Genomic DNA, 57671 nt, shown 5'->3' on the forward strand with positions numbered 1-57671 from the left:
ACTGCCGCAGGCAGAACCTGTGCGGCAGCGGCCACCGTGCCCCAGACCCGCGCGCAGACCTCTCGCACCCGCGAGGGGTCTTTTCGTTTTCCGGCCCACCCGCAGCCGGAGGCGAAGGCGCGAGGGATGATGGGGGCAAGTGGAGCCATGCATTCCGGACCACCACTCATCCGTACAGGAGTCACAGCAGCCATGACCACGGACACCGACAGCGTCTCGGACGGCTTTCACGTCTTCGACACCACGCTGCGCGACGGCGCCCAGCGCGAAGGCATCAACCTCACCGTCGCCGACAAGCTGACCATCGCCCGCCACCTGGACGACTACGGCGTCGGCTTCATCGAGGGCGGGTGGCCCGGAGCCAACCCGCGTGACACCGAGTTCTTCGCGCGCGCGCCCAAGGAGATCGGCTTCCGGCACGCGCAGCTCGTCGCCTTCGGCTCCACGCGCAGGGCGGGCGTACCCGCGCAGATCGATCCCCAGGTCAAGGCGCTGCTCGACTCCGAGGCGCCGGTGATCACCCTCGTTGCCAAGTCCCATGACCGGCACGTCGAACTCGCCCTGCGCACCACCCTTGAAGAGAACCTCGCGATGATCTCCGACACCGTCGCCTACCTGCGGGAGCAGGGGCGCAGGGTCTTCGTCGACTGCGAGCACTTCTTCGACGGCTACCACGACAACCCCGCCTACGCGAAGCAGGTCGTACGCGCTGCGTACGAGGCGGGCGCCGATGTCGTCGTCCTGTGCGACACCAACGGCGGGATGATCCCGGCGCAGATCCAGGCCGTCGTACGCACCGTGGCCGCCGACACGGGGGCCCGGCTCGGTATCCACGCGCAGGACGACACCGGCTGCGCCGTCGCCAACACCCTGGCCGCCGTGGACGGCGGCGCCACCCACGTCCAGTGCACGGCCAACGGTTACGGCGAACGCGTCGGCAACGCCAACCTGTTCCCCGTCGTCGCGGCGCTGGAGCTGAAGTACGACAAGCGCGTGCTGCCCGAGGGCGCGCTCGCCGAGACGACCCGCGTCTCGCACGCCATCGCGGAGGTCGTCAACCTCACCCCCTCCACGCACCAGCCCTACGTCGGCACGTCGGCCTTCGCGCACAAGGGCGGGCTGCACGCTTCCGCGATCAAGGTCGACCCGAACCTCTACCAGCACATCGACCCCGAACTCGTCGGCAACACCATGCGGATGCTCGTCTCGGACATGGCGGGACGCGCCTCGGTCGAGCTGAAGGGCAAGGAGCTGGGCTACGACCTCAGCGGCGACCGTGAGCTGGTCGGCCGCGTGGTCGAGCGCGTCAAGGAACAGGAACTGCAGGGCTACACCTACGAGGCGGCGGACGCGTCCTTCGAACTGCTCCTCCGCGACGAGGTCAAGGGCGGCGCCGCCGGCACGGCGCCCCGCTTCTTCGAGCTGGAGTCCTGGCGTGCCATCGTCGAACAGCGCCCGGACGGTGTGCAGGTCAACGAGGCGACCGTCAAGCTGTGGGCCAAGGGCGAGCGGATCGTCGTCACCGGTGAGGGCAATGGCCCCGTCGACGCGCTCGACCGCGCGCTGCGTGCCGGTCTTGAGCGCCTCCATCCCGAGCTGGCCCGGCTCGCGCTGGTCGACTACAAGGTGCGCATCCTGGAGGGCGCGCACGGCGCTGCCTCCACCACGCGCGTGCTGGTCTCCATGAGCGACGGCGGCGCGGAGTGGACCACCGTCGGCGTCGGTGACAACGTCATCGCCGCCTCCTGGCAGGCCCTCGACGACGGTTACACGTACGGCCTGCTGCGCGCCGGGGCCGAGCCCCGCGCCTGACGCGCCGCGCCTTCGCCGGTGGTCGTCCCGTCAGCGGGGCGGCCACCGGGTGTCCGGCTGACGGGCAACTGTGAGGCACCCGTCAGCGGACGCGGTCACCGAGCGCGGTCACCGCACCGTCAGCGGGCGACCACCGGGTAGTGGTCCGACATGTTGGTGTACGTGTACTTCTTGCCCCAACTGCTCACGGTCCAGGGCTCGGAGCGCTCGTCCAGCACCTCGTTCCGCCAGCCGTCAGGGCGGGCGTGGCCCTCGCGGTGCAGGACGTAGTCCAGGTCCTCGCTGGGCAGCCCCGGGTAGCGGTCGGCCGCGACGGAGTTGTGCTCCGTGTCGAAGGACGGGCCGCGGCCCGTGCGGCTGTCGGAGTCGGACAGGCCCGCGTCGGCCAGCATCGAGGCGTGCTCGGGGGACGCGGCGTCGACATTGAGGTCGCCTGCGACCATCACCTGCTCATCGGCGGGGATCTTCTTGGCGTCCAGGAACGCGTCCATCTCCTTCAGCTGCGCGCTGCGGATCTTCGGCGCCTGCCCGTCCGTACAGCCGTCGTCGGTCGACTGGGTGTGCGTGCCCACGACGTGCACCCGGGTGCCGTTGACGTCGAGCACGGCGTAGACGAAACCCTTGTTGGAGAAGTAGTCGCCGCCGCACGCCTGCTTGTAGACGTACTGCTCCTTCTTCACGACCGGCCACTTGCTGAGCACCGTCACGCCGCCGTCCTCGGGCGTGGTGGCGGAGTACGCGCCGTGCGTGGCGTCCCAGCCGCTCTTGGAGCGGCCGAGTACGGGGGTCTGGTGCGGGTACTGCCCTGCCGCGTTGCTCTTGAGCGCGTCCGAGGAGGCGTTGTCGAACGCCTCCTGGAGGACGACGACATCGTTCCCGCGGAAGGGCGCCGCCTTCGGTATCTCCCGGGCGCGGTGGTCCTGGCCCCAGTTGGGATACAGGTTCTTGCTCATCAGGAACACGTTGTACGTGAGCACCCGCAGGCGCGGCGTCGTTCCGTCCGCGGCAGCACCCGCACCGTCCGCACCCGGACCGGGTGCAGCGGACGGGGTGGCCGCGGCGGGCGCGACTCCCGTGCCCGCGAGGGCCGTCGCGCTGAGCGCCACCGCGGCGGCGGAGGCGAGGAGGAGGCGGGGCGTGGGTCGTCGCCTGGACACGGAGAACTCCCGGTGAGTGGGGGTGACGGGGGCCCGCACATCTAAGCAGCTCCCATTACTTCGGGGTAACCCCTGGCCGTCCTCCGGATAGACAGCGCTTGCCCTTTCTCTGCCGTGACCATTGTTGCGGCCTTCTCCGCGTGCTAGACCAGCGCTCAACTCGTCAGCCTGTGAAGCCCGTTCGAGAGGGGCACATCGTGCCATCACGATCCGCATGGAGCCGAAGAGCCTTTCTGGCCACCACCGGAGCAAGCGTTGTCACCGCGACCCTGGCCGGAGCACCGGCCCACGGCGCCCAGTCGGGACCGGGATCCGGAACCGGGCCCGGACCCGGCGCCGCCGCCGACGACTTCGCCGCGCTGCGCAAGCGGTGGCTGGACCTCTACCTCGGCACCGGTTACGACCCGGAGGCCGAGCCCTATGCCGGGCGGCTCAAGCAGCTCGGTACCGACGCCGCCGCGCTGCGCGACGCGATGGCGCCGGCCGCCGGCTCCCTCTTCCCGGATGTCCCGTTCGACCCCTCGACCGGCGTTACCCAGTCCTACGACCGCCTCGCGACCATGGCCATGGCGCACGCCCAGCCCGGCACCGGCCTCACCGGCGACGCCGCGCTGCTGGAAGCCGTCACCACCGGCCTCCAGCACGTGCACGACCGCGTCTACAACCCCTCCACCACCCGCTACGGCAACTGGTGGGACTGGCAGATAGGCGCCACGCGCCCGCTCACCGACACGCTCGCCGTGCTCCACGGCCTGATACCAGCGGCCGACCGTGACAGGTACCTCGCCGCCGTCGACCACTTCCTGCCGGAGTCCGTCTTCGACACGTACACGGGGACCTCTACCGGCGCCAACCGTGTCGACTTCTGCCGCGTCCACGCCGTACGCGGCATCGTCGGTGAGGCCCCCGGCAAGATCGCGCTGGCCTCGAAGGCGCTCTCGCCCGTCTTCCCGTACGTCACCAAGGGCGACGGGCTCTACGCCGACGGCTCCTTCATCCAGCACACCTACGTCGCCTACTCAGGCACCTACGGCAATGTGCTGCTCGACGGGCTCGGGCGGCTCTTCTCGCTGCTGGACGGGACCAGTTGGGAGGTCACCGACCCCAACCGGCGGATCATTCTGGACAGCGTGGAGAACGCCTACGCACCACTGATGCACAACGGCCTGATGATGGACAGCGTCAGCGGGCGGGCCATATCCCGCGGCATCCTCAAGGAGGACACGGGCAAGATCCTCCAGAGCGACCACACCCGCGGCCACCAGCTCGCCGCCGCCGTCGCCGTCCTGGCGCGTACGGCGGGCGAGGCGGAGCGCACCCGGTGGGAGGCGGCGGTGCGCGGCTGGATCGAGCGGGACACGGCCCTGCCCATGCTCACCGACAAGCAGTTCGGCGTCGCCGACCTCGCGCGGCTGCACGCGCTGGCCGACGACGGCGGTGAGAGCGCGCCCGAGCCCGTGGGGCACAAGCTGTTCCCCGCCATGGCCCGTTCCGTCCACCGCCGCCCGGGATGGTGCGCCGGCCTCTCGCTCGCCTCCGAGCGCATCGCCTACTACGAGTCGGGCAACGGCGAGAATCCGCGCGGCTGGCACACCGGCGACGGAATGCTCTACTGGTGGGGCCCAGCGGAAACGCTCGACCAGTACGGCGACAACTTCTGGCCCACCGTGGACTGGCAGCGGCTGCCCGGCACGACCGTCTCCACCAAGAAGCTCGCCGACAACGCGGGCGGCGGCTGGGGCGAGGCACGGCCCGACACCGCGTGGGTGGGCGGCGCGACGGACGGTGAGTTCGCCGCCGTGGGCCAGCATCTCAAGGGCCTGGAGAGCACGTTGACGGCCCGTCAGTCCTGGTTCTGCCTCGCGGACACCGTCGTGTGCATGGGCGCGGGGATCACCAGTACGGACGGGGTTCCGGTCGAGACCGTCTTCGACAACAGGAATCTGGGTGAGCGCGGCGCCCACGCGCTCACCGTCGACGGCAGGCGCCTGCCGGGCGGCCCGGATCCCGAACGCACCTTCCGGCACGCCCGCTGGGCCCACCTTGAGGGCCACGGCGGCTGGGTGTGGCCCGGCGGTACCCGGCTGTCCACGCTGCGCGAGGACCGTACGGGCGCGTGGTCCGACATCAACACCCGTAGCGTCACGGACACGTTCACCCGCCGCTACGTCACCCTCTGGACCGACCACGGCAGCGATCCGTCGGGCGCCGACTACGTGTACCTGCTGATGCCGGGCGCCGGCGCACGCCAGCTCGCCGCACGCGCCGCCGACCCGCGCTGGCTGTCGGTCGACGCCAACACCGGGGCCCAGCAAGCGGTCACGGTGCGCTCCCTGGGGCTCAGCGCCGCCAACTTCTGGGCCCCGGGCACGGTCGGAAGCGGAACGGGGGCCCTCACTTCCACGGCTCCCGCCAGCGTGCTGGTGCGGACGAGAGGGCGGAAGGCCACCCTCCACCTGTCCGAACCCGTACGCTCGGGCACGCCCTTCGAGGTGACCTGGGCACGCAGGGGCACCACCGTGGTCTCGGCCGACGACGGCATCGAGGCACGCACCGGCAGCGAGGGGCTCCGGCTGCGCGTCACCCCGGGTAGGGAGGGCGCCACGCTCAGGTGCGAGGTCAGGCTCGGCTGAGCACAGGGCACCCGCAGACGGGCCTGGACGCCGAACATCGCAGGTAGGGGGCTGTGGGAACCCCACAGCCCCCGTGCCTTCGCATGAGAGACTCCGCCGCTTGGCGGTGTCGCGCGCTCCGGGTTCTGTCCAGCGCAGCCATGAAACGGGCGCGGAGACTGTACGAATCTGACGACGGCGATCGGGCCCCGGGTTTCGTAGGGTCTATACATGACCGATCTGCCCCAGCCGTCGCCCAGGACCGAGGCGATCGAGCCCTCTCCGGACTCCGTGCCTGCCGCCGACTCGCACACCGAGGCGCGGGACGCACGGGGACGCGTGGCCGAACTGCACGCCATCCGTGCCGAGGCGTACCGCGGCCCCAGTGAGCGGGCGACCGAGGCGCAGCACGCGAAGGGGAAGCTGACCGCGCGGGAGCGTATCGAGCTGCTGCTGGACGACGACAGCTTCCGCGAGGTCGAGCCGCTGCGCAGGCACCGTGCCACGGGCTTCGGCCTGGAGGCCAAGAAGCCGTACACCGACGGTGTGATCACCGGCTGGGGCACGGTCCACGGCCGGACGGTGTTCGTCTACGCGCACGACTTCCGGATCTTCGGCGGCGCCCTCGGCGAGGCGCACGCCACCAAGATCCACAAGATCATGGACAAGGCCATAGCGGCCGGTGCGCCCCTGGTCTCGCTCAACGACGGCGCCGGGGCCCGTATCCAGGAGGGCGTCTCGGCGCTCGCCGGGTACGGCGGCATCTTCCAGCGCAACACCAAGGCGTCCGGTGTGATCCCGCAGATCTCCGTGATGCTCGGCCCCTGCGCGGGCGGCGCCGCCTACAGCCCCGCGCTGACCGACTTCGTCTTCATGGTGCGCGAGACCTCGCAGATGTTCATCACGGGCCCCGACGTGGTCCAGGCGGTGACGGGTGCCGAGGTGACGCAGAACGGCCTGGGCGGTGCCGATGTGCACGCCGCCACGTCAGGCGTCGCGCACTTCGCCTACGACGACGAGGAGACCTGCCTGGAGGAGGTCCGCTACCTCCTGTCGCTGCTGCCGCAGAACAATCGCGAGAACCCGCCGGTCGAGCCCACCGACGACCCCGCCGACCGGCGCGGCGACGCGCTGCTCGACCTGGTGCCCGCAGACGGCAACCGCCCGTACGACATGCGCAAGGTGATCGAGGAACTCGTCGACGACGGCGACTTCCTGGAGATCCACGAGCGCTGGGCGACCAACATCATCTGCACCCTGGCGCGGATGGACGGCGACGTGGTGGGCATCGTCGCCAACCAGCCGCAGTCCCTGGCAGGTGTGCTCGACATCGAGGCCAGCGAGAAGGCCGCGCGCTTTGTGCAGATGTGCGACGCCTTCAACATCCCGATCCTCACGCTGCTGGACGTACCCGGCTTCCTGCCCGGCGTCGACCAGGAGCACGGCGGCATCATCCGGCACGGCGCCAAGCTGCTCTACGCGTACTGCAACGCGACCGTGCCGCGCATCTCCGTGGTGCTGCGCAAGGCGTACGGCGGCGCGTACATCGTCATGGACAGCCAGTCCATCGGCGCCGACCTGACCTACGCGTGGCCGACCAACGAGATCGCGGTGATGGGCGCCGAGGGCGCGGCCAACGTGATCTTCCGCAGGCAGATCGCGGCTGCCGACGACCCGGAGGCCATGCGGGTGCGCATGGTCAAGGAGTACAAGGCCGAGCTGATGCACCCCTACTACGCCGCCGAGCGCGGGCTGGTGGACGACGTCATCGACCCGGCCGAGACCCGCGAGGTGCTCATCGCCTCCCTCGCGATGCTCCGCAGCAAGCACGCCGACCTGCCGTCGCGCAAGCACGGCAACCCCCCGCAGTGATGAGTGGGCACCGCCCGGTCACACACAGCGACACACAGCGACACGCACTCAATGGGAGAGCGCAGATGAACAACACCCCTGAGGAGCCCGGCAGTACGGGCCCCCTGAACGCCGACGCCGACTCCGCGAGCCTGGTACGTGTGGAGAAGGGCGAGGCGAACGAGGAAGAACTGGCGGCCGTCACCGCGCTGCTGCTCGCCCGTGCCGCCGCCACCTCCCGGCACGCGCAGGTGCCCGTACGCTCCCGGCGTACGACGAAGGCGGGCTGGCGCCGACTGGAGCGCCAGCACGGCTTCCGTGCACCGCACAGCTGGCAGGGCTGAAGCCGGCAGTCGGCAGTAGCCGGTGACCGGCCGCCGGTACGCGGCAGCCGGTGACCGGCAGCGCGGCAGCGGGCAGACAAAAGCGCGTGGGGTCCCGGATCGCTCCGGGGCCCCACGCGCTTCTGCGTGGACGGGGGAGTGGTGCTCAGTCCGTCGGCGCTTCGTCCACCAGCACCGTACGGCGGGGGTTCGCGGTCCGTGCGGGGAGCTGGGCACTGTCCTCGTGCTCGGGCGTCTCCCGGCCGTCCTCGGCCTCCTGCGCCGCGACGGCCCGGGTCGTCATCTCGTCGGCGTCGTCGAGATGTGCCAGGGTGGTGCGGCGCGGGTTGGCTATGTTCCGCATCGTCAGGGTGGACTTCACTGGCCCGTACCTCGCTCGGCTCGCGTTCGGCTGCTTGTCAGTTCTCTGCAGGGTGTAAACGCCGAGAGTAGGCCCGCTATTCCCACTCATGACGTGATCTAGGCAACGCCCCGCCTGTGAGTTTCCTCACGAACCTTGGGTCAAAAGCGACATAAGGAATCGTTGAATCCAGATCCTTTATCGGACAGAGCGGTCCAATGGGGCAATACGCGTTCACTGCAGGCTAGTTGGGCACCCGGTGAGGGTGGGCGCATCGTACGGGAAAGTCCGGAATTCAAGTGGCTCTCTTCTACGGCGCGTGAGGGCATGTAACCGATCAGTCACCGGGCTTCAGTCGTTATCCACAGCCCTTGTTGGAGATCCGGCACTGTGCTGGAATTCCACGGACCGCCGCAGCAGGACAATCCCCCAGGCGTTGTTTGCCGTCAGGGGGCGCCCGTAACCGTCGCGTGCCAGGCGCAGTGCAGCGTCGCGCGAGGGCGAGGGGGGACGCGCCGGTCATGACGACCGCCCGGGGGGCCTTGGACCCCCACGACTCGATACCGTTCCGCCGCCGTGCGCGGGGGGACGCCTGGTCCAGAGGTTGCGACGCTAGTGCAGGGACGTTTCAAGAGGGATGGCAGCGCTGAGGGGGACCCGGAGGCGCGTGGCTCGGCCGACCGCGGTTCCCAGCCCCAGAGCGCCCAGGACGGCGGCTCCGCCGTGTTCGCGCAGGGGGCCTATGGCGCTCCCGGGGAAGGCGCGAGCGGAGGCGACGGGTCCGTGACTCCCTCTGGCAAGTCCGGGAAGTCCGGCAAGGGCGACAAGGGCAAGGGCGGCAAGTCCGCCAAGGCCGGGAAGCCGCAGTCCGGGAAGCAGGGAAAGCAGGGGAAGCCGGGTCAGACCCCGGACGTTCCCGATGTCCCCGACCCCGGCTCACGCATGGCCCTGCGCAACTGGCGCATCAGCACCCGCCTGGTCTCCCTGCTGGCGCTCCCGGTCATCGCCGCCACCACGCTCGGCGGCATGCGGATCTCCACCTCGCTGTCCAACGTCGACCAGCTCGACAACATGAAGCTCCTCACCGAGATGACGGAGCAGGCGACCGAGCTGGCAGCCGCGCTCCAGGAGGAGCGGGACCGCTCGGCCGGCCCCCTGGTCAGCACGGGGAACGAGAAGGACGACCTCGTCGTCGCACCCCGCGAGCGGACCGACGCCGCGTTCCAGGCGTTCAAGGAGGACACCGGGAACATCGACGGCAGCGACAAGGTGATGGCGGGCGTCCAGTCCACCGTTCTCGACATCACCCGTCAGCTCACCGCGATCAACACCATCCGCGAGCGCGCCTACGAGAACCCGTCGTACGTCTCGCAGACGGTCAACAGCTACAACAAGCTGATCGACTCCCTGCTCTCCCTCTCGCAGGACATGGCGCAGGCCACGAGCAACAGCGAGATGATCCAGAGCACCCGTGCGCTGGCCGCGTTCTCCAGCGCCAAGGAGTTCGCCTCCATCCAGCGCGCGATCATCTCGGCCGGACTCGCCCGCCAGCCCACGCCCAAGCTGTCCGAGAGCGACCGGCTGTACGCCAGGACCGCGACGGACAGTGAGCGCGCCGAGCTGAACAGCTTCCGCCAGATCTACGGCGAGGAGCGCACCGCTTCGCTGACCAAGCCGATCGACGGCGGCGACGTCAACGTCCGCATGGCGGACCAGTACCGCGACCGGATGCTGCACAGCCCGGACGCGATCAAGAAGCAGAACCGTACGTTCGTCGACTGGATGGACCAGGACGCCTCCAAGATCGACAACATGAGCAAGATCGAGAAGACGCTCCTGGAGAAAATGGAGCAGCAGGCACGCGAACTGCGCTCCGAGGCACAGCGCGAGGCGTTCCTCAGCGGTGCCGCCATCCTCCTGGTCCTCGGCATCTCGCTCGTCGGCGCCTTCGTCGTCGCCCGCTCCATGGTCCGTTCGCTGCGCCGCCTCCAGGACACCGCGCAGGAGGTCTCGCGCAAGCGCCTGCCCGAGCTGGTCAAGCAGATGTCCGAGGCCGAGCCGCAGGACGTGGACACCTCCGTCGAGTCCGTCGGCGTGCACAGCCGGGACGAGATCGGCAAGGTGGCCGCCGCCTTCGACGACGTGCACCGCGAGGCCGTCCGCCTCGCCGGTGAACAGGCGCTGCTGCGAGGGAACGTCAACGCGATGTTCACCAACCTCTCGCGCCGCAGCCAGGGCCTGATTCAGCGTCAGCTCTCGCTGATCTCCGAACTGGAGTCCCGCGAGGCCGACCCCGACCAGCTCTCCTCGCTCTTCAAGCTCGACCACCTCGCCACCCGCATGCGCAGGAACGGCGAGAACCTCCTGGTCCTCGCGGGCGAGGAGCCGGGACGCCGCTGGACGCGCCCCGTCCCGCTCGTCGACGTGCTGCGCGCCGCCGCTTCCGAGGTGGAGCAGTACGAGCGCATCGAGCTGAACTCCGTGCCCGCGAGCGAGGTCGCGGGCCGCATCGTCAACGACCTCGTACACCTGCTCGCCGAGCTGCTGGAGAACGCGACCTCGTTCTCCTCGCCCCAGACCAAGGTCAAGGTCACGGGCCACGCGCTGCCCGACGGGCGGGTGCTCATCGAGATCCACGACACCGGCATCGGCCTCTCGCCCGAGGACCTCTCCGCGATCAACGAGCGGCTGGCCAACCCGCCGACGGTCGATGTCTCCGTCTCCCGGCGCATGGGCCTGTTCGTGGTCGGCCGGCTGTCCCTGCGGCACGGCATCCGCATCCAGCTGCGCCCCTCCGACTCCGGCGGCACGACCGCGCTGGTCATGCTCCCCGTCGATGTCGCCCAGGGCGGCGGCCAGGTCCCCAAGGGCCGCGCCGGCGGCCCCGCGGGCGCTCCTCCCGTGCCCAACCGCGCCCAGAAGGGCGGCAACCTCGCGGCTGCGCTCCAGCGCGGCCCGCAGAACGGCGGCCCCGGTGTGCCCGGAGCCCCCGGCCTCGGCGCCGGTGCGGGTCAGGGCGCGGGGACGCGGCTCGACGCCGTGCCGCCGCGCGGCCAGGTCGCGGGCGGCGCCCAGCGGCCCGCGCTCCCCGGCAGCGGTGCGCCCGGCGCCCCCGGTGCCTCGGCAGAGCCGCCCACCGACTTCTTCGGCGGCGCGCCCTCACCCGGCCGCCCCGGCCAGGCGCCCGGCGGCTCCCCCTCCCTGCCCGCACGCGGCGGTCCCGCAGGCGAGTTGCCCGGCGGCCCGAGCGGCGGCCCGGGTGACACGGGCGAGTACCCGCAGCCCGGCGCACGCCCCGACGGACCCGGCCACACCGGCCAGCTTCCACAGGTACGGCCCGAAGGCCCCGGCGACACAGGGCAGTTCCCGCAGGTACGCGCCGAGGGCTCGCAGGGCCGCCACGCCCAGCAGGACGCACGCCCTGACGGACCCGGCCACACGGGCCAGTTCCCGCAGGTGCGCCCCGACGGACCTGGCCACAGCGGTCAGTACCCCCAGCCGGGCGGTCCCGACGGACCCGGCAACACGGGCCAGTTCCCGCAGCCCCAGTCCGGCGGTCCCGCCGCCACCGGCGAGTACGCCCAGCCCGGCGCCCGCCCCGACGGTCCTGGCAACACCGGGCAGTTCCCGCAGATACGTCCCGAAGGACCCGGTCACACGGGCCAGTTCCCGCAGGTGCGTCCTGACGGTCCCGGCCACAGTGGTCAGTACCCGCAGCCGGGCGGCCCCGACGGGCCTGGCAACACGGGCCAGTTCCCGCAGGCGCGCCCCGAAGGACCCGGTCACACGGGCCAGTTCCCGCAGGTGCGTCCCGACGGTCCCGGCCACAGCGGCCAGTACCCGCAGCCCCGCTCCGGCGGCCCCGGCGACACGGGTGAGTACGCCCAGCCCGGCGCGGGTCCCGAAGGGCACGGCAACACGGGGCAGTTCCCGCACCCGGGCGGTCCCTCCGACACGGGCGAGTACGCACAGCCCGACGGTCGCGAGGCCCCTGCCGGCCCCGCCGACACCGGTCAGTACGGGCGCCCGCAGGCGGGCGGCGGCCCGGACGACACCACCGAGTTCGCGCGCCAGACGTACTCCGATCTCGGCGTGCCCGGCAGCGCGGCGGGGCGCCCCCAGGGCGGTACCCCGGCGGGCGGCACTCCGGCGGGCCAGGCAGGCGCGCCCTCGGACGGCGAGCAGGGACGGCCCAGTTGGGCACGCCCCGAGCCTGGCCCAGGCGCCGAGGACGCACCGCGCGGCCACGACGAGCCCGAAGCCACGGGCGAGTACGCCCGGCCCGGATACACGGGCGCCGGCAGCGGCCAGAGCGAGGGCCAGGACGCGGCACGTACCCCGGCGGCAGCGCCGAACGGCTCGGCCGAAGGCATACCCTCCGGGCCCCCGGCCCCGGCCGACGCCCGGACTCCGATATTCGAGTCCATGGAATCCAACTGGTTCCGTGGCTCGGGACAGGCCCCTGCGCAGGCACCCCCACAGTCCCCACAGCCGGCGCAGGCTCAGGAAGCTGCGGCGGACATGCCTCCGCAGCCGCCCCAGGCGCAGTCCGCACCGCGCCCGGGGCAACCCGCCTCGGCGGTTCCTCCCATGCCTCAGCGCCAGCCGGCGCGGAACGCGGCGGAGAACGGCACGGGTGGGAGCACCGACACCGACACGGGTGCCAACTGGGGAGCTTCGCCCAACGACGAGCGCTGGCGCCGTGCCGAACAGGTACGCCAGCCCGCCGCCGGCGGAGTCACCACGTCGGGCCTGCCGCGTCGCGTGCCCCGCGCCAACCTGGTCGCGGGTACCGCACAGCAGCAGTCGTCCGCACAGTCAGGTCCGCAGGTCTCGCGTGCGCCTGATGACGTACGGGGGCGACTGACCAATCTCCGCCGCGGTATCCAGCAGGGCCGACAGGCCGGTACGGACGGCCGCGGCATTGGCCCCACTTACCAGCAGGAGCGTTAGTTGAGTCCGATGAGCCAGGCCGCGCAGAATCTGAACTGGTTGATCACCAACTTCGTGGAGAACACCCCAGGGGTGTCGCACACGGTGGTGGTCTCCGCCGACGGCCTGCTTCTGGCCATGTCCGAGGGCTTCCCGAGGGACCGTGCCGACCAATTGGCCGCGGTTGCCTCGGGGCTGACCTCGCTGACCGCGGGCGCGTCCCGCATTTTCGAGGGCGGTGCGGTCAACCAGACGGTGGTGGAGATGGAGAGAGGTTTCCTCTTCATCATGTCCGTCTCGGACGGCTCCTCGCTCGCCGTTCTCGCGCACCCCGAGGCCGACATCGGTCTCGTCGGGTACGAGATGGCCTTGTTGGTGGACCGTGCTGGAACGGTACTCACACCGGACGTCCGCGCGGAACTCCAGGGAAGCATTCTCAACTGATCCACACGCTCCCCCCACTTGAGCACCACAGTCCGTCCGCCGACCACATGCCTCGCTCGGAGGAGCCATGACCCCGCCGCCCGCCTCTCCTGACCCGTACGGTTCGTACGGCGGTGAAGGTGACCAGCCGCTGGTTCGCCCGTACGCCATGACGGGTGGCCGAACGCGTCCGCGTTACCAGCTCGCCATCGAGGCCCTCGTGAGCACGAGCGCGGACCCGATGCAGCTTCAGGGGCTGCTCCCCGAGCACCAGCGGATCTGCCACCTGTGCCGCGAGGTCAAATCGGTGGCGGAGGTCTCCGCACTGCTGGCCATCCCGCTGGGGGTGGCCCGCATTCTTGTCGCCGACCTGGCTGAAGCCGGCCTGGTCGCCATCCATCAGCCCGGCGGCGGTGCGGAGCCCGGTGGCACCCCCGATGTGACCTTGCTGGAAAGGGTGCTCAGTGGACTTCGCAAGCTCTAGCCCGCAGATGGACCCGACAGGCAGGCAGCCGGCCCCTCCCGTGGGCCCCATGGGCTCCATGGGACAGGCGAGCCAGCAGGGATACGGCATGCCGACCACGGCACGCGCCACGACCTCGGCGAAGATCGTGGTGGCCGGTGGCTTCGGCGTGGGCAAGACGACGTTCGTCGGCGCGGTCTCGGAGATCAACCCGCTGCGTACCGAGGCCGTGATGACCTCGGCCTCGGCGGGGATCGACGACCTCACGCACACGGCGGGCAAGACCACCACAACGGTGGCCATGGATTTCGGCCGTATCACCCTGGACGACGATCTGATCCTGTATCTGTTCGGTACGCCGGGTCAGGACCGATTCTGGTTCATGTGGGACGACTTGGTGCGCGGTGCGATCGGCGCCGTTGTGCTGGTGGACACCCGGAGACTGGCCGACTGCTTTCCCGCCGTCGACTATTTCGAGAATTCCGGACTGCCCTTCGTGATCGCACTCAACGGCTTCGACGGGTACCAGCCCTACTCGCCCGAGGAGGTCCGTGAGGCCCTCCAGATCGGCCCCGACACCCCGATCATCATCACCGACGCGCGTCACCGCGCCGAAGCGAAGAGCGGATTGATCACCCTCGTCGAGCACGCACTGCTCGCCCGCCTGAAGTAGGGACCAGATGTAGGGACCTGGAGCAGGAAGCAGCCGAGGGCGGCCCGCCCGCACCCCTGATCAAGTAGGCGGAGCGGGCCGCGGATTGCCCACACAGCGGACCGGGACATTCCCGGCGGCACGGCCCACGGCCGACCGTCGGAACCCGTCGGTCCGGCTGTGTTCTTCGCCATGTCCGGACTCGCCTTCATAACGTTTCGGCAGGCAATTGAGCCCGTGTGAACACGCGAGGCGAGCGGAACGTCTCACTCTGCGCACGATTCTTTGGGTATTTGGCGCAGCACGGCCCCAATGCCCGTTTTTCCTTGGACCACTTCCGTACCCGCGCGTATTCGTCGAGTGTTTGGAGGGAGCGGGTCTGACGTGCTGGAATTCCCTGAACTCAGCAGTAGTGAACGGCGCAAGCTGATCAGGGGGCGCCGAGCGCCGAGAGGTGAGAAGTCGAGTGAGGCGAACCAAGGCGGGCTCAGCACCGCAGGCCCGGGGAGAGTCGAGGGGCAACTTCACGCCGCCGCAGTCCCGCGCCGCAGCGCAGAGCGGTCCGTACGCGGGGCAGCCCCAGGGTGCGGGTGGCGGCGGAAGCCGGATGTCGGTGCGCAACTGGCGTGTGCCGACCCGGCTGAACGCGATCCTGCTCATACCCGTGCTCGTCGCGCTGGTCTTCGGCGGCTTCAAGGTCGAGTCGGACTTCGCCACCTGGCAGGAGGCGCGGGAGGCCCAGCGGACCGCTGAACTCGTCGAGGCGGCGGCCGACTACGGCAACGCGCTCATCGACGAGCGCGACCGCACGGCCGAGCCCCTCCTCAAGGGCAAGAAGGACGACCCCGAGGTGGAGAGCACGCGGCACGCGACGGACGAGGCGGCGCGGCACTTCAAGCAGGCCGTCTCCGACATGCCGGACAACCCCGGCCTCAAGCGCCGGCTGGCCGCCTTCCAGAAGGTCGAGCCACGGCTCGGTGTCCTGCGCGAGTCCGCGTACACCAAGGGCATGGACGGGGTGAAGACCGAAGAGGGCTACGTCACCATCCAGCACCCGCTGATGGAGTTCTCCAACGAACTGGGCCTCGGCACCGGCAACGTCACCTCCTACGGCCGCACCGTCTACGCCATCTCCCTGGCCAAGGCGGCCGAGTCCCTCCAGCGGGCGCTCGGCGCCCACCTCATGATCAAGCCCGGCCCCTCGGCCAAGTCCAAGGAGCAGCAGCTCACCGCGCTGGCCTCGTACCACTACCTGGAGCGCATCGCGCTCGGTGAGTACAGCTCGGGCGGCCGGCCGCAGGACGTGGACCTGCTCAAGAGCGAGCTGGGCAAGGCCAAGGCCGAGGGCCGCAAGAAGGTCGCCGCCGCCAAGGAGGAGGCCACGGCCGCCGGGCAGCCGTTCGTCGCGCCGCCCTCCATGGACAAGATGGTCGAGCTGATCGGCGGCGGCGCCGGGCCGCGCAAGCTGCGCTCCGAGGGCATCACGACCGAGAGCTGGGCCGCCACCTCGACCGGCACCTTCGACGCCTACCGCGCCATCGAGAAGAAGCTGACCCGGCACGCGGTCGAGGAGACCGAGCAGATCGCGGCCGACGCGCTCCGCGACGCCATCATCAACTCCGCGGTCGTGCTGGTCGCGCTGCTGTTCGCCTTCGTCATCGCAGGCCGGATGGCCCGTTCGATGAGCCGCAGCATGCGCACCCTGCGCACCGCCGCCTTCGACGTCGCCGAGCAGCGGCTGCCGATGCTGGTCGACCAGCTCTCGCGTACGGAGCCGGGCCGCGTCGACACCCGGGTGCAGCCCATCCCGATCACCAGCCGCGACGAGATCGGTGAGGTCGCACGCGCCTTCGACCAGGTGCACCGTGAGGCCGTACGGCTGGCGGCTGAACAGGCGCTGTTGCGGGGCAACGTCAACGCGATCTTCACCAACCTCTCCCGCCGTAACCAGGGCCTCATCGAGCGGCAGCTCACCCTGGTCACGGACATGGAGAACAACGAGGCCGACCCCGACCAGCTCGAAAGCCTCTTCCGGATGGACCACCTCGCCACGCGCATGCGGCGCAACGGCGAGAACCTGCTGGTCCTCGCCGGAGAGGAGCCGGGCCGCCGCTGGACCGAGCCGGTACCGCTGATCGACATCCTGCGTGCCGCCTCCTCCGAGGTGGAGCACTACGAACGCATCGAGGTCACCGGGGTCCCCGAGACGGAGATCCACGGCCAGGTCGTCAACGACCTCGTACACCTGCTGGCCGAGCTGCTGGAGAACGCCACGTCGTTCTCCTCGCCGCAGACCAAGGTGCGGGTGAACGCGACCAGGCTGCCCGACGGCCGGTTGATGATCGAGATCCACGACAAGGGCATCGGCCTGACCGCCGAGGACTTCGCCGACATCAACCACAAGCTGGCCAACCCGCCCACCGTCGACGCCGCGGTCTCGCAGCGCATGGGCCTGTTCGTGGTCGGCCGCCTCGCCGACCGGCACGGTATCCGCGTCCAGCTGCGCCCCTCGGGAGAGCAGGCGGGCACCACCTCACTGGTGATGCTGCCCGACGCGATCACCCACGGAGGCGGCGGCGAGGAGGGCGCCCCCGAGGACTACGAGGACTTCACCGTCTCGCGGATCGTCCCCGAACAGCCGCGCGTCCAGGCGGTGTACGACAACACGTCGCCCTCGGCCGCCGACCTCGGCTTCGACGACACCCGCTACGGCCCCCAGGACGAGCTGTCGGCCCTCGGCCCCGTCGGCCGCTCCCGCCTGCGCGAGGAACGCCGCGCGGCGCTGGAGTCCCAGCAGCAGGCCGAACAGCCCCAACTCCCCGGCGGCCAGGGCCAGCAGCAGCCGCAGCAGTACCAGCAGCCCTACGACACGTCCTACGACCCCTCGTACGGCGCGACGTACGACCCCTCCTACGGGCAGGGCCATGCGCCGCAGTCGCCCGAGCAGGGTTACGGTCAGCAGCCGGCGCCCGGGCAGGAGTACGGCCGGCCGTCCCACGACCCGGCGCACGCCCGTCCGTACGACGCGTACCCGCAGCAGTACGACCAGGGCGCACCGGAGTCCGCACCGGAGTTCGGTCAGCCCCAACAGGCCGCGTACGAAGGGCAGTACAGCTCCTCGCAGCTGGAAGCGGAATCTGCTCCCGGCGTTCACGAGGGGGAGGGTGACCGCGTAGGCTTCGACCGTCCGGGCCCCCTCCCGAGCAGTTTCCGCTCCACTACCGGCGCGGGCCTTCCGCGCCGTGAGCCGGTGCGATCACCGCTCGACGGGGGTCAGGGAGCGCAGCATCAGGCCCACCCCGAAGGCTTGGGCAACCCGCCCGAGTCTCTCCAGGAACAGTCGTCCCAGGAGGAAACCGGAACCTACCGGCGTACTTCTAACGACGAACTCTGGGACAAGGCGGGCCAGTTGCGTGACCCGCAGGCCGGCGGCGTCACCTCGTCCGGCCTGCCGCGGCGGGTGCCCAGGGCCAACCTGGTCGAGGGTGCCGCGGAAGAGAGCCCGCACAGCGGTGCCTCGGTCTCCCGCGCGCCGGAGGATGTGCGCGGCAGACTGAGCAACCTGCACCGTGGCGTCCGCCGAGGACGTACAGCGGGCGACGCCAACCAGAATGACCGACAGGGCTTCGGCCCCGGCAGCACCTACGATCAGGAGCGTTAGTGTGAGCCCGATGAGCCAGGCGGCGCAGAACCTGAACTGGTTGATCACCAACTTCGTGGACAACACCCCAGGGGTGTCCCACACAGTGGTGGTCTCCGCCGACGGACTTCTGCTCGCGATGTCCGAGGGCTTCCCGAGGGACCGTGCTGACCAGTTGGCGGCGGTCGCCTCAGGGCTGACCTCGCTGACCGCGGGCGCCTCTCGCATCTTCGAGGGCGGTGGGGTCAACCAGACGGTGGTGGAGATGGAGCGCGGCTTCCTCTTCATCATGTCCGTCTCGGACGGCTCCTCGCTCGCGGTCCTCGCCCACCCGGAGGCCGATATCGGTCTTGTCGGATACGAGATGGCTCTGCTCGTGGACCGCGCGGGGAGTGTCCTCACCCCGGACCTCCGCGCTGAACTGCAAGGCAGCCTTCTCAACTAGGGCACAACCATCAGACAGGCAGTGCGCATTGCGTCTCCGCGCCATAAAGTGCGGGGACGCGGTGCCGAGCAGGAGCGTTGAGCGAACAGGGACAGCCAAGAACGCAACGGCCCGTATGTCCGTGAGTCGGAGGAGGAAACGTGGCAACGCCCCCAGGAGGTCCGTCGTCGTACGGCCATGGCCGTGACCACCGGCAGCAGGACGAGCAGGCTCCGGCCGCCTCCGGTGGCGAGTCGCCCTACCTGAACCGCTTCAACTTCCCCTCCACGCCCAGCGAGTACGCACAGCAGCAGTCGCAGCAGCAGCCGCCGAACCAGCAGCAGCCGCCGCAACACCGGCAGCAGCCTCCGCACCAGCAGCCGCACTCACCGCAGCCGCCGCCGCAGCCTCGCCGCGCTCAGCACTCCCGCATTCAACCGGTGCAGCCCGCGCACCGGGAGGCCGCAGGCTCCGCCAGGCGCGGTGACCAGCAGTCGCAGCAGCCCCAGCAGTCGCTGGTGCGCCCGTACGCCATGACGGGTGGCCGGACCCGTCCCCGCTACCAGCTCGCCATCGAGGCACTGGTGCACACCACGGCAGCCTCCGCGCAGCTCCAGGGCCAGCTCCCTGAGCACCAGCGGATCTGCCGCCTGTGCTACGAGATCAAGTCGGTCGCCGAGATCTCCGCACTTCTGACCATTCCGCTCGGCGTCGCCCGGATCCTCGTCGCCGACCTGGCCGAGGCCGGACTGGTCGCCATTCACCAGCCCGGCGGCGACGAGACCAGCGCCGACGGCCAGCCAGACGTGACACTGCTCGAAAGGGTGCTCAGTGGACTTCGCAAGCTCTAGCGGCGGGCCCGTCGGGGATACAGCCCGCTCCACGACCTCCGCGAAAATCGTGGTGGCCGGTGGCTTCGGCGTGGGCAAGACGACCTTCGTCGGCGCGGTTTCGGAGATCAACCCGCTGCGCACCGAGGCCGTGATGACCTCCGCCTCCGCGGGGATCGACGACCTCACGCACACCGCGGACAAGACGACCACGACGGTCGCCATGGACTTCGGACGGATCACCCTTGACCAGGACCTGATCCTCTACCTGTTCGGTACGCCAGGACAGGACCGCTTCTGGTTCATGTGGGACGACCTCGTACGCGGCGCGATCGGCGCCGTCGTCCTCGTGGACACGCGCAGGCTCGCCGACTGCTTCCCCGCCGTCGACTACTTCGAGAACAGCGGCCTCCCCTTCGTCATCGCCCTCAACGGCTTCGACGGACACCAGCCGTACTCCCCGGAGGAAGTCCGCGAGGCCCTGCAGATCGGCCCCGACGCCCCCATCATCACCACCGACGCGCGCCACAGAGCCGACGCCAAGAGCGCGCTGATCACCCTGGTCGAGCACGCCCTCATGGCCCGCCTGCGCTGAGGGTCCGCTGCGCTGAGCGGGCACGCCTTCGCCGGGGGTCGCCTGCGTGGCGAGGCACGCCTTCGCGGGAGTCGCTCGTGGCCGGGAGGTCCGTGCGGGGGCGCGACACACGTCCGTGGTCCGGCGCCGGCGTTGTCGGCCTCGGCCCGCGCCGTGGCCGGTCGCGCAGTTTCCCGCGCCCCTGCGGGGCGCCCGGGGGACAGCGGCAGGCAGCCGGGCAAATGCCCGCGCCGCCCCCCACGGCCGGTGGAATACGCTGGGGTGTCATCCGCAAACCCCAGCGAAGGAACCCCGTGCGCATCGCCAGATTCTCCCTAGACGGAAACGTCGGCTTCGGGGTGGTCGAGGGGGACGCCAGCACAGAAGGCGGCCCCGTCCTGGACATCATCAAGGGCCACCCCTTCGCGGACTTCGAGCGCTCGGGCCAGAAGCTCCCGCTGAGCAAGGCCCGCCTCCTCCCGCCCGTCCTTCCCAACAAGGTCGTGGCCATCGGCAGGAACTACGCCGAGCACGCCAAGGAGCTGGGCAACGAGGTCCCCGACACCCCCGTCACCTTCTTCAAGCCCTCGACCTCGGTCATCGGCTCGGGCGACCCGGTCGTCCACCCGTCCTTCTCCTCCGAACTGCACTACGAGGCAGAGCTGGCGGTCGTCATCGGCCGCCTCTGCAAGGACGTGCCCCGCGAGCGCGTGAAGGACGTCATCCTCGGCTACACCTGCGCCAACGACCTCACGGCGCGCGACATCCAGCGCACCGAGAACCAGTGGGCCAGGGCCAAGGGCTTCGACGGAGCCTGCCCGCTCGGCCCCTGGACCGAGACCGAGCTGGACCCCTCCGACCTCGGCATCATGTGCACCGTCAACGGCGAGCAGCGCCAGCTCGGCCGCACCAGCGAGATGATCCGCTCCATCGAGGACCTGGTCGTGCACATCACCGAGGCGATGACGCTGCTCCCCGGCGACGTCATCCTCACCGGCACCCCGGCGGGTGTCGGCCCCCTGAACGTCGGCGACGAGGTCGCCGTCACCATCGAAGGCATCGGCACTCTCACCAACAAGGTGATCAAGCGTGACTAACGCGACCGCTGGCAGCGACGTCCGCGTACGTTTCTGTCCCTCCCCGACCGGCAACCCCCATGTGGGCATGGTCCGTACGGCCCTCTTCAACTGGGCGTACGCCCGCCACACCGGCGGCACCCTGGTCTTCCGCATCGAGGACACCGACGCTGCCCGCGACTCCGAGGAGTCCTACGAGCAGCTGCTCGAAGCGATGCGCTGGCTGGGCCTCGACTGGGACGAGGGCCCCACTGTTTCCGATGGCTCCTTCGTCGCGGGGGGCGGCCCGCACGAGCCCTACCGCCAGTCGCAGCGTTCGGACATCTACGCCGACGTCGCGCGCAGGCTCATGGAGGGCGGCTACGCCTACCCCTGCTACTGCACGACCGAGGAGCTGGAGCAGCGCCGCGAGCAGGCACGCAAGGAGGGCCGCCCGTCCGGCTACGACGGCCACTGCCGTGACCTCACGGGCGAGCAGATCGCCGCGTACGAGGCGGAGGGCCGCAGCCACGTCGTCCGCTTCCGGATGCCCGGCGAGCCGATCACGTTCACCGACATGGTGCGCGGTGAGATCACCTTCCAGCCCGAGAACGTCAGCGACTACAGCATCCTGCGCACCAACGGCGCTCCGCTGTACACCCTGGTCAATCCGGTCGACGACGCGCTGATGGAGATCACCCACGTCCTGCGCGGCGAGGACCTGCTCTCCTCGACCCCGCGCCAGATCGCGCTGTACCGCGCACTCGCCGAACTGGGCGTCGGCAAGGGCCTCGTCCCCGAGTTCGGGCACCTCCCGTACGTGATGGGGGAGGGCAACAAGAAACTCTCCAAGCGCGACCCCGAGTCCTCGCTCAACCTCTACCGGGAGCGCGGCTTCCTGCCCCAGGGCCTGCTCAACTACCTCTCCCTGCTTGGCTGGTCGCTCTCCGAGGACCGCGACATCTTCTCCATGGACGAGATGATCGCCGCCTTCGACGTGCACGACGTGAACGCCAACCCCGCGCGCTTCGACCTGAAGAAGTGCGAGGCCATCAACGCCACGCACCTGCGCGAGATGCCGGTCGCCGACTTCACGGCGGCCTGCGCCCCGTGGCTGAAGGCCCCGTACGCGCCGTGGCCCGAGGAGAACTTCTCCCAGGCGGCCTTCGAGGAGCTGGCCCCCCTGGCGCAGACCCGCCTCACGGTCCTCTCCGACATCACCGCCAACGTCGACTTCCTCTTCCTCGACGAGCCGGTCGAGGACGAGAAGTCCTGGCAGAAGGCGATGAAGGAGGGCTCGGACGCCCTCTTGCGCACGGCACGGGCCAAGCTGGAGCCGGCGGACTGGACGTCCCCCGAAGCCCTCAAGGAAGCGGTGCTCGCGGCAGGCGAGGAGCACGGCCTGAAGCTCGGCAAGGCCCAGGCCCCCGTACGTGTGGCGGTCACAGGCCGCACGGTGGGCCTCCCGCTCTTCGAGTCCCTCCAGGTGCTCGGCAAGGACCGCACCCTGGCGCGCATCGACAGGGCGCTGGAGAAGCTGACGGCCTGACCCGGTCCGGGACCGGGCCAAACGGCCTGGTCCCGCCGGAACCCGTTTTGGAGCACCGTCCCCCATCGGGTAATGTTCTTCCTGTCGCCGAACGGGGCGGGCCGAAATAGCCCGACCGAGAGGCGGTCACCTCAATCAAGGTCCATCAAGGAACTTGCATTTTGGTGGGCTATGGTGTAATTGGCAGCACGACTGATTCTGGTTCAGTTAGTCTAGGTTCGAGTCCTGGTAGCCCAGCACGATCAGTGCTCTTCTTCCAAGTCGCACAAGATCGAGGCCCCCGTTGTGTAGCGGCCTAGCACGCCGCCCTCTCAAGGCGGTAGCGCCGGTTCGAATCCGGTCGGGGGTACGGATTTCCGTTCCGCAAGGCATGGAATCCAGGTTGGCCCCCGTTGTGTAGCGGCCTAGCACGCCGCCCTCTCAAGGCGGTAGCGCCGGTTCGAATCCGGTCGGGGGTACTCGACCACGAAGGTCCCGCACCAGCAGGTGCGGGGCCTTCTTCGTGTGCGCGGCGCGTGCGCGAGCGGAACGGCCGGAAGCGCCAACTGGGCCCGGCCCGAGCAGCGTTCAACCCGTTGCGCTGGGGGAGCAGCCGCGGCCGGCGAGGTGCGCACAGGGTGCGCCCCTGCCCGGCGACGCACAGGGCCGTGCGGCAAGCGTCGCCGGACAGAACCTAGTTGGGCCGCCGGAGCGACTCACTCAGACGGGCCGCCGCGTCCACGATGGCCTGCGCGTGCATGCGGCCGGGGTGGCGGGTCAGGCGCTCGATGGGTCCTGAGACGGACACGGCGGCCACCACGCGGTTGGAGGGGCCGCGTACGGGCGCTGAGACGGAGGCCACGCCCGGCTCCCGCTCACCGATCGACTGGGCCCAGCCCCTGCGCCGTACGCCCGAGAGCGCCGTCGCGGTGAACCGGGCGCCCTGGAGGCCCCGGTGCAGCCGCTCGGGCTCCTCCCAGGCCATCAGGATCTGCGCTGCCGAGCCCGCCTTCATGGGGAGCGTCGAGCCGACGGGAACGGTGTCCCTGAGCCCCGAGAGACGCTCGGCGGCGGCGACACAGATACGCATCTCGCCCTGGCGGCGGTAGAGCTGTGCGCTCTCGCCCGTCACGTCCCGTAGGTGCGTGAGTACGGGGCCGGCCGATGCGAGCAGCCGGTCCTCGCCGGCCGCGGCTGCCAGCTCGCCGAGACGGGGGCCGAGTATGAAGCGCCCCTGCATGTCGCGGCCCACCATGCGGTGGTGCTCAAGCGCCACCGCGAGCCGGTGCGCCGTGGGGCGCGCGAGACCGGTCGCCCCGACCAGCCCGGCGAGGGTGGCCGGTCCTGACTCCAGAGCGCTCAGTACCAGAGCCGCCTTGTCGAGAACGCCGACGCCGCTAGAGTTGTCCATGCGTCGATACTTGCGTCTCAAAGTGTGAAACGCAAGTTCAATTTTCCTCTCGACCCGCCAACCTGTACAGACGGCCACCGCTCCTGGGGGTCCTCCGGCCACAGGCCGGGGGAGGTGGAAATGATCTCGACATGTGGTCGGCGACGTTGCCGGCCGGAGGGAAAGCGATGGGACGGACACTCGCGGAGAAAGTCTGGGACGACCATGTCGTCAGGCGCGCGGAAGGCGAGCCGGACCTTCTCTTCATCGATCTGCACCTGCTCCATGAGGTGACCAGCCCGCAGGCGTTCGACGGGCTCCGCAAGGCGGGACGTGCCGTGCGGCGTACGGACCTCACCATCGCCACCGAGGACCACAACACCCCGACCCTCGACATCGACAAGCCCATCGCGGACCCCGTCTCGCGCACGCAGCTGGAGACGCTGCGCAAGAACTGCGCCGACTTCGGCGTGCGCCTGCACCCGCTGGGCGATGTCGAGCAGGGTGTCGTGCACGTGGTGGGGCCGCAGCTCGGTCTGACGCAGCCGGGGATGACCGTGGTGTGTGGCGACAGCCACACCTCCACGCACGGTGCCTTCGGCGCCCTCGCGTTCGGCATCGGCACCTCACAGGTCGAGCACGTGCTCGCCACGCAGACGCTGACGATGGCCCCGTTCAAGACGATGGCGGTCACCGTCAACGGCGAACTGCCCGAGGACGTGACGGCCAAGGACCTGATTCTCGCCATCATCGCGAAGATCGGCACCGGCGGCGGCCAGGGCTATGTCATCGAGTACCGCGGCGAGGCCATCGAGAAGCTGTCGATGGAGGCGCGGATGACCATCTGCAATATGTCCATCGAGGCGGGCGCGCGCGCCGGGATGATCGCCCCGGACGAGACCACCTTCGCCTATGTGGAGGGGCGCGAGCACGCGCCCAGGGGCGAGGACTGGGACGCGGCCGTCGCGTACTGGAAGACGCTGCGCAGCGACGAGGACGCCGTCTTCGACCACGAGGTCGTCATCGAGGCGACGGAGCTGGCCCCGTTCGTCACCTGGGGCACCAATCCCGGCCAGGGTGTGCCGCTGTCGGCCGACGTTCCCGATCCGGAGTCCTTCTCCGACGAGAGCGCCAGGTTCGCGGCCGAGAAGGCGCTGGAGTACATGGGGCTGAGCGCGGGCCAGCGGCTGCGTGACGTTTCCGTGGACACCGTGTTCGTCGGCTCGTGCACCAACGGCCGTATCGAGGACCTCCGTTCGGCCGCCGCGGTCATCCGGGGCCGCAGCGTCGCCGACGACGTGCGGATGCTCGTCGTCCCCGGTTCGGTACGGGTCTCGCTCCAGGCCGTCGAGGAGGGCCTGGACAAGGTGTTCACCGAGGCGGGCGCTGAGTGGCGGCACGCCGGCTGCTCGATGTGCCTGGGCATGAACCCCGACCAGCTCCAGCCGGGTGAGCGCGCCGCTTCCACCTCGAACCGCAACTTCGAGGGGAGGCAGGGCAAGGGCGGTCGCACCCACCTGGTCTCGCCCCAGGTCGCCGCCGCCACAGCGGTGCTGGGGCATCTGGCCTCGCCCGCCGACCTGTCCGACCCCACCCAGTCAGCAGCACGCACGCCAGCGGGAGTCTGAGAGCGATGGAAGCCTTCACCACACACACGGGCCGGGCCGTACCGCTGCGCCGCAGCAACGTCGACACCGACCAGATCATTCCCGCGCACTGGCTGAAGAAGGTCACACGCGACGGTTTCGAGGACGGCCTCTTCGAGGCGTGGCGCAAGAACCCCGACTTCGTGCTCAACCAGGGCGTCTACACGGGCGCCACCGTCCTGGTGGCCGGCCCCGACTTCGGTACGGGTTCCTCCCGCGAACACGCGGTCTGGGCCCTGCAGAACTACGGTTTCAAGGCCGTCGTCTCCTCCCGCTTCGCCGACATCTTCCGGGGCAACTCGCTGAAGAACGGCCTGCTCACGGTCGTGCTCCCGCAGGAGACCGTGGAGGCTCTGTGGCAGCTCACGGAGGCCGACCCCACGGCTGAGGTGACCGTTGACCTCGTGAGCCGCAGGGTTCTCGCGGCAGGCATCGAGGCGGACTTCGAGCTGGACGAGAACGCACGCTGGCGTCTGCTGGAGGGGCTCGACGACATCAGCCTCACCCTGAAGAACGAGGACGCCATCGCGGATTTCGAGTCGTCGCGCTCGGCCTTCAAGCCCCGCACACTCACCGCCTGAGCCACCTTCAGCAGCACGACCGCGCCCCCGCCGACCGGCGGGGGCGCGGCGCTGTGTGGGGGGTCTGTGCGGGTGCGGTGCGGACGCGCGTGCGTGAATGAATGACGTGAATTAATCTTGAGCGCCGGTTCCTTTCGTACTAAGGAACGGTGTCGCATGCGATCCGTTGGGAAGGGATCCACTGCGACGCGCCAACTAAGGCTGTGACCAGCGGAGTTGGCGCCACCTCCCCCAATACTTCCCCCCGCTGGAAGCGACAACTCACCCCAGATGGCACAATCACCGCATGGAACGCGACGGTCAACTAGAGCTCTACGACCGACTCGCCGCCCGACTGAAGGAAGCGCATTCGCGAGTGCGCTCCCCGCAAGTCCCGGAGAGCGCACGGGTCGCACTGACCCGGAAGCTGCTCGTGGTCACCGCGGCTTCGAAGCACGATCTCGCCGATGCGGAACGGCGTCTGGAGCGTCTGATGGCAGACATCGACGAGGGAAGATTCCCTGCGGGGCAGGGGGACGTGCGTGTTGACGGAACTCCGTGAAGGTCGAGTTCGTTGCGGCACAAGGGTGATTCGCCCGTTTCGTGTTTGATTTGCGGTATATATCTGCCTAACGTGCGAAAAAGCTTGAACAGATTCGTTCCAGCAATGTCTCCGAAGGGGAAGACGTGAACAAGGCGCAGCTCGTCGAAGCAATCCAAGACCAGCTCGGTGGACGTCAGCAGGCCGCGGACGCGGTCGACGTCGTACTCGATGCAATCGTTCGCTCAGTGGTGATGGGGGAGCGTGTTTCGGTCACCGGCTTCGGCTCTTTCGAGAAGGTCGACCGGCCGGCCCGTTACGCCCGCAACCCGCAGACAGGAGAGCGGGTACGGGTCAAGAAGACCTCGGTTCCCCGCTTCCGCGCGGGCGCCGGCTTCAAGGACCTGGTGAGCGGGGCGAAGAAGCTCCCGAAGAACGACGTCGCGGTGAAGAAGGCCCCCAAGGGCAGCCTCTCCGGCGGCACCACCACCAAGAAGGCCGCGGCGAAGAAGGCGACGGCGAAGAAGACAGGGGCGGCGAAGAAGACCACGGCCAAGAAGGCCACCCCGGCGAAGAAGACCACCGCCAAGAAGACCACGGCCAAGAAGACGGCCCCCGCGAAGAAGACCACGGCAAAGAAGACCACAGCCAAGAAGTCCGCCCCGGCGAAGAAGACGGGAACGGCCAAGAAGACCACCGCCAAGAAGGCTCCCGCGCGCAAGAGCACCGCTCAGAAGGCTCCCGCGCGCAAGACGGCGGCGCGCAAGACCACCGCCAAGAAGACCGCCTCCCGCAGGCGATAAGCGAGACGCGGCACAGGCCGCGCGTGGCAGCGCCGGGCCGGGCTCCCTCGGGGGAGCCCGGCCCGCGGCCGTTGTGCGCGCCCTGTGCCCCGCGTCCGGGGCCGCGTTCAGGGCCGCACCGTTCGGCGCCTCACATCGTCTGGAGCGTCACGAACGTGACGCGCCTGGCCTCGCCCTCGCCCTCCGTCTCGATGCGCACCCGCTGTCCGGGGCGCAGCAGCCGCAGATCGCCCGCGTCGAAAGCGGCGGTGTCGAAGGGGAGCGGAGTGCCGTCGTCCAGCAGCACGCTGCCGGAGCGGGACGAGGGATCGTACGTGTACGCCGTGGCCTGCATGGCGCGCAGCCTACCGGCAGCGCAGCCGCCGCAGCGGGGGAGCGCAGGTGCGAACAACCGCGGCAGCCGGGGGAGTGGAGGAGAGCGCGAGGACGCGGCTCCTGAGCGCTTCAACCGCGTACGGGACCGGCCAGCAAGGCCGAGGTGAACGCGCCGAGCCCCAGCTCTCCCGCCGCACGCAGATCGTCCCCCGTATCCACGTCCTGCCGCACGCTCGGCACCCCGGAAATGCCGATCTCCGCGGCGCCCGAAGCGCGGTGGCGCGCGCGTGAAGGGCCGCCGAATGCGGGGAGGAGAGGGTTCTCCGGCAGTGCGGACAACAGCGTCGTACCGATTTCGGCGGCATCGGGGAGAAAAGCGCGGGGAAAGCGGACAGCCGTATTCAGAACGCGCTCCAATTCGGCGGGCCGCAGCGCGGGGAGATCCGCGTTCAGCGCAGCGACGGCCGCCAGCGGGTCCGCGGCACGCACGGTCGCCTCGCCGTGTACGAGCGCCGCGTTGAGGCCCCCGCCCGGCGCGTCGGGGACGGTGCGCGCGCCCAGCGCCGCCAGCTCCTGGGCCGCCAGCTCGTCGTCCGTGACAACCACCACACCGCTCACGGCCGGGCACGCGAGCGCCGCACGCACCGTGTCCTGCGCGAACGCCAGCGCGAGCCCGGGGCGTGTGGTGCCGGTCGCGGCGTCCGCGAGTCTGCTCTTGGCCCGTATCAGAGGCTTCAGCGGCACCACGAGGGTCCACGCCACGGGCGTCACATGTGGCTGCATCGGCCCCATTGTCGCCTGCTGCCGGGCCGCCCCCACGAGGGTGGGGTTACGGTGTGCACGACAGTGGGGGACGGACAGTGTGCTCGACAGAGAGGCACTCCGCAGCGACACTTGTGCGGTTGTCGATTCGCCCCCAGAGGAGATGGTGTCCGGGTGTCCCGCCGTACTGCGTCCACCCCGGTAGCAACCCACGGGCCTTCGGCCGGGAATGCGGACCAAAAGGGGGCGAGCAATGTCGCGGAGTGATGGCAAACCCAGGAAGATCGGCTTCTGGTACCGGCTTGCTGCGGCATTGGCGAAACCGCCGCTGATCCTGCTCTTCAAGCGGGACTGGCGTGGAATGGAGCATATTCCTGACGACGGCGGGTTTATCACGGTCGTCAATCACAACTCGTATCTCGACCCGCTGTCGTACGCGCACTACCAGTACAACACCGGCAGGGTGCCCCGTTTCCTCGCGAAGGTCGGCCTGTTCAAGGGCGGTTTCGTGGGCGCCGTGATGCGCGGTACGGGGCAGATTCCCGTCTACCGCGAGTCCACCGACGCGGTCGGCGCCTTCCGTGCCGCCGTCGAGGCCATCAACAGCGGTGAGTGCGTGGCCTTCTATCCCGAGGGCACGCTCACCCGTGACCCCGAGCAGTGGCCCATGGCGGGCAAGACGGGCGCGGCCCGCGTCGCGCTGCTCACCAGGGCGCCCGTCATCCCCGTCGCCCAGTGGGGCGCCAACCTGGCGATGCCGCCGTACGCCAAGAGCAAGCGGCTGCGGCTCTTCCCCCGTAAGACGCTGACGGTGCAGGCAGGGCCCGCTGTCGACCTGTCGCGCTTCTACGGCTGCGAGCCGACAGCCGACGTGCTGCGCGAGGTCACGGACGTCATGATGGACGCGGTGACCGAGCAGCTCTCGGGCATCAGGGGCGAGCCCGTGCCTGCCGAGCGTTACGACCACCGCAAGGCGGTCGCGCGCAGGCGTGAGCAGCGCAGGCTCAAACAGAAGCGGCCGGACCAGGCGCCGGCAGCGGGCGGGACGGTGGAGCCGGAGGCAGCGGCCATGGAGCCCGAGGCAGTAGAGGGAGAGAAGAACGCGTGAGGAAAGCCGCCGTATTCGGCACCGGCTCCTGGGGCACCGCCTATGCGATGGTGCTCGCCGACGCCGGATGTGAGGTGACCCTGTGGGGGCGCCGGGCCGAAGTCGTCGAGGCGATCAACACCACGCGCCGCAACCCCGACTACCACTCCGGCCTCGAACTGCCCGCGCACGTAAGCGCTACGACCGATCCGGCGGAGGCGGCGCGCGACGCCGAGTTCACCGTTCTCTCCGTCCCCTCGCAGACCCTGCGCGGCAACCTGGAGTCCTGGGCTCCGCTGCTGCACCCCGACACCCTGCTCGTCTCGCTGATGAAGGGCGTCGAACTCGGCACGGCCAAGCGCATGAGCGAGGTCGTCGAGGAGGTCGCCAAGGTCCCGGCCGAGCGGGTCGCCGTCCTGACGGGGCCCAACCTCGCCAAGGAGATCGCCGCACGCCAGCCGGCCGCCGCCGTCGCCGCGTGCTCCGACGAGGAGGCGGCCCGGCGGTTGCAGAGCGCCTCGCACACCCCGTACTTCCGCCCCTACACCAGCACCGACGTCGTCGGCTGCGAGCTGGGCGGCGCGGTCAAGAACGTCATCGCTCTCGCCGTCGGCATCGCGGCCGGCATGGGTCTGGGCGACAACTCCAAGGCGTCCCTGATCACCCGCGGACTCGCCGAAACCACCAGGCTCGGCCTCGCGATGGGCGCCGAGGCGCACACCTTCGCCGGCCTCGCCGGCATGGGCGACCTCGTCGCCACCTGCTCCTCGCCGCTGTCACGGAACAACACGTTCGGCACCAACCTGGGCCGGGGCATGACGCTTGAGGAGACCATCGCGGTCACCCAGCAGACCGCGGAGGGCGTCAAGTCCTGTGAATCCGTGCTCGACCTGGCCCACAGGCACGGCGTCGAGATGCCGATCACCGAGACCGTCGTCGGCATCGTCCACGACGGCAAGCCCCCGCACGTCGCGCTCAAGGAACTGATGGCGCGCAGCGCCAAACCCGAACGGGTCTGACGGTACGGAGACGTCCGTCGTGGCCGCGTCAGGACGACGAGGTAAAGTCCCAGCGATATGAGCAGCCAGAGCCCCCCTCAGAAGCCCCGCGTCGCCGTCGTCTTCGGCGGACGCAGCTCCGAACACGCGATCTCCGTCCTCACGGCCGGCGCCGTGCTGAGCGCCATCGACCGCGACAAGTACGAGGTGCTGCCCATCGGCATCACCACGGAAGGCCGCTGGGCGCTGGCCTCCGACGATCCGGCCCGTATGGCCATCGAGGACCGGAAGCTGCCCAGCGTCGCGGAGCTGTCCGAGTCCGACACGGGCGGGGTGCTGCTGCCGATCGACGCCGGCGCCCGCGAGGTCGTGCACACCGAGCCGGGGCAGGTGCCCAAGGCGCTGGGCGAGGTCGACGTCGTCTTCCCCGTGCTGCACGGCCCGTACGGCGAGGACGGCACGCTCCAGGGGCTGCTGGAGCTGTCCGGGGTGCCGTACGTCGGCGCGGGCGTGCTGGCCTCGGCTGTCGGCATGGACAAGGAGTACATGAAGCGGATCTTCGTCTCCTTCGGGCTGCCCGTCGGCCCGTATGTGACGGTGCGCCCGCGCGAGTGGGAGAACGACCCGGCTGCGGCGCGCAAGAAGATCGTGGACTTCGCGGCCGAGCACGGCTGGCCGGTCTTCGTGAAGCCGTCACGCGCCGGTTCCTCGATGGGGATCACCAAGGTCGGCGACCTGGCCGGGATCGACGAGGCCGTCGAGGAGGCACGGCGCCACGACCCCAAGATCATCGTGGAGTCGCTGCTGACCGGGCGCGAGATCGAGTGCGGGGTGCTGGAGTTCGAGGACGGGCCGCGCGCGAGCGTGCCCGCCGAGATCCCGCCCGTGAGCGCTCACGACTTCTACGACTTCGACGCCAAGTACATCGACTCGGCCTCCGGCATCGTCCCGGCGCCGCTGACGGAGGAGGAGACGGCGCGCGTGCGTGAGCTGGCCGTACGCGCCTTCGACGCGGTCTCCTGCGAGGGGATCGCACGGGCCGACTTCTTCCTCACGGACGACGGCGAGTTCGTCATCAACGAGATCAACACCATGCCGGGCTTCACCCCCATCTCGATGTACCCGCGCATGTGGCAGGAGACGGGCGTCAGCTACGCCGAGCTGGTCGACCGCCTCATCCAGGCGGCACTGCGCCGCCCGACCGGGCTGCGTTAGCCGGCGCAGACGGGGACGGCCGCGCACGGCGCACGGCGCCCGGTGACGGCGCGTCCCCCGTGCGGCGGGGTGGCCCGGATCAGCCGGAGCGCTTGGGCACCGACCGGCGTACGGCGGTCCCCAGATCGGTGAGCGCGTTCACCTCGGGCGCGTAGTCGTCCGGCACGGTCAACTCCACATACGCCGTACGGTCCGTGGTGGTGAAGCGGTAGCCGCCGTCCCGCTTCTCCAGCAGCCAGGAGACCCCGTTCACCTCCGCGGCCTCGGAGGTGGGGTTGTACTCTTCACTGCCGGGCGTGAGCTTCTGAGGGCGCCCGACCCCGCACCGCAGCTCGATGGCCGGGTCGCCCCACACGGCCGTGTACTTCGACTCCGTGGTGCCGCGCGCCTGTCCGTCCACGTGCTTCGGCAGCTCGGTGTGCAGCGTGCGGCACATGTCGGCGGCCTTCCCCGAAGGGCGGGGAACCGCGGGGCCCGCACCGTCGTCCGAGACCGAACAGCCGGCCGTGACCAGGCCGACAAGCCCGAACACGGCGGCGGGCGCGGTCATGAAGGTTCGAGAGGATGCCCGGCGACGAAAGCTCACCGGGCGAGCATACGGGGGCCTAGAGGTGCACTATGGGGCAGGTCAGGGTGCGGGTGATGCCATCCACCTGCTGCACTTTGGCGACCACCATGCGACCGAGGTCGTCCACCGTGTCCGCCTGGGCCCGAACGATCACGTCGTACGGACCTGTGACGTCCTCGGCCTGGATCACGCCGGGGATCTTGGAGACGATCTCTGCGACGGTCGAAGCCTTGCCGACCTCTGTCTGGATCAAGACGTACGCCTGTACCACGGAACCTCCAGGGGGGCTGTGAGGATCATGAGGGGCGAGAAGAGACGCCACCGTACCGCGTCCCCCCACCTGTCGGGAGCCCCGCAGAGCGGCGAGTACGGCGCGTGAGGCGAGCAATGTGAACGAGACGACAACGCATGACGAGCGAAGTGAGCGAAGGGGCACACCCATGCGGGATCTGAACGGCGGCACCGCGCCTGAGTATTCTCCCTCCGGCGCGGAGGCTTCCCACGGCCACGCACCGGGGCGAACCCCGGGCACCGTGGGGGAGTTGGGGGAGTTCGGGCTGATCCGGGAACTGACCTCCCGGCTGACCTCCACCCCCGCCGTACGTGTGGGGCCCGGTGACGACGCGGCCGTGGTCGCGGCCCCCGACCGCCGGGTCGTCGCCAGCACCGACATTCTCATCGAAGGGCGGCATTTCCGCCGCGACTGGTCAACAGCGTACGACGTCGGGCGCAAGGCCGCAGCGCAGAACCTCGCCGACATCGCCGCCATGGGCGCGGTGCCCACCGCCCTCCTCCTCGGCCTCATCGTGCCCGCCGAACTCCCCGCCAACTGGCCGACGGAGCTGATGGACGGCATCCGCGACGAGGCCCAGGTCGCGGCTGCCGCCGTCGTGGGCGGTGACGTGGTGCGCGGCGACAGCATCGCCGTCTCCATCACCGCGCTCGGGGATCTGCGCAACAAGGAGCCCGTGACCCGCGGGGGAGCACGCCCCGGCGACGTCGTCGCCGTCACCGGGTGGCTCGGCTGGTCGGCGGCCGGGCACGCCGTGCTCTCGCGCGGCTTCCGCTCGCCCCGCGCCTTCGTCGAGGCGCACCGCCGCCCCGAACCCCCGTACCACGCCGGCCCGGCCGCCGCGGGGCTCGGCGCCACCGCGATGACCGACGTCAGCGACGGACTCGTCGCCGACCTGGGCCATATCGCGGAGTCCAGCAAGGTCCGTATCGACCTGCGTTCCGCCGCACTCGACATCCCCGCGCAGATGTCCGACATCGGTCAGGCCGTCGGCATCGACCCGCTCCAGTGGGTGCTCACCGGGGGAGAGGACCACGCGATCGTCGCCACCTTCCCCTCCGACCAGAAACTTCCCGCGCGCTGGCGGAAGATCGGCACCGTACTGGCGCCGTCGGCGCTGCCCCAGGTCACGGTGGACGGGGCGCCCTGGGACAAGGCCGGCGGATGGGACCACTTCGGGGACATCGCGGACGAGTGAGTGCCACCGTGCGCGGGTGAGTACCGTCGTGGACATGAACACACCGCCCTCGCACCCGCTGCCCCGCGTACTGACCGTCGCCGGATCCGACTCCGGCGGCGGCGCCGGCATCCAGGCCGACCTCAAGACGATGCTCGCGCTGGGCACCCACGGCATGAGTGTGATCGCGGCGGTCACCGCGCAGAACTCCCTTGGCGTGCAGGGCTATTGGGAACTTCCCGTCGAAGCCGTACGCGCGCAGTACCGCAGCGTCGTCGACGACATCGGCGTGCACGCCGTCAAGACCGGCATGCTCGCCTCGGCCGAGCTCGTGGAGACCGTCGCCGGGCTGCTCGCCGAGACCCCGGCCCCTGTGGTCGTCGACCCGGTCGGCGTCTCCAAGCACGGCGACTCGCTGCTCGCCGCCGAGGCCGTGGAATCCGTACGCACCAAGCTGCTGCCCGTCGCCACCGTCGTCACTCCCAACCTGGACGAGACGGCGCAGCTCACGGGCGTCCAGGTGGAGGGCGAGGGCGACATGCGGGAGGCGGCTGCCGCCGTGCTCGCCCACGGGCCGCGCTGGGCGCTCATCAAGGGCGGCCACCTGCCGGGAGAGGCCGTCGACCTGCTCACGGACGGCACGGAGGAGCACTGGCTGCGCGCGCCCCGCCACGACAACCGGCACACCCACGGCACCGGCTGCACCCTCGCGAGCGCGTTGGCCTCCCACCTCGCCATGGGCATGTCCGTGCCGGACGCCACCCGGGCGGCCAAGGAGTACACCACGGGCGCCATAGCCGCCGGTTTCCCACTGGGCTCGGGACTCGGCCCGGTCGACCACGGCTGGCGCCTCCGCTAGGGCCCTGGCCACCGGAGGGCGCCCGCACGGCCGTACGGGCGCCCTTGGTACGGGCCCGGAGCGTATGGGCGCCCTCGGTACGGGCAGGGGTGTACAGGCGTCCTCGGTACGGGTGCGGAAAGGGTGCGGGCACAGAAAAACCGGCCCGCACGAGGCGGACCGGTTTCCGTTGTTCAGCTGCCAGCTAGGTGGCCGCGCTGCAATACGTCCAGGACGTCAGCGCGTGACCTTGCCGGCCTTGATGCACGAGGTGCAGGCGTTGAGGCGCTTCGGCGTCCCGCCGACCACGGCACGCACGCGCTGGATGTTCGGGTTCCAGCGACGGCGGGTGCGGCGGTGCGAGTGGGAGATGTTGTTGCCGAACTCCGGCCCCTTGCCGCAGACGTCGCAGTTCGCAGCCACGGGTCACTCCAAAGACTTCAGATACACGTACGGTGAATCCCGGCGACGCAAGATCATTGGATGACCGGCAGTGCCAGGGGGGAAATGCTGCCCCATCCAGAACTCGACGTTCGGATCAGGCAACCGGAGCAGCATACAACGGCCGGTCTCGAACAGGGAAACCTGGTCCCCCCACCCCGCCCCCGACCTGGGATTCCGCCCCGTGCGGGACTAGCCTTCCCCCGCACCGCAGCCATCCGGAGGAGGTCCTTCACGTGCCGCACCCGTTCGACGCCCTCGCGGTACGCAGATGGTGCGCCCTCGGGCGCGAGGCGTTGCGCGCGGAGTGCGCGCGGATGGACGCGATCAACGTCTTCCCCGTGGCCGACGGCGACACCGGCACCAACCTGTGCCTCACCTTCGAGGCAGCGGCGGGCGCGGCCCCGTACGCGGAGGCCGAGGGGGCTGCGGGGGCCGCAGGGGCCGAGGAGGCCGCGGTGGACAGGGAGGGCCGCGAGGGCACGCAGGACGGGGAGGGCACGCGAGACGGGGAGCACGCTGGCGCGGGGGCGTTGCGTGCCATGGCACGGGCCGCCCTGCTGGACGCGCGGGGCAACTCGGGCACGATCCTCGCCGAGTACCTGCGCGGCATGGCCCAGGGCCTCGCGGCGCCCGGGGACGCCCCCCTCGCGCGGGCACTGCGGGGCGGTGCCGATGCGGCGTACGCGGCGGTCGCGCACCCCGTGGAGGGCACGATGCTCACCGTCGCCGCAGCGGCTGCCGCAGCCGCCGAGGACGGCCGGGATCCCGTCGCCGCCGCCCGTACCGCGCTGGCCGCCACCCCTGACCAGCTCGCCGCGCTCTCCCGGGCGGGCGTCGTCGACGCGGGCGCCGTGGGCCTCACCGCGCTCCTGGACGCCCTGCGGGCAGCGCTGCGCGGAGACACGGCACACGCGGGCGCCTCCCTGCCCGCAGGGGAGGCACCCGGCGGGGAGGCACCCGAGGGGAAGGCCGTTACGGAGCCCGCGGCGGGGGAGTCCAGGACACGGGAGCCCGCCATAGGGGAGCCGGTTTCCGCGCCCCCGGCCGGGAGGAGCGCGGGGCAGGCGGAAGCGCCCGAAGGCCCCGGCGCCGCCGCCTTCCCTGAGTTCGAGGTGATGTATCTCATCGAGGCGGCGGGCCCGGAGGCCGTCCAGGCGCTCCGCGAGGCACTCGACCCCCTGGGCGACTCCCTCGTCATCGGCGGCGGTGACGGGCTGTGGAGCGTGCACGTCCATGTGGCCGACGCGGGCGCAGCCGTCGAGGCGGGCATCGCCGCGGGCCGCCCGTACCGCATCCGTATCGCGCACCTGCCAGGCAACGGCGCCGCCGAGCCCTGTGCCGGCACCGACGGCGCCGACCGCGCACCGGTACCGGCCCGTGCCGTCGTCGCCGTCGTCCCCGGAGACGGTCTCGCCGGGCTGTGCGGCCAGGCGGGCGCCACCGTGGTGCCGGCCTCCGACGCGGCGAGGGGCGACGTGCTGCTGGCCGCCATGAGCGCCACGGGAGCCGCCGAGGTCGTACTGCTCCCCAACGGCGCCGAGTTCCACCCGGCCGCAGCGCGCGCGGCCGAGGCGGCGCGCGCCAAGGGCGTACGGGCCACCGTCATCCCCACCCGCGCCGCCGTACAGGGCCTCGCGGCGCTCGCCGTGCACGAGCCCGAACGCCACTTCGACGAGGACGTGGTCACCATGACGTCGGCGGCAGGGGCCACGCGCTACGGCGAAGTGGCCGTCGCCGCACGTGAGTCGTGGACCATGGCCGGGATCTGCCAGGCAGGGGACGTACTCGGACTCGTCGAGGGCGATGTCGCCGTCATCGGCGCCGACATCCGGCAGGTCGCCATGGACGTACTCGTCCGCATGCTCGCCGCGGGCGGCGAGATGGTCACCCTGGTCCTCGGCGAAGGGGCGCCCCACGGCCTGACGGACGCACTGGAGGCGTACGTCCGCAGGACCCACCTCGCCGTCGACACCGTCGTCTACGAGGGCCGCCAGCGCTCGGCACCGCTCCTCATCGGCGTCGAGTGAACCTGACCTGGCCTGGCCTGACCTGATCCGACCCGTTCCGACCTGTTCTGATCCGACCCGGCACGGACTCCGGCGCCGAACGGCCGCATACAACGGACCCCGCGTACGAGGCACGAAGCAACGGACCCCGCGTACGAGGCAAAGGGCACGAAGCGAGCCGCGAAGCACAAAGCACGAGGCACAGGGCACAAGGCGCGGTGACCGCGTGCGACGTGTGAGGCCCCGGCTGTCACTCCCTTCCGGCAGGATGGTCCCGTGTCCTCGTCAGAATCCCCGCTTCCCGAACCCCTCCAGGAGCCGCTGAAGGCCCTGCTCGGCGGCAACACCGCGAAGGTGATGGCCGAGCATCTCGGCCTGCGCACGGTCGGCGACCTGCTGCACCACTACCCGCGCAGGTACGCCGAACGCGGCGAGCTGACGCGGCTGGCCGAACTGCCGATGGACGAGCACGTGACCGTCGTCGCGCGGGTCGCCGACGCGCGCGTGCACAAGTTCAACCACGGCAGAGGGCAGCGCCTGGAGGTCACGCTCACCGACGGCAGCGGACGGCTCCAACTGGTCTTCTTCGGCCGGTCCGTCCACTACCACCAGCGCGAACTGCTCCCCGGCAGGCGCGGGATGTTCGCGGGCAAGGTCGGTGTCTTCAACCGCAAGCTCCAGCTCTCCCACCCCGACTACAAGCTGCTGGACGAGGAGAGCGGCGAGGAGACCGTCGAGAAGTTCGCCAACGAGCTGCTGCCGCTCTACCCGGCCTGCAAACAGCTCTCCTCCTGGAGCATCGAGCAGTCCGTCGTCACCGTGCTCGGCGCCCTCCAGGCCACAGGCTGGCGCGGCCTGGCCGACCCGCTCCCCGCCGCGATCAGGCAGGAGCGCGGACTCATCGCGCTCCCCGAGGCGTTCGAGAAGATCCACAGGCCGCGTTCGAAGGCCGACATCGCCGAGGCCCGTGCCCGCCTCAAGTGGGACGAGGCATTCGTCCTCCAGGTCGCGCTGGCCCGCCGCCGCGCCAAGGAGACGGAACTGCCGGCCGTGCCCCGTAAGCCCGTTCCCGACGGGCTGCTGGACACGTTCGACGGGCGGCTCCCGTTCACGCTGACCGACGGGCAGCGCGACGTGAGCCGCGACATCTTCGCCGACCTGGCCACCGAACACCCCATGCACCGCCTCCTGCAGGGCGAGGTCGGCTCGGGCAAGACCCTCGTCGCGCTGCGGGCCATGCTCGCCACCGTCGACGCGGGCGGTCAGGCCGCGATGCTCGCGCCCACCGAGGTGCTGGCCCAGCAGCACCACCGTTCCATCACGGAGATGATGGGCGAGCTGGCCGAGGGCGGCATGCTGGGCGGTGCGGAGCAGGGCACCAAGGTCGTGCTGCTCACAGGTTCCATGAGCACCGCGCAGCGGCGGCAGGCGCTGCTTGACCTGGTGACGGGCGAGGCCGGGATCGTCGTGGGTACGCACGCGCTGATCGAGGACAAGGTCAAGTTCCACGACCTGGGCCTCGTCGTCGTCGACGAGCAGCACCGTTTCGGCGTCGAACAGCGCGACGCGCTCCGCTCCAAGGGCCACTCCCAGGGCGAGAAGCGGACGCCGCACCTGCTGGTGATGACCGCGACACCGATCCCCAGAACCGTCGCCATGACCGTCTTCGGCGACCTGGAGACCTCGGTGCTCGACCAACTCCCGGCCGGACGTTCCCCCATCTCGTCCCATGTGGTGCCCGCCAGGGACAAGCCGCACTTCCTGGCGCGCGCCTGGGAGCGCGTACGGGAGGAGGCAGAGGCGGGGCACCAGGCGTACGTCGTCTGCCCGCGTATCGGTGACGACGAGGAGGAGCAGCCGGGCAAGAAGAAGCCGGCACCGGCCCCCGAGGAGGCCGGTGAGGACAGCGGGGCCGAAGCGGACGAGAAGCGTCCGCCACTGGCCGTCCTGGACATCGCGGCGCAGCTCTCGTCGGGTCCGCTCGCCGGGCTGAAGGTGGAGCCCCTGCACGGGCGTATGCATCCGGACGCGAAGGACGAGGTGATGCGCCGGTTCGCGGCAGGCGAGGTGGACGTGCTCGTGGCGACCACGGTCATCGAGGTCGGCGTCAACGTTCCGAACGCCACCGGCATGGTGATCATGGACGCCGACCGCTTCGGTGTCTCCCAGCTCCACCAGCTGCGCGGCCGTGTCGGCCGTGGCGCTGCCCCCGGGCTGTGCCTGCTCGTGACGGAGATGCCCGAGGCGAACCCGGCGCGCGCCCGCCTGGACGCGGTGGCCGGGACGCAGGACGGGTTCGAGCTGTCCCGTATCGACCTGGAGCAGCGCCGCGAGGGCGACGTGCTCGGCCAGGCCCAGTCCGGGGTGCGCTCCTCGCTCCGGATGCTCACCGTCATCGAGGACGAGGACGTGATCGCCGAGGCAAGGGAGGAGGCGAGCGCACTGATCGCCACCGACCCCGAACTGATGGACCACCCGGAGCTGCGCACAGCCCTGTCCGCGCTGCTGGACGAGGAACGCGAGGAGTACCTGGACAAGGGCTGATCCGGCCGCGTGCGGCGGCTCGCTGTCAGGATCCGCAGCGCTGCGGGCGGGGGCGCAGGGGCGGGCAGGGGCGGTTCAGGACGGTGGGGACATGGCCTCCACCGTCATCGGGTGCGTGGCCAGCGGGGTCACGTCGATCTCCGCGTAGGGCCGCACCGGCAGGCTGTTGAGCGTCTCCTCCAGCGCGTCCGCATCGGGCACGCTCCAGATGCCGATGTTGGCGTGCTTGCCCGGTAGGCGCCAGAAGTGCCGTAGTACGCCCTCATTCATGAGCTGGTGGCCCCGGACGCGCTCCCGTTCGATGAGGTCCTTGCTGTCCTCGGCCGACAGCGTGTAGGCGCGTGAGGTGTCGATACGTACCAGAAAGTCCATTGCTTCTCTCCGTGCTCCGGCGATGCTCCGGGTTGTGGGGCTGCGCGCCGACCGTACATCGATATTCGTCGAACATCGAAGTTCGACTATCCTGGTCCCATGCCCCGCGAACTGCGCCACCCCGATCCCCGCGACGTTCCGCTCGACCGCGTCCTCTCCGCGCTCGGGGACCCGGTGCGGCTGCGCATCATGGCGGTGCTCGCCGACCGTGAGGAGCACCCGCGCGAGGACTTCGAGGTCGGAGTGGGCCCGTCCACCGTGAGCCACCACATGAGAACGCTCCGCGAGGCGGGGCTGACCCGGCACCGGCTGGAGGGCACACGCTGCTTCGTGTCGCTGCGGAAGGAAACACTCCGGCGATACCCCGATGTCCTGGAAGGCGTGCTGCGCACCTGCGCGCAGGAGGCCGTGGCCGCAGGTGGACCGGCGGCCGGGAGCGGTGGCGAGCGCGGCTGACAGCCGGGCACGCACCCGGCCGCCGGTCCAGGAACTCCCGCCTGCGCGGCGGCCGTTCGCACAGCGTGGTACCGCGCGGCGCGCGCATCGGCAGGGTCAGCGGGCAAGTCGGGTTCCGTGAGTTCTCCGGGCCGAGCGGGCATGCCGGGTCCATGGGATCCTCGTTCCCGGGGGTGATGTCCCGTGCGGACGCAGCGAGTACCCGCAGCGCCGCGCCCCGCGTGCGCGGGACCTGCGACGCGCGCCGTGCGACGTCGGCCCCCCGTTCCCCCTGATCCCGTCCCGAAGGGCCCCTTCCCCATGACCCGCGTGATCGCCGGAGCCGCCCGCGGACGGCGACTTGCCGTGCCGCCGGGCAACGGCACCCGCCCCACATCGGACCGGGCCCGCGAGGGGCTCTTCTCCAGCTGGGAGTCCCAGTTGGGCGGCGCCCCAGGCTGGCGGGGACTGCGCGTGCTGGACCTGTACGCGGGCTCGGGAGCCGTCGGCCTCGAAGCACTCTCCCGGGGCGCCGCGCATGTCCTGCTCGTCGAGCCGGAGCCCCGGGCCGTACGGGCCATCAAGGAGAACGTGCGCGCCGTGGGCCTCCAGGGCGCCGAGGTGCGCACGGGCAAGGCGGCACAGACGGTCGCGGGCGAGCCCCCGCAGGAGCCCTTCGGGCTGGTCTTCCTCGACCCCCCGTACGCCGTCTCCGACGATGATCTGCGCGAGATCCTCCTCACACTCCGTGCACAGGGCTGGCTCGCCGACGACGCCCTCGCCACCGTGGAACGAAGCACCAGGGGCGGCGATTTCCGCTGGCCGGAGGGTTTCGAGGGGCTCAGGTCCCGTCGCTACGGCGAGGGAACGCTTTGGTACGGTCGCGCCGCCACGCGGGAGCAGGCTCCCGCGTCATGCTGAGTCCCCACGGGGCCGGACGCCGGACCCGCCGTACGGAGAGCGAGGAAACGCCAGTGCGTCGTGCAGTCTGTCCGGGGTCGTTCGACCCCATCACCAATGGACACCTCGACATCATCGCCCGCGCCTCCAAGCTCTACGACACGGTCCACGTCGCCGTGATGATCAACAAGTCGAAGCAGGGCCTGTTCACGGTCGAGGAGCGCATCGACCTGATCCGCGAGGTCACCGAGAGCTTCGGGAACGTACGCGTCGAGGCGTTCCACGGTCTCCTTGTCGACTTCTGCAAGGAGCGCGACATCCCGGCGATCGTCAAGGGCCTGCGCGCCGTCAGCGACTTCGACTACGAACTCCAGATGGCGCAGATGAACAACGGCCTCTCCGGCGTCGAAACGCTCTTCGTGCCGACCAACCCCACCTACAGCTTCCTCTCCTCCAGCCTGGTCAAGGAGGTCGCCACCTGGGGCGGCGACGTCTCCCACCTGGTGCCGGAGCCGGTGCTCGGCGCGCTGGGCGAACGGCTCACCAAGCCCGCCTGACCGACCCAGGATCGGCCCCGACCAGCCACCTCCGCCAACGACCGCGGCCACCTTCGCCAACGAGTAACGGCCGCGCGCCCACTGGCCGTACAGTCACTTCCGTGGACGTTCAGCAGAAACTCGACGAGATCGTGGCAGCCGTCGACGGCGCGCGCTCGATGCCCATGTCCGCCTCCTGCGTGGTCAACAGGGCCGAGCTGCTCGCCCTGCTCGGCGAGGTACGCGAGGCGCTGCCCGGCTCCCTGGCCCAGGCACGCGAGGTACTCGGCGACCGCGAGCACGTGGTGGCGGAGGCGCGGCAGGAGGCCCAGCGGATCATCGACACCGCACAGGCCGAACGGGGCTCGCTCGTCTCCGGTACCGAGGTGGCCCGCCAGGCGCAGGAGGAGGCCGACCGCATCCTCAACGAGGCACGCGGTGAGGCGGCCGAGATCCGCGCCGAGGCGGACGACTATGTCGACAGCAAGCTCGCCAACTTCGAAGTCGTCCTGAGCAAGACCATCGGCTCCGTCGACCGCGGCCGGGAGAAGCTCCTGGGCAGCGGCCCTGGCGCCGAGGAGTGGAACCAGGAGTTCGCCGAGGACGCCCCCGAGCGCACCGGTGACCCGCACGAGCTGAGGCAGCGCGCCGACCAGTACGTCGAGGCCCGCCTCGGTTCGGTCTCCGCCGTACTGGCCAAGACCCTTGAGGCCGTCGGACGCGGCCGTCTGAAGCTGCGCGGCCACGAGCCGAGCGACGAGCTGGCCGCGCACATGGCGGCGCAGGACGGCGCCGGGAGCTTCGCCGGCCACACCAGCGACGCCGACTTCCTCGCCGGCCTCGCCCACACCGAGCAGCCGCCGCCCGCACCGGCCGCCCCGCAGCCCCCGCCCGCACCGCCGGAGGCCCCCGCGCCCCAGCAGCCCGCGCAGGTGCCGGCGCAGCCCACCTACATGCCCCCGCAGCAGCCGCAGGCCGAGCCGGTCGCCGCATCGGCCGACCCGTACTACGCGCAGCAGCAGGGCTACGTCCAGCAGCACGACCCGTACGCCTACGGCCAGCAGCAGCCGGACCCCTACGGCCAGCAGCCGGACCCCTACGCCTACGCTCAGCAACAGGCCGACCCCTATGGCTACGGTCAGCAACACCAGCAGGCCGAGTACTACCAGCAGCCCCAGCAGCCGCAACCCCAGCAGCCGCAGGTCCAGCCGCTCCACCACGCCCAGCCGCAGCAGTATCAGCAGCAGGCGCAGCAGTACCAGCAGCAGGGGCAGCTCGACGAGACCAGCCTGTTCGACACGAGCATGATCGACCTGGACCAGGTCAGGGAGTTCGAGCGGCGGCACGACCAGGGCGGTCGCTGAGGGCGCGCGGGGCTGGATTGGGTCATCGAGGGGGTGTCCAGTATTCTGTCTCTTCGGCCGCGAGTACGTCGGCGGCCGGCGCCTCACCCGTAGAAAGCAGGAAGCCCTGAAAGCCCCCCTCGACCACCGTGCCCCTCTCGTGTTCGACACGCGTGAGCTGGGGCGGCGTCCTGGTGCGATGAAGCGGCTCTCCCGCGAGGTGGAGTCTCCCGGAAACCTCGGCATCGAGGTCATCGGGGTCCCCGACGGGGCGACCGTCAAGCTCGACCTCCGCATGGAGTCGGTCATGGAAGGTGTGCTTGTCACAGGCACCGCCCGTGCACCGCTCGCCGGGGAGTGCGTAAGGTGTCTGGAGCCGCTTCAGCAAGAAGTCGAAGCGGAGTTCCAGGAGATGTTCTCCTATCCCGACGCCGACGACCGGAGCCGCCACAGTGCGGATACCGGCGACGACGCCGAGGAGGAGGACACGCTCTTCCTTGAGGGAGACCTGTTCGACCTCGAACCCGTGCTGCGGGACGCGGTGGTGCTCGCACTGCCGCTGCAGCCGGTGTGCCAGGACGGCTGTCCCGGTCTGTGCCCCGAGTGCGGGGCCCGGCTGGCAGACGATCCGGACCACAGGCACGAAGAAGCCGTCGACATCCGTTGGGCGGCATTGCAGGAACTCGCCGGGACCATAGGGGACGGCGAGAAGGACAACGCGCCCCGTGCTGACGGGGATGACTCACAGGAGAAGTAGCCGTGGCTGTTCCGAAGCGGAAGATGTCGCGCAGCAACACGCGCCACCGCCGGTCGCAGTGGAAGGCTGCGGTCCCGACCCTGGTGACGTGTGAGCGCTGCCGCGAGCCGAAGCAGCAGCACATCGCGTGCCCGAGCTGCGGCACCTACAACAAGCGCCAGGTCCTAGAGGTCTGATCGGCGGGTGACAGGCTTCATGTCAGACGCCAGCACTCCCGGGAACCCCACCCGTGACAACGGAGGGGAACCGGAACCGGCGGACCTGGTGGACGCAGCCTCGTCGCACACGATTCTGGAAGGGCGGCTCGGGTATCACCTTGAGTCCGCCCTTCTGGTGCGTGCGCTGACACACCGCTCGTTCGCTTATGAGAACGGCGGGCTGCCCACCAACGAACGTCTCGAATTCCTCGGCGACTCGGTCCTCGGACTGGTCGTCACCGACACGCTCTACCGGCTGCACCCTGATCTTCCCGAGGGGCAGCTCGCCAAGCTGCGTGCGGCCGTGGTCAACTCCAGGGCACTCGCGGGCGTCGCCCGCGGTCTGGACCTGGGGGCCTTCATCCGCCTCGGCAGGGGCGAGGAGGGGACGGGAGGACGCGACAAGGCGTCCATCCTGGCCGACACCCTGGAAGCGGTCATCGGTGCCGTCTATCTCGACCAGGGTCTCGACGCCGCCTCCGAACTGGTGCACAGGCTCTTCGACCCGCTCATCGAGCGGTCCTCCAACCTCGGCGCCGGGCTGGACTGGAAGACCAGTCTCCAGGAGCTGACGGCCTCGGAGGGTCTCGGAGTGCCCGAGTACCTCGTCTCGGAGACGGGTCCCGACCACGAGAAGACCTTCACGGCTGCTGCCCGCGTCGGTGGTGTCGCGTACGGCACCGGCACGGGACGCAGCAAGAAGGAGGCGGAACAGCAGGCGGCGGAGGCCGCCTGGCGTGCCATCTCCGAGCGCAGCGCAGCACAGACGGACGAGGGTTCACCGGCAGGGGAAACGACCCAGGCCGGGGCAGCCGGAACCGAAGGGGCAGCCTCCAGCGGAGAGCCCTCCGAGGGCACACCGGTCACCCACTGAACCACCGCGCGGTCACGCCCCCGGAGAGGGGGAAGCGCCCCAGGCCCATCCCCCTCCCGGAGGAACCCCGTGCCAGAGCTGCCGGAAGTCGAGGTCGTACGCCGTGGCCTGGAACGCTGGGCCAGCGGCCGTACGATCGACGTCGCCGAAGTACTCCACCCGCGCGCCGTCCGCCGTCACACGGCGGGCGGGCCGGACTTCGCCGCACGGCTGCGGGGCCGTAGCTTCGGCCAGGCCCGGCGGCGCGGCAAGTACCTCTGGCTCCCCCTCGACGACGGCAGGCACTCCGTCCTCGCGCACCTGGGGATGAGCGGCCAGCTCCTCATCCAGCCGGGCGAGACCCCCGACGAACGGCATCTGCGAATCCGCTTCACGTTCGAGGACCCCGAGGGCGGCGAACTGCGCTTCGTCGACCAGCGGACCTTCGGCGGGCTCTCGCTCCACCCCGCGGCCGAGGACGGTCTGCCGGACGTCATCGCGCACATCGCCCGCGATCCCCTCGACCCGGCGTTCGACCCGGACGCCTTCCACACGGCCCTGCGCCGCAGACGTACGACGATCAAGCGCGCCCTGCTCGACCAGTCGCTGATCAGCGGCGTCGGCAACATCTACGCCGACGAGGCACTCTGGCGCTCCCGGCTGCACTACGACCGCCTGACGGCCACCCTCACCCGCCCCCGTACCACCGAACTCCTCGGCCACATACGGGACGTGATGACGCAGGCGCTCGACGCGGGCGGTACCAGTTTCGACAGCCTGTACGTGAACGTGAACGGCGAGTCCGGATACTTCGAGCGCTCGCTCGACGCCTACGGGCGTGAGGACGAACCCTGCCGCCGCTGCGGCACCCCCATGCGGCGACGTGCGTGGATGAACCGCTCCAGCTACTTCTGCCCGCGCTGCCAGCGCCCACCGCGCCCGTAGCACCGGCGTTCCGCCTGCTCGTGGGAACGGCGGCGGACACCAGGGGAGCTCCGGTTCAGAAGCCGAAGTCCTGCGTCCACCACGGCCCGCCCTCGGCGAAGTGCGCGCCGACGCCCATGGTGCGGTAGTCGCAGTTGAGGATGTTCGCCTTGTGCCCCGGGCTGTTCATCCAGGAGTCCATCACCGACTGCGCGTTGGCCTGGCCCCGCGCTATGTTCTCGCCGCCCAGATCGCTGATCCCCAGGGCCTCGGCCCTGTCCCACGGGCTCTTCCCGTCGGGCGAGGTATGGGCGAAGAAGCCGCGCTTGGCCATGTCCTCGCTGAAGCCGGCGGCCAGCTCCGCCAGGTCGCCGTCGGCCCTGACGGGCTTGCAGCCCTCCTTGGCGCGCTCCTGATTGACCAGCGCCAGGACCTCGCGCTCGGCGGCCGTCTCCGGATCGGACGTCGTCGAGGAGGTCCCGCCGTTCCCTGTCTCCTCGCCGCCCGTGGCGGGCGCGCGGTCGGATTCCGAGCGGTCGGGGCGCGCGCTGTGCCGCTCACGCGCCTGGTCCGGCGTCTCGCGTTCCCGCGAGGGCGAAGGGGATGCCGATGTGTCCTCCGCGGGCCGCCCGCGCTCCCGGGAAGGAGTGGGCAGGGGCCCGTCGTTGCGCTCCTCGGCGCGGCTCGCGGCCGGGTCGGAGGAGTGGTCGGAGGCCGTGGAGGAGGGGACGGGCTGGGATTCCAGATCGGTCGGCCCCCCGGCCTGCACCCTGTCCCCGCCCTGCGGGGAACCCAGGCCGCCGGGGCCCGGAAGCAGACCAGAGGCCACCGCCACGGCGCCCATCGCCATCGCGGCCGAGGCGCCCAGCAGCCCGGTTCGCACGGGAGCGGCGCCCTTCCTGCCACGGTGCCCGCCTCCCCTGTGCCGGGGGCCGGGCTCCTGACGGGAGAGCTCGGCTGGAGCGACGGGAGCGGGAGCGGGGGTGGCGCGTCGATGGCGGCCCATCTCTGCTGTCCTCACATGCTCGACGATCACTGCGGTCTCTGCTGTCACCCGCTTCACCCGTATGTGTGAAGCGGGTTGACGCGCAATGTACGGCATGACGGGAGGGGCGGATGTGCGGCGCCAAGAAATGTCCGGATAGCGTGCACGCCATGGCTGCAAGCGAGACGCGAAGTGACAACACCGGTGAAACCGAGGAGCCGCGGGGCGACGAGCCGGCGCGGGTGACCGTGTGGGTGAGGGGCGAGGTACAGGGCGTCGGCTTCCGCTGGTTCACGCGGGCGGCGGCGCTCCGCGTCGGAGGGCTCGTCGGATTCGCGCTCAACCTCGGCGACGGACGGGTCCAGATCGTCGCCGAAGGCACCCGCTCCCGCTGCGATCTGCTGCTGGAGTGGCTGCGCAGCGGGGACACCCCCGGCAGTGTCGAGGGCGTGACCGAGATCTGGGACGCCCCGCGCGGGGGCTACCGCGGCTTCGCGATCCGGTGATCCAACACGGTTGCCAATACCGAGCGGCCGTGCAAAGCTGCGGCCCACGAGAGAGGACAGTGGATCTTCCGCTCACTCCAGCGGGTAGCCGCCTCCGGCGAGGGACGCCGTCGAGTCAGGGCAGCCCGGCGTCGCCGTGTGTGATCGTGTTGACCGTCAAAACTTTTGGTGAGACTCTGGAAGCCCCGCGCACCTGAGCTGTTTGATCCAGAGATTCTTTAGCAAAAGTCCAGAGCAGACACTGCGGGTGCGATTCCCTCTCGACCCACCACATCCTCGGTCGGTCACTCAGTGTGGAGGACCATCCATCATGGCAAAGGCGCTTCTCGGTTACGTCGGCGGCTCCGACCCCCGAGTTCTTGCCGAGATGCGACGGCTTCAGCAGCGCGTCCAGGACCTCGAATCCGAAATCATCCGGATTCAGGCCGAGAACGACGCTCTGGCAGCCGCCGCACGGCACCCCGACTCGGTACTCGACAGCATCGACGTACGTACGGCGGAGCCTGCGCTGACCTGATCCAGCCCGCCGGGCAGGACGGGCTGGGCAGGAACAGCCGTGCAAGAAATCTGTAAGGGACGCTTCGGCGTCCCTTCGTCGTTGCTCCTCGGTGCTCTCGTCGCGCCCGCCGGCCCCCGGTTCCGCCTCGGCCACCGTCCGCCCGGGCTCGTTACCGTCTGATGTGCCCTCACCCCCTCTGGGTGAAACCCTTCGATCGAAGCCTTCACAGGCCCTTCGGGACCGTCGGCGCGACAGCGCCGGGACAACCTCGGTAGGGTCCGGACGCGTGCACCTCAAGAGCCTGACACTGCGGGGGTTCAAGTCCTTCGCCTCCGCCACGACGCTGCGCTTCGAGCCCGGCATCACGTGTGTCGTCGGCCCCAACGGCTCCGGCAAGTCCAACGTCGTCGACGCGCTCTCCTGGGTCATGGGCGAGCAGGGCGCCAAGTCGCTGCGCGGCGGCAAGATGGAGGACGTGATCTTCGCCGGGACCACCGGGCGTCCGCCGCTCGGCAGGGCCGAGGTCTCGCTGACGATCGACAACGCCGACGGCGCGCTCCCCATCGACTACTCCGAAGTCACCATTACGCGGATCATGTTCCGCAACGGCGGCAGCGAGTACCAGCTCAACGGCGACACCTGCCGGCTGCTCGACATCCAGGAGCTGCTCTCCGACTCCGGCATCGGCCGTGAGATGCACGTCATCGTGGGCCAGGGCCAGCTCGACGGCGTTCTGCACGCGGACCCGACGGGCCGCCGCGCGTTCATCGAGGAGGCGGCGGGCGTGCTCAAGCACCGTAAGCGCAAGGAGAAGGCGCTGCGGAAGCTCGACGCGATGCAGGCCAACCTCGCCCGCGTACAGGACCTCACCGACGAACTGCGCCGCCAGCTCAAGCCGCTCGGGCGGCAGGCCGCCGTCGCGCGCAGGGCCCAGGTCATCCAGGCGGACCTGCGGGACGCGCGACTGCGGCTGCTCGCCGACGACCTTGTGGGGCTGCGGAACGCGCTGCGCACCGAGGTCGCCGACGAGGCGGCGCTCAAGCAGCGCAAGGAGGCGGCCGAGGCCGAGATGAAGGAGGCGCTGCGCCGCGAGGCCGACCTGGAGCAGCAGGTGCGCACCCTCGCGCCGCGGCTGGAGCGTGCCCAGCAGACCTGGTACGAGCTGTCGCAGCTCGCCGAACGGGTGCGCGGCACCATCAGCCTGGCCGACCAGCGCGTACAGCACGCGGGCGCGGCTCCCACCGAGGAGCGGCGGGGCCGCGACCCCGAGGACATGGAGCGCGAGGCGGCCCGTGTCCGTGAGCAGGAGGCCGAGCTGGAGGCGGCGCTGGAGGCCGCGAGCACCGCGCTGGACGAGACCGTCGCGCACCGGGCCGAGCTGGAGCGGCAGTTGGCCGACGAGGAGCGCCGGATAAGGGACGAGGCGCGGGCGCTGGCCGACCGCAGGGAGGGCCTCGAAAGACTCAGGGGCAAGGCGGGCACGGCCCGTAGCCGGGTGGCCTCGGCGCAGTCCGAGATCGACCGGCTCGCCATGGCGCGTGACGAGGCGCTCGCGCGCGCGGCCGAGGCGCAGGAGGAGTACGAGGCGCTTCAGGCCGAGGTCGACGGCGCGGGCGCCGGCGAGGACGAGCTGGCCGAGCAGCACGAGGCCGCGAAGCACCGGTTCGCCGAGGCCGAGGCCGCGCTCGGTACCGCGCGTGAGGAGACGACGGCCGCCGAACGCGAGCGTGCCGCCACCTCGGCACGCCACGACGCACTCGCCCTCGGCCTTCGCCGTAAGGACGGTTCGGGCGCACTGCTCGCCGCCAAGGACAGGCTGACCGGACTTCTGGGGCCCGCCGCCGAACTTCTCACCGTGACTCAGGGGTACGAACTGCCCCTGGCCGCAGCCCTGGGCGCCGCCGCCGACGCGGTCGTCGTGGACGGTCCGGCCGCCGCCGCCGAGGCGCTGCGCCTGCTCCGCAAGGAGGATGAGGGCCGCGCGGCCCTGCTGGTAGGTGGCGCGCACGCCCCTGGACCCGCGGGGGAAGGCGAGGGTGTGCGGCCACGGTCAGGTGTTCCCGCCTCAGGACTGGTGAGCGCGCCGGAACCGCTCAGGGCCGCCGTGCACAGGCTGCTCAGGGACACGGTCGTGGTCGAGACGCTCGAAGAGGCCGAGGACGTGGTCACGGGGGACCCGGAGCTGACCGCTGTGACCGCCGAGGGCGACCTGCTGAGCGCGCACTTCGCCCACGGCGGCTCGGCGGGAGCCCCCAGCCTTCTGGAGGCCCAGGCGGCCGTCGACGAGGCGGCGGCCGAGCTGACCGAGCTGGAGTCCCGCTGCGAACGGTTGGCCAGGGCACAGGAGGCCGCCACAGCGCACCGGGCGGAGTGCGCTGTCAAGGTGGAGGAACTGGGCGCACGCCGGAGCACGTTGGAGCGCGAGAAGTCCCGGGTCGCGGGCAGGCTGGGAACGCTCGGCGGCCAGGCCCGTGCGGCCCAGGGCGAGGCGGAACGCTCGGCCGCCGCTGTCGCCAAGGCCGAGGACGCACTCGCCCGGGCCACCGAGGAGGCCGGCGAACTGGCCGAGCGCCTGGCGGTCGCCGAGGAGGCACAGGAGGCGGACGGCGGAGTCGAGCCCGACACCTCCGTACGCGACCGGCTCTCGGCCGACGGCGCGAACGCGCGCCAGACCGAGATGGAGGCCCGCCTTCAGGTCCGTACGCACGAGGAGCGGGTCAAGTCCCTCGCCGGGCGCGCGGACTCGCTGGACCGAGGGGCGCGTGCTGAACGGGAGGCGCGGGCGCGCGCTGAGGAGCGGCGGGCCCGGATGCGGTACGAGGCCGAGGTCGCCGAGGCGGTCGCCTCGGGCGGGCGGCAACTGCTGGCGCACGTGGAGGTGTCCCTGGAGCGGGCACAGACCGAGCGGGAGGGCGCCGAGCGTACGAAGGCCGAGCGGGAACAGGCGCTGGTCGCCGAGCGCAACCAGAGCAGGGAGCTCAAGGAGGAGCTGGACAAGCTCACCGACTCGGTGCACAAGGGCGAGGTGCTGGGCGCCGAGAAGCGGATGCGCATCGAACAGCTGGAGACCAAGGCACTGGAGGAGCTGGGCGTCGAGCCGGCCGGGCTGATCAGCGACTACGGACCCGACCAGCCCGTGCCCCCGTCGCCGCCTGCCGAGGGCGAGGAACCACAGGGAGCCGAGGGCGAAGAGGGCTCCGCCGCGGGCTCCCAGGCGCGCGACCAGCCGGTGCCGTTCGTGCGGGCTGAGCAGGAGAAGCGGCTGAAGGCCGCGGAGCGCGCTTACCAGAAGCTCGGCAAGATCAACCCGCTGGCGCTGGAGGAGTTCGCGGCGCTGGAGGAGCGGCACCAGTTCCTCAGCGAGCAGCTGGAGGACCTGAAGAAGACACGCGCCGATCTGCTCCAGGTCGTGAAAGAGGTCGACGAGCGGGTCGAACAAGTCTTCACGGAGGCGTTCCACGACACCGCGCGGGAGTTCGAGGGCGTCTTCTCGCGGCTCTTTCCCGGCGGCGAGGGGCGCCTCGTCCTCACCAACCCGGACGACATGCTCTCCACCGGCGTTGATGTGGAAGCGCGCCCTCCGGGCAAGAAGGTCAAACGGCTCTCCCTGCTCTCCGGCGGCGAGCGCTCACTGACCGCCGTGGCGCTGCTGGTCTCCATCTTCAAGGCGCGGCCCAGCCCGTTCTACGTGATGGACGAGGTCGAGGCGGCGCTCGACGACACCAACCTCCAGCGGCTGATCCGGATCATGGAGGAGCTGAAGGACAGCTCACAGCTCATCGTGATCACGCACCAGAAGCGCACCATGGAGGTCGCCGACGCGCTCTACGGTGTCTCGATGCAGGGCGACGGCGTCTCCAAGGTCATCAGTCAGCGCCTCAACTGAGCCGCAGGGTCACGAGTTGAGCCGCGGAATCATCAGCTGAGCCGCGGGATCACCCGCTCCGCAAGCAGTCGCAGCGAGCGCCACCCCTCCTCGACCGGCATCCCGCCGCACAGCGGGTGCAGCAGCAGCTGGCGCCCCTCCTCGGCCGTCTGGCCCTCCAGCAGCTCCAGGCACTCGTCCGGGGTGACGAAGCGGTAGACGCCCTCGGCGCGCAGCTCCTCCACGGTCGCGGCCCGCGCCGTCATCAGGGAGTGCACGTCCGGCGTCTGCCATGAGGCGTACCGCTTGGCCTCGTACAGGAAGTGCTGCCCCAGTTCGGCCCAGGCGCGCTCCGGGTCCTCGGTCAGGTGCAGCGCGGGCATCTCGGCCGGCGGCATCAGGCACAGGGGCCCCGTGCCGTGCGCGGCGCACTGCTCCTCGTAGTAGCGCGCCAGCTCCGGCAGGCGAGCGGGCAGGAACAGCGGCAGGCCCAGGCGTGCCGCGCGGCGGGCCGTCGGACGGGAACTGCCGCCCACGAACAGCGGAGGGTGCGGCCGTGAGTGCGGTCTCGGTGTGACGCGCACCTTGCGGCCCCTGTACTCGAACGGTTCGCCTGTCCAGGCTGCGAGCAGCGTCTCCAGCGCCTCGTCCTGGAGTGCGCCGCGCCGCGCGAAGTCCACACCGAGCGCCTCGTACTCCTCCGGGCGGTAGCCGATCCCGGCCACGGTGATCAGCCGGCCGCCGCTGACCAGGTCGAGCACCGCGAGGTCCTCGGCCAGCCGCAGCGGGTCGTACAGCGGCGCCAGGATCGCGCACGCGGTGACGAGCGTGCTGCGCGTACGTCCCAGAAAAGCGCCGGCCAGCGCCAGCGGTGAGGGCAGCCAGCCGTCCGGCGAGCCGTGGTGCTCCTCGACGATGAGCGAGGTCACACCTGCCTCGTCGCAGAAGGCCGCCATGTCGAGCGCCGCCTGGTAGCGGTCGCCCAGTGGCTCGGTAGGGCTTCCCGAAGAAGCCTCCGGATGCACGAGGTTGAAGCGGACACTGGTCGTCACGGTCACGGGTACCCCCATCGCGGAGACGGCTCGGAGACGGCGAGGCGAGGACCGTAGCGGAGCGCGCGAGAAGAGGGAATGGCCGGGAACTGTTGACGGTGGCGGATACTGGGTCCGCTATGGAAATCGTCATCCTTGTTGTAGTCATCGCCGTGATCGTGCTGGGCGCGGTCAGCGGGCTCGTGATCAGCGGCCGTAAGAAGAAGGCGCTGAAGACCGAGGAGTCCGCCACCCCCACCAGCACCACCACGGCCCCCACCGAACCTCAGCTGGGTGAGGAGGCGGAGGGCGCCCCCGAAGCGCCCCGCAGAACGATCGAGGAGGTCGGCCTTCCCGAAGCGGAGGCCGAGGCCCCGGTCATCGAGGAGCCCGCCGCTCCCGCCGAACCCGAGATCGAGACCCCCGAGCCCTCCGCGGGACGGCTCGTACGGCTGCGCGCGCGGCTCTCGCGCTCGCAGAACTCCCTCGGCAAGGGCCTGCTTACCCTGCTGTCCAGGGAACACCTGGACGAAGACACCTGGGAGGAGATCGAGGACACGCTCCTGACCGCCGACGTCGGTGTCGCTCCGACCCAGGACCTGGTCGAGCGGCTGCGCGAGCGCGTCAGGGTGCTCGGCACCCGCACCCCGCAGGATCTTCGCGCCCTGCTGCGCGAGGAACTGCTCACCCTGGTCGGCACCGACATGGACCGTACGGTCCATACGGAGACGCGGGGCGCCGTCGACCGTCCCGGTGTCGCGCTGGTCGTCGGCGTGAACGGTACGGGCAAGACCACGACCACGGGCAAGCTCGCCCGGGTGCTGGTCGCGGACGGCAAGTCCGTCGTGCTCGCCGCCGCCGACACCTTCCGCGCGGCTGCGGCGGACCAGCTGGAGACCTGGGGCAAGCGGGTCGGCGCCCGCACCGTGCGCGGTCCCGAGGGCGGCGATCCCGCCTCGGTCGCGTTCGACGCGGTCAAGCAGGGCACCGAGGCGGGCGCCGACGTGGTCCTGATCGACACCGCGGGCCGCCTCCACACCAAGACCGGCCTCATGGACGAGCTGGGCAAGGTCAAGCGCGTCGTCGAGAAGCAGGGTCCGGTCGACGAGGTGCTGCTCGTGCTGGACGCCACGACGGGCCAGAACGGTCTTGTACAGGCCCGGGTCTTCGCCGAGGTCGTGGACATCACCGGCATCGTGCTCACCAAGCTCGACGGCACGGCCAAGGGCGGCATCGTCGTCGCCGTGCAGCGCGAGCTGGGCGTACCCGTGAAGCTCGTGGGCCTGGGCGAAGGCGCGGACGACCTCGCGCCGTTCGAGCCCGAAGCCTTCGTGGACGCCCTCGTCGGAGACGAGTGAGGGCGCTTCCCGAGACATGTGACGGCCCTCGTCGAGGGCGAGGAAACCCTCGGCGAGGGCGAGCGGCCCCGGCGCCGTCGCGGTGCACCCCCGTTGCCCCGCGGCGGCGCCCGTCGCATCCGGGACCGCTCAGTCTGGGATCGGGCCGATCGGGCACACCGCGATCGGACCGTGCCGGGGCCGCCTAGCCCTGCCCGGGGAGTTTCGCCACCCGGTGGCACACATAGGCGAGCGTGCCCAGCAGCAGCCTGGCCTGCGGAGGGCGGCCTGCTGCCTCCAGCGTTGGTGGGCGCAGCCAGCGCACCGGGCCGAGGCCGCTCAGGTCGGAGGGCGGCGCCGTGATGTGCTCGCCCTCGCCCCTGCCGCACAGGTCGAGGTCGGCGTCGTCCCAGCCCATGCGGTAGAGCAGTTCGGGCAGCTCGGCCGCGGCGCCGGGCGCCACCAGGAACCACGTCCTCCCGTGCGGCGTCGCCGCGACGGGGCCCAGCGGCACCCCCATGCGCTCCAGCCGTACCAGGGCGCACCGCCCGGCCGTCTCCGTCACCTCGATCACGTCGAAGGCCCGCCCCGTCGGCAGCAGCAGCGCGGCGCCCGGCACGCACGACCAGGCATCGGCCGCCTCGGCGAGGGTGGAGCCGGCCGGAACCTCCAGCGAGGCGTCGAGCGGGTGGGCGCCGGGTGCGGGGCACGCGCTGGCCCCGCACGAGCACTCGGCTCTGCTCCCCGACCGTGCCGCCCTGGCGCCGGGAACGACGTCCCAGCCCCACAGACCCGTGTACTCCGCGACGGCCGTGCACGCTGAGGCGCGATCGCGCCTGCGTGAACCGGGCCGCAGATCCCTGATCTCCCGGATGCCGCTGAGACCGCTGATGGCGCCGATCGTGAAGCCCATGCTCCCTCCAACGGGTCCCGAATGCCTATGGTTACGACAGCGCTGACGCGCACAATGACGGCCGGAACGGCTGGACGGGGGCAGGGAGTTGGTGGCTCTCCGTGCGGTCGTTCCAAGGTGACAAGTCAAGCGTGCGGAGGGGCGCGGGGGTTCATTCGAAGGGGTGGCGAATGGTGGCGTTTCTGAAATCACCCTCGCGGGATTCGTGATCGTAGGATTACTTTCGGTACACACAGTGGAGAGAAGCTCAGCGGCGTGAGTATGCCGGAGGCATGGTGTGCCGCGGAGGGTGTCGCGGTGAGTCGGCTGCGGAGCCCGTCGCGGGGGCGGATGGGGGCGTTACCAGTGGGTGAGGGAGGGCAGGTCGGCAAGTGCCCGAACGAACGGCTGCGCTCGTGGTTCGTACGCAGCGGCTGGTCCAAGGGTGAGCTGGCACGCCAGGTGAACCGTCGTGCACGGCAGTTGGGCGCGCACCACATCAGCACCGACACCTCACGTGTGCGCCGCTGGCTGGACGGCGAGCAGCCCCGCGAGCCGATCCCGCGCATCCTCTCGGAACTGTTCTCGGAGAGATTCGGCTGCGTCGTCGCCGTCGAGGACCTCGGCCTGCGGCCGGCCCGGCAGTCCCCTGCGGCCTCCGGGGTCGACCTGCCCTGGGCAGGGCCACAGACCGTGGCGCTGATCAGCGACTTCACACGCAGCGACCTGATGCTGGGGCGGCGCGGCTTCCTCGGCAACTCCCTGGCGATGTCGGCGGGACCCGCACTCATCGAGCCCATGCAGCGCTGGCTGGTGCCCAGCCCCGGCGGCGTCGAGGGCGCTCAGCAAGAGGGCGGCCCCGGCGGCACGTTCGGGAGCCTTGGCGGTGCTGGCGGCGTTGGCGGTGCTTCCGGCGGTCCCCTCGCTTCCGGTGCGCCCGGCGGTGGGTCCGGGGCCGGAGCCGCCCCAGGGTTCGTGGCCGGGGCGACCGCCTCTGTGGCCAGCGCCGCCGGCAGGGTCGCCGGGAACGTGGGGCTCTCGGCGGTGAGGGCTGTTCCCGGTGTGCGGGGCAGGGCCCGTGCGGTGCCGGGCGGGGCGGCGCAGGGGACACGTACGCAGGTCGCCGCTGTGGGTCTGCGGCGCGGACCCCGGCTCTCCACGCCCGAGTTGGAGCTGCTGGAGCAGACCACCGAGATGTTCCGCAAGTGGGACGCGCAGTGCGGCGGAGGGCTGCGGCGCAAGGCGGTCGTCGGACAGCTGCACGAGGTCACCGACCTTCTCCAGGAGCAGCACCCCGAGCAGGTGGCACGCCGTCTCTTCCGCGTCACCGCCGAACTGGCCGAGCTGGCGGGCTGGATGAGCTACGACATCGGCCTCCAGCCCACGGCACAGAAGTACTTCGTGCTCGCGCTGCACGCGGCGAAGGAGGCCGGTGACCGGCCGCTCGGCTCGTACGTACTGAGCAAGATGGGCCGCCAGATGATTCATCTGGGCCGCTCCGAGGACGCGTTGGAGCTGGTCCATCTCGGGCAGTACGGCAGCAGGGAGGGCTCCACGCCCCGTACCCAGTCGATGCTGTACGCCATGGAGGCGCGCTCCTACGCGAACATGGGCCAGCCGGGCAAGTGCAAGCGCGCCGTGCGGATGGCGGAGGAGACCTTCGCCGAGATCGACTCGGCGGACGGCGACCCGGACTGGATCCGCTTCTTCTCCGAGGCGGAGTTGTGCGCCGAGAACGCCCATTCGTACCGCGATCTGGCCTACTCCTCGGGCCGCAGCCCCACGTACGCCTCCCTCTCGCGCCCGGTGATGGAGCGCGCCGTCGAGCTGTTCCGTCGCGAGGCCGCCGAGGCGGAAGGCGGCGGTCATCAGCGGTCCTACGCGCTCAACCTCATCGGTATGGCCAGCGTGCACCTGCTCCAGCAGGAGCCCGAGGGATGCGCCGTGCGCGTGGGCGAGGCGATCGGGGTCGCCAAGCGGCTGCGCTCGGAACGGGTCAACAACCGCCTGCGGCGTACGGCCGCCAGCGCGGTGCGGGACTTCGGCGGAGTGGCCGATGTCATCGAACTGAGCGAGCGGCTCCGTGCCGAGCTGCCGGAGGGCGAGGCGGCCGTAGCGGGCTGAGACGGCCCGGCGGCGGCGTACGGCCGGTCGCGACGGCGTCCCCTCGATCCCGGCTCGGCCCCCCCACACGCCAGGTCACACGGCAGCCACCGCGGCCGGTCTCGCGGCCGGTCTTTCTTTGTGCGGGGTTGCCGTTCGCAGGGGGCTGCCTTCCTCGCCCGGGTCTGCTTTTTTCCGCACGCGGATTGCCGTTCTCCGCGCGGGTCTGCTCTTCCTTGAGCGGGGCCTTTCCGGCGCGGCACCTTTTCCGCGCGGGGTCTTTCCGGTGGGGATGTGGCGGCTGCCGGAGGGG

General features: G+C 70.7%; 50 protein-coding genes and 3 tRNA genes. 41 read left to right on the forward strand and 12 right to left on the reverse strand.

Translation table 11 applies throughout. The features are described 5' to 3' along the window. Positions 1–192 precede the first annotated feature (192 nt). Positions 193–1812 (forward strand): citramalate synthase, encoded by a 1620-nt coding sequence (gene cimA, locus NMN56_RS11145; RefSeq protein ID WP_274044151.1) that lies wholly within the window; start codon positions 193–195, stop codon positions 1810–1812. A 119-nt stretch (positions 1813–1931) separates the two neighbouring features. Here the strand turns inward: cimA and sph are convergent, their stop codons facing one another. Continuing rightward, a complete protein-coding gene (sph, locus tag NMN56_RS11150) occupies positions 1932–2918 on the reverse strand; it encodes a sphingomyelin phosphodiesterase (protein WP_430542544.1) in 987 nt (328 codons plus the stop codon). A 245-nt stretch (positions 2919–3163) separates the two neighbouring features. Here sph and NMN56_RS11155 point away from each other — a divergent pair, with 245 nt between their 5' ends. The 3 genes from NMN56_RS11155 to NMN56_RS11165 all read left to right on the forward strand — a co-directional run bounded on the left by NMN56_RS11155 (position 3164) and on the right by NMN56_RS11165 (position 7776). Further along, the gene (locus tag NMN56_RS11155) at positions 3164–5602 is read left to right on the forward strand and encodes a polysaccharide lyase 8 family protein (RefSeq protein ID WP_430542545.1); all 2439 of its coding nucleotides are present in this window, start codon (positions 3164–3166) and stop codon (positions 5600–5602) included. Positions 5603–5812: 210 nt separating this feature from the next. Further along, positions 5813–7453 (forward strand): acyl-CoA carboxylase subunit beta, encoded by a 1641-nt coding sequence (locus NMN56_RS11160; RefSeq protein ID WP_274044148.1) that lies wholly within the window; start codon positions 5813–5815, stop codon positions 7451–7453. A 65-nt stretch (positions 7454–7518) separates the two neighbouring features. Next, positions 7519–7776, forward strand: coding sequence for an acyl-CoA carboxylase epsilon subunit (locus NMN56_RS11165; protein WP_274044147.1), 258 nt, complete (start codon positions 7519–7521; stop codon positions 7774–7776). Between the two features lie 145 nt (positions 7777–7921). Here the strand turns inward: NMN56_RS11165 and NMN56_RS11170 are convergent, their stop codons facing one another. Continuing rightward, positions 7922–8137, reverse strand: a complete 216-nt coding sequence (locus NMN56_RS11170; protein WP_274044146.1) for a hypothetical protein — start codon at positions 8135–8137, stop codon at positions 7922–7924. A 594-nt stretch (positions 8138–8731) separates the two neighbouring features. Here NMN56_RS11170 and NMN56_RS11175 point away from each other — a divergent pair. The 13 genes from NMN56_RS11175 (at position 8732) to NMN56_RS11235 (ending at position 23116) form a co-directional block, all read left to right on the forward strand. Continuing rightward, positions 8732–13069, forward strand: a complete 4338-nt coding sequence (locus NMN56_RS11175) for a nitrate- and nitrite sensing domain-containing protein (RefSeq protein ID WP_274044145.1) — start codon at positions 8732–8734, stop codon at positions 13067–13069. Positions 13070–13078: 9 nt separating this feature from the next. After that, positions 13079–13492, forward strand: coding sequence for a roadblock/LC7 domain-containing protein (locus tag NMN56_RS11180; protein ID WP_274044259.1), 414 nt, complete (start codon positions 13079–13081; stop codon positions 13490–13492). Between the two features lie 67 nt (positions 13493–13559). Continuing rightward, a complete protein-coding gene (locus NMN56_RS11185) occupies positions 13560–13955 on the forward strand; it encodes a DUF742 domain-containing protein (protein ID WP_274044144.1) in 396 nt (131 codons plus the stop codon). Positions 13956–14013: 58 nt separating this feature from the next. Further along, positions 14014–14607, forward strand: a complete 594-nt coding sequence (locus NMN56_RS11190) for a GTP-binding protein (RefSeq protein ID WP_274044143.1) — start codon at positions 14014–14016, stop codon at positions 14605–14607. Positions 14608–15052: 445 nt separating this feature from the next. Next, the gene (locus tag NMN56_RS11195; RefSeq protein ID WP_274044142.1) at positions 15053–18247 is read left to right on the forward strand and encodes a sensor histidine kinase; all 3195 of its coding nucleotides are present in this window, start codon (positions 15053–15055) and stop codon (positions 18245–18247) included. Positions 18248–18257: 10 nt separating this feature from the next. After that, complete coding sequence (locus tag NMN56_RS11200; RefSeq protein WP_274044258.1) at positions 18258–18671, forward strand: roadblock/LC7 domain-containing protein; 414 nt, start codon at positions 18258–18260, stop codon at positions 18669–18671. A gap of 140 nt (positions 18672–18811) precedes the next feature. After that, on the forward strand, positions 18812–19501 hold the full coding sequence (locus tag NMN56_RS11205; protein WP_274044141.1) for a DUF742 domain-containing protein: 690 nt from the start codon (positions 18812–18814) through the stop codon (positions 19499–19501). Beyond that, positions 19482–20075, forward strand: a complete 594-nt coding sequence (locus tag NMN56_RS11210) for a GTP-binding protein (RefSeq protein WP_274044139.1) — start codon at positions 19482–19484, stop codon at positions 20073–20075. Before NMN56_RS11205 ends, NMN56_RS11210 begins: the two co-directional genes overlap by 20 nt. Before the next feature lie 293 nt (positions 20076–20368). Next, positions 20369–21151: a fumarylacetoacetate hydrolase family protein gene (locus NMN56_RS11215; protein ID WP_274044138.1), complete on the forward strand. Its 783-nt coding sequence runs from the start codon at positions 20369–20371 to the stop codon at positions 21149–21151. Further along, positions 21144–22658 carry a glutamate--tRNA ligase gene (gene gltX / locus NMN56_RS11220; RefSeq protein ID WP_274044137.1) on the forward strand — a complete coding sequence of 505 codons (1515 nt, stop codon included), beginning with the start codon at positions 21144–21146 and terminating at the stop codon, positions 22656–22658. Before NMN56_RS11215 ends, gltX begins: the two co-directional genes overlap by 8 nt. A gap of 165 nt (positions 22659–22823) precedes the next feature. Beyond that, positions 22824–22895, forward strand: a tRNA-Gln gene (locus tag NMN56_RS11225). A gap of 39 nt (positions 22896–22934) precedes the next feature. Further along, positions 22935–23007 (forward strand) — tRNA-Glu (locus tag NMN56_RS11230). A 36-nt stretch (positions 23008–23043) separates the two neighbouring features. Then, positions 23044–23116: transfer RNA gene (locus tag NMN56_RS11235), tRNA-Glu, on the forward strand. A 215-nt stretch (positions 23117–23331) separates the two neighbouring features. On the opposite strand, the gene ndgR is transcribed toward NMN56_RS11235, so the two are convergent. After that, positions 23332–24048, reverse strand: coding sequence for an IclR family transcriptional regulator NdgR (ndgR, locus tag NMN56_RS11240; protein WP_274044136.1), 717 nt, complete (start codon positions 24046–24048; stop codon positions 23332–23334). Positions 24049–24215: 167 nt separating this feature from the next. Between ndgR and leuC the strand changes: the two genes are divergently transcribed. The 4 genes from leuC to NMN56_RS11260 all read left to right on the forward strand — a co-directional run bounded on the left by leuC (position 24216) and on the right by NMN56_RS11260 (position 27577). Then, on the forward strand, positions 24216–25655 hold the full coding sequence (gene leuC, locus NMN56_RS11245; protein ID WP_274044135.1) for a 3-isopropylmalate dehydratase large subunit: 1440 nt from the start codon (positions 24216–24218) through the stop codon (positions 25653–25655). 5 nt (positions 25656–25660) lie between these two features. Next, entirely contained in the window at positions 25661–26254 is a 594-nt protein-coding gene (gene leuD, locus NMN56_RS11250; RefSeq protein ID WP_274044134.1) for a 3-isopropylmalate dehydratase small subunit, read from the forward strand. Positions 26255–26540: 286 nt separating this feature from the next. Then, a complete protein-coding gene (locus tag NMN56_RS11255) occupies positions 26541–26795 on the forward strand; it encodes an SCO5555 family protein (RefSeq protein ID WP_274044133.1) in 255 nt (84 codons plus the stop codon). 125 nt (positions 26796–26920) lie between these two features. Further along, a complete protein-coding gene (locus NMN56_RS11260) occupies positions 26921–27577 on the forward strand; it encodes an HU family DNA-binding protein (RefSeq protein WP_274044132.1) in 657 nt (218 codons plus the stop codon). Between the two features lie 130 nt (positions 27578–27707). Here the strand turns inward: NMN56_RS11260 and NMN56_RS11265 are convergent, their stop codons facing one another. Further along, positions 27708–27911: a hypothetical protein gene (locus tag NMN56_RS11265; RefSeq protein ID WP_274044131.1), complete on the reverse strand. Its 204-nt coding sequence runs from the start codon at positions 27909–27911 to the stop codon at positions 27708–27710. A 110-nt stretch (positions 27912–28021) separates the two neighbouring features. Beyond that, positions 28022–28654, reverse strand: a complete 633-nt coding sequence (gene cofC, locus NMN56_RS11270) for a 2-phospho-L-lactate guanylyltransferase (RefSeq protein ID WP_274044257.1) — start codon at positions 28652–28654, stop codon at positions 28022–28024. Between the two features lie 253 nt (positions 28655–28907). Between cofC and NMN56_RS11275 the strand changes: the two genes are divergently transcribed. The 3 genes from NMN56_RS11275 to NMN56_RS11285 are packed head-to-tail and all read left to right on the forward strand — an operon-like array spanning position 28908 to position 31954. After that, positions 28908–29762 (forward strand): lysophospholipid acyltransferase family protein, encoded by an 855-nt coding sequence (locus tag NMN56_RS11275; protein ID WP_274044130.1) that lies wholly within the window; start codon positions 28908–28910, stop codon positions 29760–29762. Next, positions 29759–30760, forward strand: coding sequence for an NAD(P)H-dependent glycerol-3-phosphate dehydrogenase (locus NMN56_RS11280; RefSeq protein WP_274044129.1), 1002 nt, complete (start codon positions 29759–29761; stop codon positions 30758–30760). The genes NMN56_RS11275 and NMN56_RS11280 overlap by 4 nt, the downstream gene beginning before the upstream one ends. A 57-nt stretch (positions 30761–30817) precedes the next feature. Beyond that, entirely contained in the window at positions 30818–31954 is a 1137-nt protein-coding gene (locus NMN56_RS11285) for a D-alanine--D-alanine ligase family protein (protein WP_274044128.1), read from the forward strand. Positions 31955–32033: 79 nt separating this feature from the next. On the opposite strand, the gene NMN56_RS11290 is transcribed toward NMN56_RS11285, so the two are convergent. Both NMN56_RS11290 and NMN56_RS11295 read right to left on the reverse strand, forming a co-directional pair. Further along, positions 32034–32504 (reverse strand): DUF3515 domain-containing protein, encoded by a 471-nt coding sequence (locus NMN56_RS11290; RefSeq protein ID WP_274044127.1) that lies wholly within the window; start codon positions 32502–32504, stop codon positions 32034–32036. Between the two features lie 55 nt (positions 32505–32559). Further along, positions 32560–32793, reverse strand: a complete 234-nt coding sequence (locus NMN56_RS11295) for an Lrp/AsnC family transcriptional regulator (RefSeq protein WP_274044126.1) — start codon at positions 32791–32793, stop codon at positions 32560–32562. A 169-nt stretch (positions 32794–32962) separates the two neighbouring features. On the opposite strand from NMN56_RS11295, the gene NMN56_RS11300 reads away from it, so the two are divergent. Further along, entirely contained in the window at positions 32963–34012 is a 1050-nt protein-coding gene (locus tag NMN56_RS11300) for a thiamine-phosphate kinase (RefSeq protein ID WP_274044125.1), read from the forward strand. Between the two features lie 34 nt (positions 34013–34046). Beyond that, on the forward strand, positions 34047–34850 hold the full coding sequence (gene thiD / locus NMN56_RS11305) for a bifunctional hydroxymethylpyrimidine kinase/phosphomethylpyrimidine kinase (RefSeq protein WP_274044124.1): 804 nt from the start codon (positions 34047–34049) through the stop codon (positions 34848–34850). 216 nt (positions 34851–35066) lie between these two features. Here thiD and rpmB read toward each other — a convergent pair whose 3' ends face one another. Next, positions 35067–35252, reverse strand: coding sequence for a 50S ribosomal protein L28 (gene rpmB / locus NMN56_RS11310; protein ID WP_274044123.1), 186 nt, complete (start codon positions 35250–35252; stop codon positions 35067–35069). Between the two features lie 254 nt (positions 35253–35506). Between rpmB and NMN56_RS11315 the strand changes: the two genes are divergently transcribed. Beyond that, positions 35507–37300 carry a DAK2 domain-containing protein gene (locus tag NMN56_RS11315; RefSeq protein ID WP_274044122.1) on the forward strand — a complete coding sequence of 598 codons (1794 nt, stop codon included), beginning with the start codon at positions 35507–35509 and terminating at the stop codon, positions 37298–37300. Positions 37301–37636: 336 nt separating this feature from the next. Then, entirely contained in the window at positions 37637–39823 is a 2187-nt protein-coding gene (recG, locus tag NMN56_RS11320; RefSeq protein WP_430542547.1) for an ATP-dependent DNA helicase RecG, read from the forward strand. Between the two features lie 75 nt (positions 39824–39898). On the opposite strand, the gene NMN56_RS11325 is transcribed toward recG, so the two are convergent. After that, on the reverse strand, positions 39899–40195 hold the full coding sequence (locus NMN56_RS11325) for a muconolactone Delta-isomerase family protein (RefSeq protein WP_274044120.1): 297 nt from the start codon (positions 40193–40195) through the stop codon (positions 39899–39901). 99 nt (positions 40196–40294) lie between these two features. Between NMN56_RS11325 and NMN56_RS11330 the strand changes: the two genes are divergently transcribed. From NMN56_RS11330 to mutM, 8 genes are all read left to right on the forward strand, one after another. Then, positions 40295–40651, forward strand: a complete 357-nt coding sequence (locus NMN56_RS11330; RefSeq protein WP_274044119.1) for an ArsR/SmtB family transcription factor — start codon at positions 40295–40297, stop codon at positions 40649–40651. Positions 40652–40951: 300 nt separating this feature from the next. Beyond that, positions 40952–41551, forward strand: coding sequence for a 16S rRNA (guanine(966)-N(2))-methyltransferase RsmD (gene rsmD, locus NMN56_RS11335; RefSeq protein ID WP_274044118.1), 600 nt, complete (start codon positions 40952–40954; stop codon positions 41549–41551). A gap of 53 nt (positions 41552–41604) precedes the next feature. Next, positions 41605–42087: a pantetheine-phosphate adenylyltransferase gene (coaD, locus tag NMN56_RS11340; RefSeq protein WP_274044117.1), complete on the forward strand. Its 483-nt coding sequence runs from the start codon at positions 41605–41607 to the stop codon at positions 42085–42087. A gap of 101 nt (positions 42088–42188) precedes the next feature. After that, positions 42189–43430: a cell division initiation protein gene (locus NMN56_RS11345; RefSeq protein WP_274044116.1), complete on the forward strand. Its 1242-nt coding sequence runs from the start codon at positions 42189–42191 to the stop codon at positions 43428–43430. A 139-nt stretch (positions 43431–43569) separates the two neighbouring features. Beyond that, the gene (locus NMN56_RS11350) at positions 43570–44166 is read left to right on the forward strand and encodes a YceD family protein (protein ID WP_280842789.1); all 597 of its coding nucleotides are present in this window, start codon (positions 43570–43572) and stop codon (positions 44164–44166) included. Positions 44167–44168: 2 nt separating this feature from the next. After that, positions 44169–44342: a 50S ribosomal protein L32 gene (gene rpmF / locus NMN56_RS11355; protein WP_274044114.1), complete on the forward strand. Its 174-nt coding sequence runs from the start codon at positions 44169–44171 to the stop codon at positions 44340–44342. A 19-nt stretch (positions 44343–44361) separates the two neighbouring features. Beyond that, complete coding sequence (gene rnc / locus NMN56_RS11360; RefSeq protein ID WP_274044113.1) at positions 44362–45237, forward strand: ribonuclease III; 876 nt, start codon at positions 44362–44364, stop codon at positions 45235–45237. Positions 45238–45306: 69 nt separating this feature from the next. After that, complete coding sequence (mutM, locus tag NMN56_RS11365) at positions 45307–46161, forward strand: bifunctional DNA-formamidopyrimidine glycosylase/DNA-(apurinic or apyrimidinic site) lyase (RefSeq protein ID WP_274044112.1); 855 nt, start codon at positions 45307–45309, stop codon at positions 46159–46161. A 55-nt stretch (positions 46162–46216) separates the two neighbouring features. On the opposite strand, the gene NMN56_RS11370 is transcribed toward mutM, so the two are convergent. Beyond that, positions 46217–47146 (reverse strand): CAP domain-containing protein, encoded by a 930-nt coding sequence (locus NMN56_RS11370; RefSeq protein ID WP_274044256.1) that lies wholly within the window; start codon positions 47144–47146, stop codon positions 46217–46219. 149 nt (positions 47147–47295) lie between these two features. On the opposite strand from NMN56_RS11370, the gene NMN56_RS11375 reads away from it, so the two are divergent. From NMN56_RS11375 to smc, 3 genes are all read left to right on the forward strand, one after another. Beyond that, positions 47296–47631 carry an acylphosphatase gene (locus NMN56_RS11375; protein WP_274044111.1) on the forward strand — a complete coding sequence of 112 codons (336 nt, stop codon included), beginning with the start codon at positions 47296–47298 and terminating at the stop codon, positions 47629–47631. Between the two features lie 310 nt (positions 47632–47941). Beyond that, positions 47942–48148 (forward strand): hypothetical protein, encoded by a 207-nt coding sequence (locus NMN56_RS11380; RefSeq protein WP_274044110.1) that lies wholly within the window; start codon positions 47942–47944, stop codon positions 48146–48148. Positions 48149–48416: 268 nt separating this feature from the next. Next, positions 48417–52016, forward strand: a complete 3600-nt coding sequence (gene smc / locus NMN56_RS11385; RefSeq protein ID WP_274044109.1) for a chromosome segregation protein SMC — start codon at positions 48417–48419, stop codon at positions 52014–52016. Between the two features lie 32 nt (positions 52017–52048). Here the strand turns inward: smc and NMN56_RS11390 are convergent, their stop codons facing one another. Then, a complete protein-coding gene (locus tag NMN56_RS11390; RefSeq protein ID WP_274044108.1) occupies positions 52049–53065 on the reverse strand; it encodes an LLM class flavin-dependent oxidoreductase in 1017 nt (338 codons plus the stop codon). Positions 53066–53166: 101 nt separating this feature from the next. On the opposite strand from NMN56_RS11390, the gene ftsY reads away from it, so the two are divergent. Next, entirely contained in the window at positions 53167–54384 is a 1218-nt protein-coding gene (gene ftsY / locus NMN56_RS11395) for a signal recognition particle-docking protein FtsY (RefSeq protein WP_274044107.1), read from the forward strand. A gap of 184 nt (positions 54385–54568) precedes the next feature. Here the strand turns inward: ftsY and NMN56_RS11400 are convergent, their stop codons facing one another. Then, positions 54569–55276 (reverse strand): bifunctional DNA primase/polymerase, encoded by a 708-nt coding sequence (locus NMN56_RS11400; protein WP_274044106.1) that lies wholly within the window; start codon positions 55274–55276, stop codon positions 54569–54571. Positions 55277–55606: 330 nt separating this feature from the next. Here NMN56_RS11400 and NMN56_RS11405 point away from each other — a divergent pair, with 330 nt between their 5' ends. Further along, complete coding sequence (locus tag NMN56_RS11405; RefSeq protein ID WP_274044105.1) at positions 55607–57379, forward strand: NsdA family TPR-like regulatory protein; 1773 nt, start codon at positions 55607–55609, stop codon at positions 57377–57379. Positions 57380–57671: the final 292 nt, after the last annotated feature.

Origin of the sequence: Streptomyces iconiensis (genome assembly GCF_028657195.3) — a bacterium.
Taxonomy (GTDB): domain Bacteria; phylum Actinomycetota; class Actinomycetes; order Streptomycetales; family Streptomycetaceae; genus Streptomyces; species Streptomyces iconiensis.

What these genes read in the sequence shown, in the direction of transcription:
- cimA (WP_274044151.1), top strand. Translation starts at nt 193, where the DNA reads ATGACCACGGACACCGACAGCGTCTCGGACGGCTTTCACGTCTTCGAC.
- NMN56_RS11160 (WP_274044148.1), top strand. Translation starts at nt 5,813, where the DNA reads ATGACCGATCTGCCCCAGCCGTCGCCCAGGACCGAGGCGATCGAGCCC.
- NMN56_RS11165 (WP_274044147.1), top strand. Translation starts at nt 7,519, where the DNA reads ATGAACAACACCCCTGAGGAGCCCGGCAGTACGGGCCCCCTGAACGCC.
- NMN56_RS11180 (WP_274044259.1), top strand. Translation starts at nt 13,079, where the DNA reads ATGAGCCAGGCCGCGCAGAATCTGAACTGGTTGATCACCAACTTCGTG.
- NMN56_RS11185 (WP_274044144.1), top strand. Translation starts at nt 13,560, where the DNA reads ATGACCCCGCCGCCCGCCTCTCCTGACCCGTACGGTTCGTACGGCGGT.
- NMN56_RS11190 (WP_274044143.1), top strand. Translation starts at nt 14,014, where the DNA reads ATGGGACAGGCGAGCCAGCAGGGATACGGCATGCCGACCACGGCACGC.
- NMN56_RS11200 (WP_274044258.1), top strand. Translation starts at nt 18,258, where the DNA reads ATGAGCCAGGCGGCGCAGAACCTGAACTGGTTGATCACCAACTTCGTG.
- ndgR (WP_274044136.1), bottom strand. Translation starts at nt 24,048, where the DNA reads ATGGACAACTCTAGCGGCGTCGGCGTTCTCGACAAGGCGGCTCTGGTA.
- leuC (WP_274044135.1), top strand. Translation starts at nt 24,216, where the DNA reads ATGGGACGGACACTCGCGGAGAAAGTCTGGGACGACCATGTCGTCAGG.
- leuD (WP_274044134.1), top strand. Translation starts at nt 25,661, where the DNA reads ATGGAAGCCTTCACCACACACACGGGCCGGGCCGTACCGCTGCGCCGC.
- NMN56_RS11255 (WP_274044133.1), top strand. Translation starts at nt 26,541, where the DNA reads ATGGAACGCGACGGTCAACTAGAGCTCTACGACCGACTCGCCGCCCGA.
- NMN56_RS11265 (WP_274044131.1), bottom strand. Translation starts at nt 27,911, where the DNA reads ATGCAGGCCACGGCGTACACGTACGATCCCTCGTCCCGCTCCGGCAGC.
- NMN56_RS11275 (WP_274044130.1), top strand. Translation starts at nt 28,908, where the DNA reads ATGTCGCGGAGTGATGGCAAACCCAGGAAGATCGGCTTCTGGTACCGG.
- NMN56_RS11285 (WP_274044128.1), top strand. Translation starts at nt 30,818, where the DNA reads ATGAGCAGCCAGAGCCCCCCTCAGAAGCCCCGCGTCGCCGTCGTCTTC.
- NMN56_RS11290 (WP_274044127.1), bottom strand. Translation starts at nt 32,504, where the DNA reads ATGACCGCGCCCGCCGCCGTGTTCGGGCTTGTCGGCCTGGTCACGGCC.
- NMN56_RS11300 (WP_274044125.1), top strand. Translation starts at nt 32,963, where the DNA reads ATGCGGGATCTGAACGGCGGCACCGCGCCTGAGTATTCTCCCTCCGGC.
- thiD (WP_274044124.1), top strand. Translation starts at nt 34,047, where the DNA reads ATGAACACACCGCCCTCGCACCCGCTGCCCCGCGTACTGACCGTCGCC.
- recG (WP_430542547.1), top strand. Translation starts at nt 37,637, where the DNA reads ATGGCCGAGCATCTCGGCCTGCGCACGGTCGGCGACCTGCTGCACCAC.
- NMN56_RS11325 (WP_274044120.1), bottom strand. Translation starts at nt 40,195, where the DNA reads ATGGACTTTCTGGTACGTATCGACACCTCACGCGCCTACACGCTGTCG.
- NMN56_RS11330 (WP_274044119.1), top strand. Translation starts at nt 40,295, where the DNA reads ATGCCCCGCGAACTGCGCCACCCCGATCCCCGCGACGTTCCGCTCGAC.
- rsmD (WP_274044118.1), top strand. Translation starts at nt 40,952, where the DNA reads ATGACCCGCGTGATCGCCGGAGCCGCCCGCGGACGGCGACTTGCCGTG.
- rnc (WP_274044113.1), top strand. Translation starts at nt 44,362, where the DNA reads ATGTCAGACGCCAGCACTCCCGGGAACCCCACCCGTGACAACGGAGGG.
- NMN56_RS11370 (WP_274044256.1), bottom strand. Translation starts at nt 47,146, where the DNA reads ATGGGCCGCCATCGACGCGCCACCCCCGCTCCCGCTCCCGTCGCTCCA.
- NMN56_RS11375 (WP_274044111.1), top strand. Translation starts at nt 47,296, where the DNA reads ATGGCTGCAAGCGAGACGCGAAGTGACAACACCGGTGAAACCGAGGAG.
- NMN56_RS11380 (WP_274044110.1), top strand. Translation starts at nt 47,942, where the DNA reads ATGGCAAAGGCGCTTCTCGGTTACGTCGGCGGCTCCGACCCCCGAGTT.
- NMN56_RS11390 (WP_274044108.1), bottom strand. Translation starts at nt 53,065, where the DNA reads ATGGGGGTACCCGTGACCGTGACGACCAGTGTCCGCTTCAACCTCGTG.
- ftsY (WP_274044107.1), top strand. Translation starts at nt 53,167, where the DNA reads ATGGAAATCGTCATCCTTGTTGTAGTCATCGCCGTGATCGTGCTGGGC.
- NMN56_RS11400 (WP_274044106.1), bottom strand. Translation starts at nt 55,276, where the DNA reads ATGGGCTTCACGATCGGCGCCATCAGCGGTCTCAGCGGCATCCGGGAG.
- NMN56_RS11405 (WP_274044105.1), top strand. Translation starts at nt 55,607, where the DNA reads ATGGGGGCGTTACCAGTGGGTGAGGGAGGGCAGGTCGGCAAGTGCCCG.